Genomic DNA, 57,671 nt, shown 5'->3' with positions numbered 1-57,671 from the left:
GCCCTGCTGTATACCGAAATGGTCACCACCGGCGCCATTATTCACGGTAAAGGGGATTATCTGGCCTACAGCGAGGAAGAGCATCCGCTGGCATTGCAACTCGGCGGCAGCGATCCCGAAGCCCTGGCGCAATGCGCGCGACTGGCGGAACAGCGCGGCTATGACGAGGTGAATCTGAATGTCGGTTGCCCCTCCGATCGGGTGCAGAACGGTCGATTCGGCGCCTGCCTGATGGCGGAAGCCCCGCTGGTGGCCGATTGCATCAAGGCGATGAAAGATCGGGTCGCTATCCCGGTGACGGTGAAAACCCGCATCGGCATCGATGAGCACGACAGCTATGAATTCCTGTGCGACTTTATCCACACCGTCGCCGAACGCGGCGGTTGCGACACCTTTATTGTTCACGCGCGCAAAGCCTGGCTGTCCGGACTGAGTCCGAAAGAAAACCGCGAAATTCCGCCGTTGGATTATCCGCGCGTCTATCAACTGAAACGCGATTTTCCCGCGCTGACCATCGCCATTAACGGCGGCGTCAAAACGCTGGAAGAGGCCAAAACCCACCTGCGACATCTGGACGGCGTGATGATGGGGCGCGAAGCCTACCAGAACCCCGGTATTCTGGCGCAGGTCGATCGGACGCTATTCGGTGCGCAGACCCCAGCCCCGGATATCGCCGCCGTGGTGGAGGCGATGTATTCCTATATCGAGCGCGAATTGTCGGCGGGCGCCTCGCTCGGTCATATCACCCGTCATATGCTCGGCCTGTTTCAGGGCGTGCCGGGCGCGCGCCAGTGGCGTCGCTATCTGAGCGAAAATGCGCATAAACCCGGCGCGGACAGCCGCGTGGTCGAGCAAGCGCTGTCGCTGGTCAGACACGCCCCGGCTTAAAAAAACCAATAGTTAGTCTTTTTGACGAACATCGCCGTCTCCTTTTTTTTTCATCGTTGATAAATCAACAGGTTATCAGCGATGAAAACTGGCACGCTTCTTGTAATGATACCGCTAAGTCTGGCAACCGTTCGGCACTGCCCGCGGATTGCCAATGTCGCGCCATAAAACAGGTTCAGCGAACACAGGAGCACACCATGCTGGAAGTTTTCTTCGTTATCGGCTTTTTTATCATGCTAATGGTGACCGGCGTGTCATTGTTAGGCGTCCTTGCCGCGCTGTTTATCGCGGCCATTTTCATGCTGATCGGCGGGCTGTTCGTGATGGCGATAAAAGTGCTGCCCTGGCTGTTGCTGGCGATAGCGGCCGTTTGGCTATGGCGGCATTTCCAGCAAAAACCAGTCCGCTATTATCGCTGACTGTACGTCGGGAATCGGCGCGGGATCGAAAGTTGCCGGGCAAAATGCAAAATTGTGCGCCAGCAGATATTTTTTCCCGATCCGGGCTGCTAGGATGTCGCCACAATTTGTCGCCTGCCTGGCAAAATGATGACGTGGCGCTCGGAACAGGCGATTAAACGCAGCAAAACAAACAGATTTCATCACCGTCAGGAAAATAATTAACGCCACACCATGACGGCTTCCCGCTGTACCCTACATACAGCTTGATGAAATTAGCGTTACCGCAAAGGCCTCCGTAAGGAGGCTTTTTGCTGACCAATCTACGCGATAATTCACCCCAACCCAACCCTCCCCTTCACAGGGGTTGTCTCTTAGTCACATTTTTATGCGGACTCAGAGGCAGTTTCGTGCGCCACAATGCCGCCATTTCCATGCTACGTCGTAGCACGCGCCCGACATAGGGGGCCCAAGCGCCAGCCCCCTATGAACCCGGGCTTGCGGCTAAATTATGCCGCTGCGCGGTGCCATCGGTGTTCTTGACCGCTATTCGAGCCGCCAGTGACGGAATACTCGTCTCATCCCTGAGACTCGCCCTACCGGGCCAGCGCAAGCGCTGTTCAAAAACGCTCCCGACGTTTTTGTCCGACGCGGCACTGGCTTTCGCCGCATCCATGCGGCTCACTCGGCGGTCGAGTCCACCGCTGCATAATTTTTTACGCCGGATAACAGCAAAATCCGGCATGAGCCTCAGGATTTGTGTATAAGAGACAGTCACAGGGGAGGGAGCACGTTAGCCCCTCCCCCTTACGACGCACCAGCCATTACAGACTGGGGATCAGCAGGCTTGACCCCTGCGTGACGCGACTTTCCAACGCCCGGTGCGCGGATTCGGCGTCCGCCAGCGCAAATTTCTGACTGTCCGGCACATCCACCTTGATGGCGCCGCTGGCCAGCAAAGAGAACAGCGCATTGCTGGCCTGCTCCAGTTCGGCGCGATTGGTGATATACCCGTTTAGCGACGGACGAGTAACGTACAGCGAACCTTTCTTATTCAGGATCCCCAGATTCACCCCGGTCACCGGCCCGGATGCGTTGCCGAAGCTGACCATTAATCCGCGATGGCGCAGGCTGTCCAGCGAGGGTTCCCAGGTCTCTTTCCCTACCGAATCATACACCACTGCGACTTTTTCGCCGCCGGTCAAATCGGCCACGCGCTCGGCGATATTTTCCGTGCGATAGTTAATCGTTGCCCAGGCGCCGGCCTGTTTCGCCCGCTGCGCCTTTTCCTCGGACCCGACGGTGCCGATCAGTTTCGCGCCCAGCGCTTTCGCCCACTGGCTGGCAATCAGCCCGACGCCGCCCGACGCGGCATGGAATAAAAAGACTTCATTCGGTTTCAGCGCATAAGTCTGATGGAACAGGTAGTAAACCGTCAGCCCTTTCAGAAACGATGCCGCCGCCTGCTCAAAGCTGATGCCGTCCGGCAACAGCGCCGCTTTGTCTTCCGCCACGTTATGCAGCTCGCTGTAGGCCCCCAGCGCCGACTGCGCGTAAACCACCCGGTCGCCGACTTGCAGATGCCGCACGCCGGGGCCGACTTTCGTCACCACCCCGGCCGCTTCCGTACCCAGCCCGGCGGGCAGATCGGGAACCGGATACAAGCCGCTGCGGACATAGGTGTCGATGAAATTGATGCCGATAGCGCGGTTTTCTACCTGAACCTCGCCCGCCGCGGGATCGGCGGGCGTGAAATCAACATATTGCAGAACTTCCGGGCCGCCGTAAGCTCTGAACTGAACGCGTTTAGCCATGTCGCCTCCTGCCATAGTGTGTATTAGAAGTGTGTTATTCGTCGCTTTCAGATATACAATGCCTCCTTCACCAATGGCAAATCAACTGGTAAAGAACTCGTTTCATGGCAGAAAAAAGACCAACCAATAAATCGAAAGAACCCCGCGATCGCCAAATGGAAGGTTTGAAACTTCCCCCGCACTCGCTGGAAGCGGAGCAATCGGTATTGGGTGGCCTGATGCTCGATAATGAACGTTGGGATAACGTCGCCGAGCGCGTCGTCGCCAACGATTTCTATAATCGCGCCCACCGTCTGATTTTCACCGAAATGCAGCGCCTGCTGGAAATGAGCCGGCCGATCGACCTGATTACCCTGTCCGAATCGCTTGAGCAACAAGGCTCGCTGGACTCGGCGGGCGGTTTTGCCTATCTGGCCGAACTGGCCAAAAACACCCCCAGCGCGGCCAATATCGGCGCCTATGCCGATATCGTGCGCGAGCGCGCCGTGGTGCGCGAAATGATCTCCGTCGCCAACGAAATCGCCGACGCCGGTTACGATCCCCAGGGGCGCAGCAGCGAAGATCTGCTCGATCTGGCGGAATCCCGCGTTTTCCAGATCGCCGAAAATCGCGCCAGCAAAGACGAAGGGCCGAAAAGCATCGATCGTATTCTGGAAGATACCGTTTCGCGTATCGAACAGCTCTACCAAAAGCCGCATGACGGCGTGACCGGGGTATCGACCGGCTATCAGGATCTGGATAAGAAAACCGCCGGGCTACAGAAATCGGATCTGATCATTGTGGCGGCGCGTCCTTCCATGGGGAAAACCACTTTCGCCATGAACCTGTGCGAAAACGCCGCCATGATGCAGGATAAACCGGTGCTGATCTTCAGCCTGGAAATGCCCGGCAATCAGATCATGATGCGTATGCTGGCGTCGCTGTCGCGCGTGGATCAGACCCGTATTCGTACCGGCCAGTTGGATGACGAGGACTGGGCGCGCATTTCCAGCACCATGGGGATCCTGCTGGAAAAACGCAATATGTACATCGATGACTCCTCCGGCCTGACGCCAACCGAAGTGCGCTCCCGCGCCCGCCGGGTATTTCGCGAGCATGACGGCCTGAGCCTGATCATGATCGACTACCTGCAATTGATGCGCGTACCGGCCCTGTCCGATAACCGTACGCTGGAAATCGCCGAAATTTCCCGCTCGCTCAAAGCATTGGCAAAAGAATTGCAAGTCCCTGTCGTCGCGCTGTCCCAGCTTAACCGTAGTCTGGAGCAGCGCGCGGATAAACGGCCGGTTAACTCCGACCTGCGCGAATCCGGTTCCATCGAACAGGATGCCGACCTGATTATGTTTATCTACCGTGATGAGGTTTATCATGAAAACAGCGACATGAAAGGCATAGCTGAAATTATTTTAGGCAAACAGCGTAACGGTCCTATCGGTACCGTGCGGCTGACCTTTAACGGGCAGTGGTCGCGCTTTGATAATTACGCCGGACCACAATACGACGATGAATAATGCACGATGATAGATCCCTGTAAACCGCCAGCCGCCGGCGGACAATAGCCCGGCTACCCGGCGGATGCAGGGAATATGCGCTAAGGACATAGAATGAAAACGGCAACCGCCGTCATTAATCGCCGCGCTTTGCGTCATAATTTGCAACGGATCCGCGAGCTGGCCCCACAATGCCGTCTGGTCGCAGTTGTGAAAGCGAATGCGTACGGCCACGGACTCATTGAAGCTGCTCACACCTTTTGTCACGCCGACTGTTACGGCGTCGCCCGGCTCTCTGAAGCGCTGCAACTGCGCGCGGCCGGCATCAGCAAACCTATCCTGCTGCTGGAAGGTTTTTTCTCCGCCGACGAGCTCGCGCTGGCGGCGCAACATCATCTGGAAACCACCGTTCACAGCGTGGAGCAACTCGCCGCGCTGGAAGAAGCCGATCTGCCGCAGCCCATCCGCGTCTGGATGAAGCTCGACACCGGCATGCATCGCCTCGGCGTATTGCCGGAACACGCCGAAGCCTTCTATCAGCGCCTGACCCAATGCCGCAATGTGGTGCAACCGGTGAACGTTATGAGCCATTTTTGCCGCGCGGACGAGCCCCAGGTCGACACCACCGAGCGCCAGCTCGCCTGCTTCGATGCATTCACGCAGGGTAAGCCCGGCGCCCAGTCTATCGCGGCATCGGGCGGCATTTTGCTGTGGCCGCAGGCGCACCGCGATCAGATTCGCCCGGGCATCGTCCTGTACGGCGTTTCGCCGACGGAGAGCCAAAACGCCGCCGATTTTGGTTTACGGCCGGCGATGACCTTTACCTCGCACCTGATCGCCGTGCGTGAACATCGGGCGGGGCAACCCGTCGGCTACGGCAGCATCTGGACCAGCGAACGCGATACCAAACTGGGCGTCGTGGCGATCGGCTACGGCGACGGCTACCCGCGCAGCGCGCCCGCCGGCACGCCGGTGTGGATAAACGGTCGGGAAGCGCCGCTGGCCGGACGCGTGTCGATGGATATGATTACGGTCGATCTGGGGCCGGATGCCCAGGATAAGGTCGGCGACCCGGTGATTATTTGGGGCGACGTGTTGCCGGTTGAAAAAATCGCCGCGCATACCGGTATTAGCGCTTATGAATTAATCACCCGACTCACCCAGCGCACCCGGCTGGAATATATCGACGAGTGACGGACAAAAAACGGGCCATCGCAGTGGCCCGTTTTTGCAGGTTAACTACGGACTGACCGCCAGCCACTCGCCGACAATTTTGTGGTACTCGCCGGTCGCCTTGCTCAGGTGCAGCCACTGGTCGACATACTGCTTCCAGGTAATGTCATCGCGCGGCAGCATATAGGCTTTCTCTCCGTACTGTAACGGCTTATCCGGGTTAATCGCGCACAGCGCCGGGTAATGTTTCTGCTGAAACAATGCTTCCGAGGCTTCCGTCACCATCACATCCGCTTTTTTATCCACCAGTTGTTGGAAGATGGTCACGTTGTCTTGCAATATCAGCGTCGCCTGCGGCAGATATTGATGCGCGAAGGCCTCATTGGTGCCGCCCGCCGGTTCGATCAAACGTACAGACGGCTGATTAAGCTGCTCAATAGTCTGGTATTTGTCTTTATTTTCACAACGCGCCAGCGGGATTTTGCCATCCACATCCAGCGTGGTAGTGAAGAACGCCGCCTTTTGCCGCGCCAGCGTCACGGAGATGCCGCCCATCGCGATATCGCATTTACCCGCCTGTAAATCCGGCAGCAGCGTCTTCCAGGTGGTTTTCACCCAATTCACCTTTACGCCCAGGCTTTGCGCCAGCGATTCGGCCATTGAGATATCAATCCCCTCGTAGCGGCCATCGTCGCGCAGATAGGAATAAGGCTTATAGTCGCCGGTGGTGCAAACCTTCAACTCTCCCCGCGCCAAGACCTTATCCAGATGAGACTGCGCGCTTGCGGCCCCGGCCATTAACAACAGTACAAGTGGACTCCATTTGATCATCGCGTTTCCCCGCAACATAGAATAAGACAGATGAAATAATCGGCAATCGACCACGGATAAAGCGATAGCCGCACCGCCAGCGCGCCGACATAAAACCGCAGAATACGGTAAATCATCTGATTGGTCGCGCGTGGAATGCGGTCTTCCGGGTAAAATGGCGCAGGTTTTTTCGGTCATGCTATCGTTCATCGCCGATGACGATAGACAACACGGGATAAAAAGCTGTTAGTCTGTGTTCTTGATTATCCGGCGCCGTTTGGGGAGAACCATGTACCACATTGATGACTTTGATCTGAAAATCCTGACGTTATTACAGTCCAACGCGCGGCTGACCAATCAGGAGCTTAGCGATCTGGTCGGGCTTTCCGCCTCCCAGTGCTCCCGCCGCCGTATCGCGCTGGAGCAGGCTCAGTTGATTCTTGGCTATCACGCCCGCCTTTCCCCCAACGCGGTTGGCCTGGAGTGTCTGGGATTGATCGAAGTGCGGCTGATTAACCATACCGCCGACTATGTTGAAAGTTTCCATCGGATGCTGGGGGAAGTCGACGCCATTATCGATGCCTATAAAACCACCGGCGATGCCGACTACCTGTTGAAAGTCGCGGTGGCGGATCTGCCTGGGCTGAGCGCGTTAATCAGCCGGATTCTGTCGCAAAACAAGAGCGTGGCGCACCTGAAAACCTCGGTGGTGCTTAATCGTATTAAAGAAAACGGCCTGATGACGCCTGAACCGCCCCCATTGCCCTAACATGGGGCGTCGCGCCTCCCGCCGGTGCAACGCACTGGGTAATTCACGCACAAAACAACATAAAATGCACGACACAAGCGAAAACAGATTGAAAAACGCAACTATTGTGCATATTTTTCTTTTTTATAATTCAATAAGTTACTCTTATTTCTGCTTCCCGTCGTCCCAATAACGTATTATATGGTGTCATTTTTGCTTAATATCTCTGCGTTTATCGACCTTTTAACCATTGACTACCTATTGAGCCGCCATCATGGATAACGTTATTACTACAGAAAACTTGTCGCATTCCCTGTTGGAAGATGTCCTGGCCATCCTGATTGGTACGCTGATGGTCTCTTTCGGCGTTGTTCTGTTACGTCAATCCGGAGCGTTGACCGGCGGAACCGCCGGCATGGCCTTTCTGCTGCATTACCTGACGCACATCTCTTTCGGGACGGCGTTTTTTCTGCTGAATTTGCCGTTCTATTATCTGGCTATCCGCCGTATGGGCTGGAAATTCACCATTAAAACATTTTGCGCCGTGGCGCTGGTTTCCCTGTTTTCCGACCTCCACCCGCTGTTTATCCATATGGACAAGCTGAACCCGTTCTACGCCACGCTCTTCGGCAGCGTCATTATGGGATTGGGATTCATTGTTCTGTTCCGCCACAAGGCCAGTCTGGGCGGCGTGAACATCCTGGCGCTCTATCTTCAGGACAGATACGGGATCCGCGCGGGAAAATTGCAAATGGGCGTGGATATTGTGATTGTACTGGCTTCCCTGTTCGTGGTAAGCATACCTATGCTGATTGCTTCGATACTGGGCGCGACCATTCTGAACCTGATTATTGCGATGAATCATCGCCCCGGCCGCTACGCGGTTTGACGGCCCGAACCAGGGCCGTCGTCTTACCCGATACCCATAGACCCTTTCCAGGAGAGTTACGCTGTGTTTCAAAAAGTTGATGCCTATGCCGGTGATCCGATTCTGTCACTGATGGAAAAATTCAAACAGGATCCGCGCGCGGACAAGGTGAATTTGAGCATTGGTCTGTACTACAACGAACAGAATATCATCCCCCAGCTCCGTGCCGTCAGCGCCGCCGAAGACTATCTGGAGCAACAGCCCAAAAATGCCAGTTCCTATTTGCCGATGGAAGGTTTGCAGTCATACCGCACGGCGATTCAACACCTGCTGTTTGACGCCAAACATCCGGCGCTGACCGCCAATCGCATTGCGACTATTCAGACGCTGGGCGGTTCGGGCGCGCTGAAAGTCGGCGCCGACTTTCTGAAACGCTACTTCCCGAATTCAGAGGTATGGGTCAGCGATCCGACCTGGGAAAACCATATCGCGATTTTCTCCGGCGCCGGTTTCAAGGTGCATAGCTACCCCTATTTCGACGCCGACAGCCTGGGCGTGAAATTCGACGCCATGCTGTCCGCACTGCAACAGTTGCCGGCGCAAAGCATCGTTCTGCTGCATCCCTGCTGTCATAACCCAACCGGTTCCGACCTGACCAATGAACAGTGGGATCGCATTATCGAAGTGCTGATCGGCCGTGAACTGATTCCGTTTATGGATATCGCCTATCAGGGCTTTGGCGACGGCATCGAGCAGGACGCCTACGCCATTCGCGCGGTTGCCTGCGCGGGCATTCCGGCTTTAATCGCCAACTCGTTCTCAAAAATCTTCTCGCTGTACAGTGAACGCGTGGGCGGTCTTTCCGTGGTCTGCGAAGATGCCGAAACCGCGCTGCGAGTGCTGGGTCAGTTGAAAGCGACCGTGCGCCGCAACTACTCCTCGCCGCCGAATTTCGGCGCTCAGGTGGTATCGAAAGTGCTCAATGACGCGGAACTGAGTGCCGACTGGCGCGCTGAAGTGGAAGAGATGCGCACGCGTATTCTGGAAATGCGTCAAACGCTGGTCGCCGCGCTGAAAGAGGCGCTGCCGACCCGCAACTTCGATTATCTGCTGACCCAGCGCGGCATGTTCAGCTATACCGGCTTCAGCCCGGAGCAGGTTGACCGTCTGCGCGAAGAGTTCGGCGTCTATCTGATAGCCAGCGGCCGCATGTGTATCGCCGGCCTGAACCACGGCAACGTCCAACGCGTCGCCGCTGCTTTCGCCGCCGTTCAGTAGACCGCAGTCAGGCGCCGTCTGAACTTTACAGCGGGTTCAACGCTTAGCATGTCATCCTGTAAAACGTTCACTGCCTGTACGGCAGTGAACGTTTTGCTTCAATGGCAGCCTGAAAATTCCCCCCCGAACCCCGCCTTGAGTAAAAATAAACCCGCTTTCGCCTTTTTATCGCCGCCGCGCCTCAACGAATAAATAATATTATTATTTATATCAACACATTAATAAGATATTACATTCACGACTTTCCCGCCGTTTTGCGCAAAACCGCCACTGCCTATCCCGCCTGGCGGATAACGAACGGTATCTGCTGAAAAAGCCATTATTTGAATTTCGTCACAGTTTTTATGTGGGATTAATCAATTTCATTGCCTTTTTCCTTGTTCAGAACGAACATTGTTACCGGTAACAATGTTCGTTCTGACCCATCTGACAGGAGAGCCGGGCGTAAGCTGGCGTGTATTAATCAATGAGCACTGAACAAAAAAAAGCCCACCACGTTTTTATTTTGATGGGCGTATCCGGCAGCGGTAAATCTGCCGTCGCCAGCACCATTGCCGCCCAGTTGGGCGCCGCCTGCCTTGATGGCGATTTTCTGCACCCGCGCGCCAATATCAGCAAAATGGCTTCCGGTCACTCCCTTGACGATCTCGACCGCGCTCCCTGGCTGCGGGCGTTAAACGACGCCATTTTCGCGATGCAGCGCACCAATCCGCTCTCCCTGCTGGTCTGCTCGGCGCTGAAACAGGACTATCGCGATAAACTGCGCGAAGGCAATCAACACGTCTCGTTTATCTATCTGAAAGGCGATTTCGCGGTGATTGAACAACGTCTGAAAGCCCGTAAAGGCCACTTTTTCAAACCTCAGATGCTGGTTTCCCAATTTGAGACGCTACAGGAACCGAACGAGCAGGAAACGGACGTGTATGCCGTTGATATCAACCAGGCTCTGGACGGCGTCGTGGCTGATGCAGTGCAAATCATTCAGCAGGTTAGGGATAAGGAATGATGGCTACGCTGACATTAGTGTTAACGGCGGTGGGTTCGGTATTGCTGTTGCTGTTTCTGGTGATGAAAGCGCGGATGCATGCCTTTGTCGCCCTGCTGTTGGTTTCCGTCGGCACAGGAGTGCTTTCCGGTATGCCGCTGACGGAGATTGCCGCCACGATGGAGAAAGGCATGGGCGGTACGCTCGGCTTTCTCGCCGTGGTGGTGGCGCTGGGCTCCATGTTCGGCCGTATTCTGCATGAGACCGGAGCGCTCGATCAAATCGCCAGACGGATGGTCGACTGGTTTGGTGAAAGCCGGGCCAATCTGGCTCTCGGGGTTGTCGGTTTAATCTGCGCGCTGCCGCTATTTTTTGAAGTGGCCATTATGTTGCTGATCGGTATGGTGTTCGCCGTCGCCCGGCGTACCGACGGCAACCTGGTCAAGTTGCTGATCCCGCTGTTCGCCGGGGTCGCCGCCGCCGCCGCGTTTTTACTTCCAGGCCCGACGCCGATGCTGCTGGCTTCGCAGATGCATGTGGATTTCGGCTGGATGATCGCTATCGGCCTTGCCGCCGCCATCCCCGGCATGCTGGTGGCTGGACCGCTGTTTGGCAGTTTCATTAGTCGATATGTTACGATCCCTATCCCGCAGAGTGAAACAGGCGAGCCGGAACTGGACAGTAACGTGATGCCGTCATTTGGTTTTAGCGTCGCGTTGGTGCTGTTTCCGCTGGTGCTGGTAGGTATGAAAACCATTGGCACGCTGTTCGTGGAGCAAGGTTCCACGCTTTACGACTGGATGGAGCTGATTGGTCACCCGTTTATTTCCATCTTACTGGCCTGTTTGCTGGCGATCTATGGGCTTGCCCGCCGTCAGGGGATGAGCAAAGCGCGGGTGATGGATATCTGCTCCGCCGCGTTGCAACCAGCCGGTATTATCCTGCTGGTGACGGGGGCCGGCGGCGTTTTCAAACAGGTTCTGGTCGATTCCGGCGTGGGGCCGGCATTAGGTAGCGCGCTGATCGATACCGGCTTGCCCATTCCCGTGGCTTGCTTCGTGCTGGCGGCGGCGATTCGCATTATTCAGGGGTCGGCAACCGTCGCCTGCCTGACCACCGTGGGGCTGATTATGCCGGTGGTGGAGGTTTTATCCTTCAGCAACGCGCAGATAGCCGCGTTGGCGGTTTGCATCGGCGGCGGCGCGATTGTGCTGAGCCATGTGAATGATGCCGGCTTCTGGCTGTTCGGCAAACTGACTGGCGCAACCGAAATCCAGACGTTAAAGACGTGGACGCTAATGGAGACCATCCTGGGTACCACCGGTGCGCTCGTCGGCATGATCGCCTTCACTCTGCTGTAAACGTTGATGTTATTAAATCTGTTAATTGTATGATTTAAAAATAAAAATACTTAATGTTGTGCGGCGTGTGTCGTGTAAGGAATGTATATTATGAATCCCATCGTATCTCGTATTACGCAGCGTATTATTGAACGCTCGCGCAAAACACGCGGTCGCTACCTTGAACGTATTGATGCGGCCTGTAGCAAGACCGTGCATCGTTCCCAGTTGGCTTGCGGCAATCTGGCGCACGGCTTCGCCGCATGTCAGCCTGATGATAAAGCCGCATTAATGAATATGTTGCGTAACGATATTGCGATCGTTACGTCGTATAACGATATGTTGTCCGCTCACCAGCCTTATGAAACCTACCCGGAACGCCTGAAACAGGCGCTGCATCGGGTTGGCGCCGTCGGACAAGTCGCGGCGGGCGTGCCGGCGATGTGCGATGGCGTGACCCAGGGACAAGACGGCATGGAACTGTCGCTGATGAGCCGCGATGTGATTGCCATGTCGGCCGCGGTGGGGCTGTCGCACAATATGTTCGACGGCGCGCTGTATCTGGGGATTTGCGATAAAATCGTTCCCGGCCTGGTGATGGCCGCGCTGTCGTTTGGCCACCTGCCGGCGATTTTTGTTCCCGCCGGCCCGATGCCGAGCGGCTTGCCGAATAAAGAAAAGGTGCGTATCCGTCAACTGTTTGCGGAAGGCAAGCTGGATCGTCAGGCTCTGCTGGAGTCGGAATCCGCCTCCTATCATAGCGCCGGAACCTGTACGTTTTACGGCACCGCCAACTCGAATCAGATGGTGGTGGAAGTGATGGGCCTGCACTTGCCGGGCGCGTCTTTCGTCCCGCCCGGCACCGCGCTGCGCGATGCCCTGACGGATGCGGCCGGCAGCCAGATTACCCGCCTGACGCAAAACGCGGACAACTTCATGCCGATCGGCAAACTGGTCGACGAGAAGGTCGTGGTGAACGGCATCGTGGCGCTGTTGGCCACCGGCGGCTCCACCAACCACACCATGCACCTGGTCGCCATGGCGCGTGCGGCCGGCATCATCATTAACTGGGATGATTTCTCCGAACTGTCGGATGTCGTGCCGCAGCTGTGCCGCATCTATCCTAACGGTCCCGCTGATATTAACTATTTCCAGGCCGCTGGCGGCGTGGCGATTTTGATTCGCGAACTGCTGAAAGGCGGATTGCTGCATGAAGACGTTAATACCGTCGCCGGCTTTGGCCTGAGCCGCTATACGCACGAACCCTGGTTGGATAACGGCAAACTGGCCTGGCGGGAAGGACCGCAAGCATCGCTGGATGAGAGCGTGATCGCCAGTTTCGAAAAACCCTTTGCTCACCACGGCGGCACGAAAGTGCTGACGGGTAATCTGGGACGCGCGGTAATGAAAACCTCGGCGGTGCCGGTGGAAAATCAAATCATCGAAGCGCCGGCCGTCATTTTTCACAGCCAGCACGATGTCAGCCCGGCATTTGAAGCCGGGAAGCTGGATCGGGATTGCGTGATCGTCGTGCGCTATCAGGGGCCGTGCGCCAACGGCATGCCGGAGCTGCATAAATTGATGCCGCCGCTGGGCGTGCTGCTGGATCGCGGTTATAAAGTGGCGCTGGTGACCGATGGCCGTCTGTCCGGCGCGTCGGGCAAAGTGCCGTCTGCCATCCACGTCACGCCGGAAGCCTACAACGGCGGCGTGCTGGCCAAACTGCGCGACGGCGATATCGTTCGCGTCAACGGCCAGACCGGTGAATTAAGCGTACTGATTGACGATACGGAGCTGGCGGCCCGCGAGATTGAGCAACCGGATCTCTCCGAACAGCATATCGGCTGCGGCCGGGAACTGTTCGGCGCCTTGCGCGAACAGCTATCGGGCGCCGAACAGGGCGCAACCTGTATCCGCTTCGATTAATATCATCGCCGGCAGCGGTTTCGTCTGATACGCGACCGCTGCCCTATGCGGATAGCCAACCAACTGGCAAAGCCTGCTGCCGGCAGTGAACCAGACCGATAAATTGAGCGTACTGATTGACGATTTCTGAGCTGCCTGTGCGGCAGTGAACTTCGTGATAAAGACACCCGCCCATTATCATCTTTTCTAAGCTGCCTGTACGGCAGTGAGCTAACTCCCAACTTGTGCCGTCGCGTGACAGTATTTCTAAGCTGCCTGTACGGCAGTGAACGTCCATGATGTGCCGCATGCCGGTGATGTACTTTTCTAAGCTGCCTGTACGGCAGTGAACAGGGATTCACTGCTGACACAAAGCGAGACATGTTTCTAAGCTGCCTGTACGGCAGTGAACAATACCCAATCGTGGCAAATCAACAAGCACCCTTTCTAAGCTGCCTGTACGGCAGTGAACACGAATACCCCTGCCGTTGACGGTATGGACGATTTCTAAGCTGCCTGTACGGCAGTGAACTGGCAAACAGGGGTTGATTTGCGGATTGCATATTTCTAAGCTGCCTGTACGGCAGTGAACTCAGTCACGTTTATCGGCGCCAAGTGCGTGAATTTCTAAGCTGCCTGTACGGCAGTGAACCATGTAACGAGATAAAGCGCTGGATTTTTGATTTTCTAAGCTGCCTGTACGGCAGTGAACTTCTCAAACAAAAACAGCGGATCGTCAGAACATTTCTAAGCTGCCTGTACGGCAGTGAACCTTCTTCAGTGAGGCTGAATAAGTCCGGCTCCTTTCTAAGCTGCCTGTACGGCAGTGAACCATCAGCTTGATGAGGTGTTTAACGGCATCCTTTTCTAAGCTGCCTGTACGGCAGTGAACTGCCGGTCAGCGGGAAATCGCCATTTGTTCCTTTTCTAAGCTGCCTGTACGGCAGTGAACGCGAAGATGATCTTCCAATTATCCCGGATAAATTTTCTAAGCTGCCTGTACGGCAGTGAACACACACGCTGTTCTATTGCGATCCGCCGTATTTTTCTAAGCTGCCTGTACGGCAGTGAACCCACAATGGGATGCATTGCACCCCAACATGATTTTCTAAGCTGCCTGTACGGCAGTGAACCTAATGACAACGTCGAACGCTTCCAGAATTATTTTCTAAGCTGCCTGTACGGCAGTGAACCTGATAGCCGGTTCGCTGAAACAATTTCTTTTTTTCTAAGCTGCCTGTACGGCAGTGAACGATTCAGATTTTGCGTAGCGTTACCAAATCACTTTCTAAGCTGCCTGTACGGCAGTGAACATTACAACGAGAAAAAATAGTCGGTCATGCGATTTCTAAGCTGCCTGTACGGCAGTGAACAACAAGGAGTTAGGTATGCGTTACATCTGGATATTTCTAAGCTGCCTGTACGGCAGTGAACTCTGGCAGTTTATGTATCCGCCCGATGGTCACTTTCTAAGCTGCCTGTACGGCAGTGAACCGTCACGCCCGTCGCCGAGCCGATTGCGGTACTTTCTAAGCTGCCTGTACGGCAGTGAACCTGGCGTTGTTGGTGTGTGGCGTAACGGTGCATTTCTAAGCTGCCTGTACGGCAGTGAACACGAGAGATCGTCATTTCCACGCCATTATCTCGTTTCTAAGCTGCCTGTACGGCAGTGAACGCTTTTGGTCCGCTTGTTCTGGATTTGTTCGCTTTCTAAGCTGCCTGTACGGCAGTGAACTTCGCTGCTCGGCACTCGACTGGGGCTGGTAATTTCTAAGCTGCCTGTACGGCAGTGAACTTGAAGCTGTACGCTATTCGCGATCTGTTATCTTTCTAAGCTGCCTGTACGGCAGTGAACTGTTAGAAATTAATCACTTTTACCTGATTGTTAAAGAAAAAAAACGTTTACGCGATAAAAACCCTTTTTTCGGTCATTCGGTCAACCTTATATAAAATCAATAAGTTAAGATTGACCGAAAAAAAAGGGTCAGAACCACGGCACGGTGGCGGTCGCACTCAATCCGTATGAACTGAATGTCCCTATAGCCGGCGTATCTTGAAGCGGTCCTTGCGAGATAAATAACCTGAACATCTCACCGGATGACAAACTTTTTAACTGTAGATACGGCAAATTGGTCCGCTTCTCGCAGGTAAACGGTATCCGCTCTGCGGCCTGCTGCTCAGTCAACCATCCTTTATTTACCGAACGACGTCGCAAACGCAGCGCGCTGCTTTTTACCTGGATGCGTTGTACCGTGCGAAATTTTGCCCCTTCAGGCACCGGCTGAATATCGCTGATTTGCGTATAGTCACGCAGCCCTTTCAACCAGGTAGTGCTTTGCAGTTCGGTCAATGCGGGCGATGAACCATGTAAACGAATTTTTTCGCCCAGCACCTTGCCCGCATCGGGAAAACTCACGCCAATATCGCCTCTTCCCCGTTGCCCCAACGCCCGATGCAATTTGGCGAATAGCGCATTGAGCAAATCGGCGGCCGTGAACTCGGGATCGGGCAGTACCTTTATCTCTAGAAAGTGATCCATACCCGCATCCTTATTCTCCTTTCTCACCAAACACGCCACCGCGAATTAACGTGGCGACAACATAGTGCTGCTGTTCTTTTTCCGGCGGGATCCCTTTTGTCACCCAGTTATCCAGCAACGTGTAGAAATCCATTTTCTGTTTCGGTTGACGGTAGGCTTTTCCCCGACTGGTCACCGAGCCATAGGGCTCTACGGCAATTGGCCCCAGCGCCAGTTCGGCTGCCTCTGGGTACCAATCATCGATAGTACGCAGCGCATTGCCAATCTTTTGTGAATGCAGGGCGGCCACGCCGTCCACCTGATACAGGATCTTGCTTTTCTTACTGCTGCTATCCAGCACTAGCTCCTGAGAGGGGAACACTTCCTGACCGGCGCCGAGGCGCACAAATGCGTCTATGGTAAAAAAGGCCGATCCCTCTCCCGTCAATCCCTGTTCAATGGCGGCCGCCAACTGTGCTAAATCGCCATCCGGCTTACCAAACTGTCGCAGTGAATAATCTTCACTATTGAAGGTCCAACGCTTTTCACCTTGGGTCACCCTAACTTTCAGCGCCTCAGCCCCGACGCGGTTGCGCCACAAAAATCGGCCATTGGCCAGGTTTTCCGCATAGCGCGCCGCCAGTACGGCAAACCCCTGTTCGGCGATATAGTCGTCAATCACCCGTGATAGTTCAGCCTGATAGTCCTGATCGTTACAGACGGAAGGCGTTGACAGATTACCCAATACGCGTAGCGAAAAGCTGACTTTCAGCGTATCGGCATCAAAAGGCAGCGCGGCGACATCGACACGTTGCAGGTTCGCTTTTTGGATTTCGGCATCCAGTTTAGCCGGGTCGCTCGCCAGTGCGTTTTTCAGACGGTTTGAGATCGTGCCGCGTACCGCTTTTTCTTTAATCTCGATCGGCCGCCAGTCGGAAGAGTGCTCCCAGTTACCGGAAAACATCTGCGCGTCGGAATTCGCCAGTTTACGTTCAAACGCCAGGACCGATGCCGTTTTAATGCTTGCTTTAGCCATGATTAAATCCTTTTTCCGTTATTCATCATCGTCGTTAAATTGATCGTCATAAGTTTCAGGGACAACGGCGCGCTGGCTGCGGCACTGATACCACCCCTCGTGGTAGTGGTAATGCCAGAGCACGGCCTGAAGGTCGTCGATACGGTGCGCGCCCCGCCACTCGCCGATGCCGTAGATAGACTCGGCAAAACAGAATGGCGTGGTGGTATCGCGGGTTTTATCCACTTCGCCGGCGTCGTACAGCGGCGAAATAGCCCGATACCCCGTCATAAGAGGCACCAGATAACCTGACGCAGGCTTCGGCAAATAACGCCAGTCGGCCTGTTCGCCGTCGACGTTATGCTTGTCTTCCACCGCCCCCATTTTGATGGCCGAGAAATCCAACCAGGCATCGATCATTTCCGCATCAGGATTAACGCTTTTGAGTTGCTCAAAATGATTTTTCAGCAGTTCGCTGCGATCCAGCAACACATAGCCGGGCAATAAACGACGCATGACGTTGCGCGTTTGCGCGCCGTTTGACGGGAAAGCCATCACATCAACTTTACGGACGTCCGTGATAATGCCGCCGGCCAGCCGCTGGTTTACGCATAACCTGGTTAAATGCTCCGCCAACGCGCGCGCGCCTTCATCGCCATCGGCAATCGCGCCGCGACATTCGATCAGCAAAGAAACCGTCATATGCATACGGCCTTCTTCATTGAACGCGGCGGTTTTCGCTTCTTTGGTTAATGGATTACGCGTCAGGGCGAACGCGCGTTCCCAGCTGGAGCCATAGGCATGAAGCTGCTGTTTATGGCAAATCACGCCGCAGCCATGCAGCGTCAGGTTCCGACTTTGCTGTAGCCGACGGGAAAGCGCATGGGTGTAACCTAAAAAATGAGTAATGGCGGGAAAACCATAGGTTAACCCGGCAATGGCATTGGCGTTTTCTACCCTAACATGGTGCAGAATAATCAGTGAACTCATGGCATTTCCTCCGTCAACGCGGACTCCCACTCCCGCATCCGACGTTTGAACAGCGCCGCCGTCGACCATTCACGCCGTTCAACTTCGCTGAAACGTAATTGTTCATCCTCCAGTTGACGGTTCAGCCAGACGCCGAAATCATGAGCGACCTCTTGTTGCCAGTCAGCGCCTTCGCGTTCAAATTTAAAATCCGGGTCAGATACGGCGCGATAGGGATCGAGCCACAACTGCTGGGAACGCTTCAACTGGCAGTCGTCGTCATAACTCCAGCCGGCCGCCAGACTCTGAATCGCGGCCGCATAGTTAAACAGGCTATCAATAATGCTATCGAGGTACGCGCCGCGCTGCTGACGGATTTCCATTGTGTTGCCGACGGGTTTTACGCTGAGCAGAAATTGCCGCATCAGCCGTACCGCCGGGCGCGCAAGATATTCAAATTCACCGCGAGGACGAAAAATGGATTTATGCCGTAACGGCGGCTTCGCGATGCTTTCCCAGACCGGGGCGGCGCAAGGCAATAAGTAGGATTTTCCCCGGCGGCCGCTGTTAAGAAACGAGATATTCTGCGGCTTGGTGCCGCCCATGTTCTGTGCGGCAAGGTTGGGATAGAACACCTCAATCCCATCAAGCCGACGCTGTTCTTTTCTGGCCTGACGTATCGCTTTCGCCTCATCGCTGAAACGCGCGGCCGTAATGCGCTGATATAGCGCATGAGCCAGTGAGGATGAATACAGCGGGCTGATTAAGTGGTATTGGCTATTGTCAGGGGCATCGGATAAGGGAAAGTAGATCTGCTTGGCCAGCTTGTGGGAACTCGGTTGCTTATCCGTCAGCGCCTGCTTAAAACCGGCGACCCACTGCGCCAGTTGTTGCGGATCGTCCGTTAGCGCGGCGAACGCGGAAGCGTCGTCCCGCTGTAATGCCGCGGCCAGCGAATCCCCCTGGTATTCAGTCTGTAGCAATTTAGCCACATCCAGCGCTGCGGCGTTCCCTACCGCGTCCACCTCCGGCTGCTTGAGCGCGGCGGTAGAAAGGTATGTCGGTTTTTCCTCATCAGACGCCATACTAAACACGCTGCTGCCTTTGGCGTCGCTGTGGGTAAACTTCAACGCATGCGTGACCAGACTAATCTGTCCGGCGCGGAAAGCCGCATCGGTCAGCCAGGCCTGGATCTGGTAACGGTGGTTAATATCCTGTCGCTCGGCCGCCAGCGCAGGTTCATCATCGGAAAACTTTTTCTCCACCGCTTCAAGTTTGAGACGTTTGCGGTTTTCGATGTAATCGATAATAAACCGACTTAGTCCGTCCTCTTCCATGTTTAACTCCTTGATAAATTATATTTATCTACCCATAACGCAATATAATACGATTAGAGAAAGCTGTTATTGAACGTGATGGAAAACATCGAAAACTGTTGTTGACCTTGAGAAAACCGAAATTCATTTTGCACATTAAACGTGATTGGCCTCGCGAAAAATGCCAATGTTAGAATAACAGTGGCACAAAGTTGCCTCTTGAATTTTTCTTGTTTCATAGTCATACCACTCATTGAAATCACTTTGACAATTTGAATATTAATTCAAGGACAATAAACGATCAATACCTATGCGTCGATCCTATTTATAATTATATGGTTTTTGATTTTTAAACCTTCTATGATGCAAGCACTACTGAACAAGTAGTTCAGAAATATGCATCGTTACTATTCCTTAACTGCCGCACAGGCAGCGGCGCACTCACCCGAGTGCGCCAAACACCCCGAGTAGCGGGTGCCACAGCCACCTTTCGTTTTTCTCTTCATCACGTATCGGTAAGTTGATTTCGCCAAACCGCTGACTCACGGCACTGAACTCCATATCCAGCTTTTCCGACAGTTGCGCATAAATGTCCTGATAGTCCACCGTCAGCCAACTGCTGACGCCCGCGGCGAACGCCACGTCGACGGGATGGAAGACATAGCTCGATTTCCAGCCGCGCTCGCCGCTGTCCGGCATTTTGAACTCAGGCGCATCGCCTTCTTCGGCGATCCATAAATAATGCTGTTCATCCGGATATGACTGGCGAAACGGCATACGGCGTTGCAGTTCGCCGCTCCAGTCGGCGGAGGTTTTCCACCACAGGGCCGCGTAATAATCCGCCACATTATTCTTCATCCCCTGCATCGCTTTGCGCAGCATATGATGTTCCAGATCCACCAGATTTTCCGCCGGTTTTGGCGCTTCCCGCGTCTGGATCCGCGGGATCGCGCTGATGACGCGATACTGGCTTTCCGTCAGCAGATCCGCCAGATCGTGACTAACCAGCGTTGGATCCGCCGCCCCGGAAGATTCAAACCCCGGACGACAATAGGCGGGATAGCGTTCGCACAGCGCCTTTACGTTCTTACGTAAAATATGCAGATTCGGCGCGGCGGGCGCCTGCCGGCGATGGCGCTGTATTCGCCCGGCGAGCTGAATCAAAGAACGCATGGAACTGGGTTCGGCAATCGCCCAGTCATAATCATGGTCTCGCCCCACCTCCGCGACCGAGGTTGCCAGCACCACAAACAGATGATGCCGTTCCTGGTCATGCGCCAAGGCCTGCCGGATTTCCGCCATCTGCCATAACGCGTCCGGCTCATAACGGGTGAGCGAAGCATCCAGCCGCTGCTCGATAAAAGAACGCATCGCCAGCGGATGCCGGCTGTGATAAACGCAGTAATGCACGCGGTAATCGTCAGGCGAAGGCGTTGTCAACAGGCAGCGGGCCACGGCGACCAACGGATTGATATTCGCCATCCGAATCAACCCCAACGACACGGTTTTGCCTGAGGAGTGCGTCTGATGATGAGCCTGATGCAACGTTATCATCGATTGATGGAGACGTTCCGCGACACCAGCTATCACCGATTCGACTTTGGTATCGGCGATCGAAACCGGAACCAACTCAGCCAGACGCAACGCCGGCTCCTGTTGCAATTTTTCCACTCTCGCCGCCACAAAGGCGTCATGCGCCAGCTTAAAGGTCTTGCCCGTCTGGTGATCGCTTTGCTGTGCGCCATGCTCATCAAACCAGGCGCAGCAAACGTTAACGGGCGTATCCGGCTGGCCCCATGCCCGCTGAAAGTCGGCCCGCCCGCTGCGATAGGCGTTAAATAGCGTTTGAATCAATGCCGGAGGCAAGGTAGCGGATGAGAGCAGTACGCGGGAACCGAGCATTCCGGCCCAGTTCACTAATCGACATAAAGCAGGCAGATCGTTAATGTCAAAGTCATCCGGTTCATCCAGCACCAGATCGGACGTTAACAACCGCAACATGGGCGCAATCTGTTTGCCGCCGCGCACGCCTTCCGTGGCGGGGATCAAATGATCGATCGTCGACACCAATACCGGCGCGCTCAACAATTTATGCAGCTTCGGACTTTTGTTTAGCCAGGCGCTGAGACGGCCATCATCCAGACTACCGTCATAGCTGACGTACTGATGCTCGGCGAACAAGGCATCGGCGGACTCACTCCCCGACCGTTCGGCGATATTGGCGGCGTCGCGGTTCAGTGTATGCAGTTGCGTCACGGACTGCGAACCAATCAGTACCGCTAAATCGTCATCCTGGAGCGTCAATTTTTCCCGTAGCGCATCGCCGGTTTGCAGCGTCAAGGTTCGCAGCCCCAGCGCGACGGAAAAACGGCAGCCCTGCTTTTCATCCGCTAACCCATACATAATGCGGGCATTGGCAAAGGTCTTGCCGCAACCGGTCGAGGCCATGTTTACCCCGAAAAAACCCTGATGCGCGGAACGCTCGCGCAGCGCGCCGGCCACGTCAAATGCGCGATCCTGCCAACGATATTTGGCGTGGGAACTACGCTGTTTAAACCCCTTATGCCGGGTAATGGACGGCAAGGTTTTTCTCAACTGCGGCAGGCTACGCCCCAGCAGCAAGGCATTTTGCCCGACGCCGATACAATGCTCGTCCAGCTTCTGTTTCATTTCTCCGCTCTGGCGATCGGTGTTGGCAATCGCGGCATAGCCGATATCCTGCCAACCCGCAACCGGGGTTAGTGAAGAGTAGTGATGGTCGGCCAGCATCAGGGTCAGGCGCGCCAGATGGCTGGAAAAACGCTGGCTGAGCAAACCGTAGTGCGTCAGCGATCCCAATTGTCTTGCGCGATCAGCAAATTTGCGTGCTTTGCCGCGCCATATCTTGCTGCGTATCGGCGTACCGTACGGAAAGCGCCAAACCGACTGTTTGTCCCGCTCGCTCCACGCTTCCTTATCCACATTGATGGAGTTCCATAAGGCGGTAAGCTGCTGCGTGAGCCAGCTATCAGCCGCTTTCAGTTGCGGAGGAACGGTATAATTTTTTGTCGCCGGATAAGCAGGCAAACGATGATGCGACACGATCAGCCAGGCGACGGTAGCGGCCAGCGGCGGCAACGTTTTAAAAGGATTGCTGAACGGTTCAAGACCGTCTTTTTGCAGACGCGCCAGCAGCCGGGCTTCATCCGCAATATCAATCTGGCTAAGGGCCGTCAGCCAGCCGGCATCATCACGATCGCCGACAAACGCCTGAAACAGGCGCAGAGAGACCCACTCATGCCGATAGGGCTGGAAGGTTTTTCCCTTGCCGGACAGCCCTTGCTGAAATAACGCATTGGCTTTGCCAAAGTCATGAAACAACCCGGCAATCGCGGCCAGCAGACTAATCGCTTCAATGCTGTGCCACTGATTTTCATCCTGCGATTTCAAAATATCGCGTTCAGTGGCGTTCGTCGGCACGACGCCTTGCGCATTAAAACGACGCAGATTACCGACAATCCACAGTAATTCCGTTCGGTTGGCGCTTTTTATCCAGTGACAGGCAACGGCTGTATTACGCCGGGCCGTTTTACGCAACAGTTTACGTAACGTATTCAACCCTTCCAGCGTAATCGCCGTCTGCCAGGTACGTTCACCTTTGCGTTCGGCAAACTGATCCAATACGCGTCGGGTTTCGGTCAGCGCTCGTTTATTGCATTGGGAAACCAGCAGAATATTCATCGCCCGACCTGACTTAATTGCCCGGCAACCGTTTGCAGCGCATCGATCATGACATCCAGCGCCTCCGCCTGCTGAAAACTATTCAGGCAACGCTGGCGGAACTCTTGTTCGTCATCCCCGGCCATTGCCGCAATAAACGCCTGCGGCAATATCAGCGCATCTTTAATCAGATCCGCCACATCAAATACCAGTCCGCCGCGACGCGTTTTACCATGCAAAACGGCCAGCCCGTGCGGCAGGCCAATAACCCAGGTGGCAACCGCCGCCAACCCATAAGCCAGATAGTTGCCATGATCGAGAAAACGGTTCGCCAGATCGACGCCGCCACCCCGTTTCGCACGAACAAACTCGCCATAATTAACAGCATTGGCTGCCAGTTTATACAGCGCTTTGGTCATCACCGCCTCCTGCGCCAGAAGATCGTTGCTGTTGGTACACTGCGGCAAGCTGTGTTCATAACGGTCAAGCAAAGCCAGTAGCCTGTCGTTACTCAGCGTGAATCCCTGTTCTCTTTCCATACGGCTATTCAGCCAGTGACGACGGATCTGGGTAATTCGCACCTTTTGAAAAGCCACCGCCGCAGCCAGCCGTTTTTCATCATCAAACCAGAAACTCACCCAGTCCTGTAAATATTCTGTCGGTCGGTATTCACTCTGCGGCGTCAGCCATGAAACATCGACTTCCATTTCATTAGCCGAAAATAACGGCGTTCCGCCTCCGCCGCAAAAACCGATCATCACGCCGGCGCGAGCAAATTCACGCATGGCCGCCTGAGTAATTGATGTCCCGGTTCCCAACATAATAACGCTGGTATTGGCGATAGGGATATTCCAATATAGCGACTGCTTCCCTTCATCAGTAACATATTCAACCCGCCCGCCGTTGACTAAAATACGACAATATTGCAGGTAATAAATATTAGAGCGTTTGGAATGCAGAATAGTTTTTAGATCAGAGGGGCTAAATGCGTTGTCCATATGCAACAATCCTGAAAAATATATTTCACAAATAGAGTTTTTTATAGGTTAGGCGTTATTTATGAACAAAAATTTACGCCAATATTTAATATAGAAAAGAAAATATTTATAGCAATGATTCAATTAAAATAGAGAGAGCGGGTTCTGAATTTTATCAAAGAATGAAATATCCAACATCGCAAAACCGCGCTCCAGCCCTTCCTTTTTGCTAACAAAGGGCAGGATAAGATCACGTACATAAATTAACCATTCGGTTATCAATACGTTCAAATATGACCTGAGACTCGCTTTTAGGGGGCATCCCCGCCATATCCCCCATCGTCTGCGCCATAACCCCGTCATCCCCGCGACAGTAGGCGGGGATCTCCCACTGAAACCGTAAATAGTCATTGACTGATTCCCGCCTGCGCGAGAATGACACAGAAGAGTACCCGTCATCCCCGCGGCAGTAGGCGGGGATCTCCTGCTGAAACCGTAATTATAGTCATTGACTGATTCCCGCCTGCGCGAGAATGACACAGAAGAGTACCCGTCATCCCCGCAGCAGTAGGCGGGGATCTCCCACTGAAACGGTAAATAGTCATTGACTGATTCCCGCCTGCGCGAGAATGACACAGAAGAGTACCCGTCATCCCCGCGGCAGTAGGCGGGGATCTCCTGCTGAAACGGTAATTATAGTCATTGAGTGATTCCCGCCTGCGCGAGAATGACACAGAAGAGTATCCGTCATCCCCGCGACAGTAGGCGGGGATCTCCTGCTGAAACGGTAAATAGTCATTGACTGATTCCCGCCTGCGCGAGAATGACACAGAAGAGTATCCGTCATCCCCGCGGCAGTAAGCGGGGATCTCCTGCTGAAACGGTAAATAGTCATTGACTGATTCCCGCCTGCCCAGGGAATGACCAAAAATCAACACTCGTGCGGTCGCCCTGTAACAAAAGGACTCCGTGTAACCCTTTTTCACGACACATTTCATATATCAATTAAATTCAATAGGTTATGTGTAGTGAAATAAAAAAGGGTATAGCGAGAACATTAACGATTGTTCTTTTGAAATCAATCAACTACTGTTGATTGACAACGGTTCACTGCCGTACAGGCAGCTTAGAAAGGAACTGTGCGTAGAACGGCAGGAGGTGGCAGGTTCACTGCCGTACAGGCAGCTTAGAAAGTCCACGCCGCAGGAAGCATTTTTGACCTCGGGTTCACTGCCGTACAGGCAGCTTAGAAATCACACCATTGCTGGGCAGTGATGCCTGTCTCGTTCACTGCCGTACAGGCAGCTTAGAAATGCGGTGCAGCAGTGCAGCTATTCCTTAATCCGTTCACTGCCGTACAGGCAGCTTAGAAACGACTGGCGCAGGAGTAATAAACATGGCTATTCGTTCACTGCCGTACAGGCAGCTTAGAAATTTATTGGCAAGCATAGATGCTGTATTAGTTAGTTCACTGCCGTACAGGTAGCTTAGAAAGTGGGCGTGATTTGTCCGGGTGTTGGGGGTTCGTTCACTGCCGTACAGGCAGCTTAGAAAACCACACCGGCACTCCAGCTGTTTGACCATCAAGTTCACTGCCGTACAGGCAGCTTAGAAAAGTCTGCGGGCGCAGTTCGAACGGCGTTGTTAAATAAATCATTTTAAGGTGCAGCAAAGCCCTTTCCTCATCTATCAGGCAATACTAATACTGGCCGGCATACCCAATAGCGTCTTGATGTTCATAGCTTTCACCCGCGCCATTGCCTCGCCTACCTGCGCATCGTAATCACGCAGCGACAGCCGCTCTGTGAACATCATCTTCATCCGCGACATCGCCGTTTCCGCCAGTGAACGCAGGTGGTAGCCGGCTTTCTCTTTCCATTCCCCATTGTTCCCCGTCAGTCGCTGGCGCGGCAGCGCCTGCGCGTCCGTCACGCCGCTAAGCGACAGGTCGGCGCAGACTATCTCATGCGTGTTCGCCTCCACCGCCAGATGTAGCTTGCGCCACACCCGCCGCTTCTCCTCCCCGTGTTTTTTGACCTTCGATTCCCCCTCGCCGAACACCTTCAGCCCGGTGGAATCGATGACCAGATACGCGATTTCGCCGCGCGTCGGCGTCCTGATATTGACGGTAACACTTTTGGCCCATTTGTTGATGCTGGTATAATCCGGGCAGCGCAGCGACACATCCATCAACTGGAAAACGGAGTCGATAAATCCCTGCAACGCCCGCAGCGCAAGGTGGAAGATGCCCTTGAGCATCAGGGCTGCGGCGATCGCCGTATCGGAATAACGTAAGGGCCTGTCCCGACGTTTGGGTTCAGCGGTGTCGTACTATGCGGCGGTGACGTCATCGCCGACCCAGACTGTCAGTGAATCCCGTTGGCGGAGGCATGGTTATAAGTTTTCCAGTTGGTGATATTGAACTTCTGCTTTGCCACGATTCGCCACGCGCTGTCAGGGTAGGGAATGATCTGATCCTGTTTGCCGCTAAAAGTTCGATTTATTCAACAGCGCCCGCCGCAGTCTGTGCACGATATCCCAAGAAAAAACATGGACGCTTGCTGGCTTCTTGCAATCTATTGTGGGTAATAAGAGAATGCGAAAGCATATTATATAGTCGCTAATTTTCCCCAACGGATGGAGATAGATAAATGACTGCGCTGAATTATTCTGCTGAACATGGATTAATGAATTACGATTTTTCCCGATGGATGGGAAATAGCTCCGGTGCGGACTTTGATTTTAAAGCGCTGGGACAGGCGATGGATTGCCACCGAACGTTCAATCAAGCCGGCATCATTTTTCATGATGGCACCCGCAGTTTTCTGGTTCGTCCTTCTCGCCGCTATGCTAATCCGTCTCATAGTGAGGTAACGCATGTGGTTGTCAGCAAAGTGCCTCAATTTAATAGTCACTTTACGGAAAAGAGCATCAAAGAGGCTGTTTCTTCACCTTCATTAGGGGTCGAAATTGCATCAACAGCTTTATCCTGTGGCGCTTCGTTACTAACAGCTGCTGTTTTTATTTTCGGATCTTCGGCAGTGCCTATTACTGCTGGCGCCAGTGGCGCATTAGCTGTTTTAGCTTATGCGGGTACGATGGCGACGGGGGCTCAATGTATTAACGGTACATTGCGCGTAGTAGATATCGGATTATTAGATTCTCAAACAGTTAGTTGGTTGGATTCAGAGGATTGGTATATAGCGACTTCAACGGCTTTAGATTTGATTTCGCTTGCGGCCGCGGGTGGTGCGCTAAGAGAGGTATTAAGGACATATAACGCAATGAAATCTATTTCATCGCTAAAAGTTCGTGACTGGTTGAAGACCTATCCGCGTCAGGATCGTGCTCGCCTTACAGAGCAAATTATCAAAGCTCAAAACCCAGGTATTGCCAATAAGGAAATTAAAGCGATGATTCGTGCAGGAATCTATCCCAAGCGTTTTCCTGTTGAGCCTATTCAAAAAGAATTGCAGAAACAGTTGGTCAATACACTTACTAGCGCAATGGCTTTTACCGGAAGCGCTGTTAGCGGTGTGATTGCCGCGCCGGGTAATGTACGACGTACGGGAAATTATGTTTTGGGTACGCTTCAGTCTCTGGCGACAATAAAATGAAGTGGATAGAGCTCATTGTTGGCAGTACTTTTCAGGATCTCATTGCACATGGGAAAGAGATTGATACGGCAATCCGGAAAGGGGGATATACGCTGACCAAGCGCTCGACGCGTGAAATGGAAGACTATTTTGATAAACCTCTTTATGAACAGGCAATTCCCCACCCTTTTGCGGCCGGTGGCGTTTATGTCATTTTGTTGATAGCGTTTTCAGTAAACATGATATTTACGTTATACCCTTTCCATCTGGCGCCAGCCGCCTTTATATCGATGTATTTTGGCGCCATGTCCATTTTCTTAATCATTTTACTTTCTGCCGCTCGTTTTATCTCGCGTGGGCGCGTGCGGGGGTTAGTTGTTTTTAATTATCTATTTATTATTGTTTTTTTCATGTTGATTGCGACATCAGGATATACCGTCTTTGTTGAAGGATTGCATGATACGAAAAAATTGATTTTCTTCATTGGTGATTTCGTTGTGCTTTGGTGCTGTCGTTGGTTGATGAATAGCCGCGCTTTTTTTATCTTTGCGTTGTATTGCAGAACGAAGCGCCTTGCTCATGTTTCAAAACAAGTCAGAATGCGCAAAATAAGCAGATAGCGTGATTGAGTAAACAGCGAAGCCATCCTCCAGCGGAGAATGGCTTCGGTCAGGGTTAGAACGAGGTCCAGTCCTGTGAACTATCCGCCGGTTTGTTCGCGGTCGGCGCTAACTTGCCGGCCGCCGGCAACGCGGAGGATTGCGAGAAGCTGCTCGCATCGGCGGGACGCATTAATGCAGGCGCGTCGCCCAGCTTAAACGTACGCACCGATTCGGCCAATATCGACGCCTGAGATTGCAACGAAAGCGCCGCTGAAGCCGATTCCTCCACCAGCGCGGCGTTTTGCTGCGTGGTGCTATCGATCTGACCGACGGCGATATTAATCTGATTAACGCCGTCGCTCTGTTCATTGCTGGCCTGGGCGATTTCGCTGATGATATCATTCACGTCCTGAACGTTAGTCGTCAGGTCGCTGATATTTCCTTCGGCATTATCCACCAACTGCATCCCTTCTTGGATTTTTCCGACGGAATCGTCGATCAGCTCCTTGATTTCTTTGGCGGCCGTGGCGCTACGCTGCGCCAGAGAACGCACTTCGCCCGCCACCACGGCGAAACCGCGTCCTTGTTCGCCGGCGCGAGCCGCTTCAACCGCCGCATTCAACGCCAGAATATTGGTCTGGAAGGCAATGCCGTCGATTACGCTGATAATTTCCGCCATTCGCTGGGAAGAATCGCGAATTCCACGCATTTTTTGCGTCACGGAGGTCATTACCTCGCTGCTGCGCTGTGCGGAATCCGACGCTTTGTTGGCGATCGACGTGGCATGGTGAGTATTGTCGGCGGTGTTTTTAATGGTCGAGGTCAACTCTTCCATCGAAGACGCCGTTTGTTCCAGCGAGCTGGCCTGCTCTTCCGTACGCGCCGACAGATCCTGGTTACCCGCCGCGATCTGGGAAGAGGCGGTGGTGATGGACTCCGCCCCTTCACGCACCTGGCTGACGATTTCCCGCAGACTGACATTCATATACTCCAGCGCCTGTAGCAATTGATTGCTTTCGTCTTTACCCTGCGCTTCGATTTTTGACGTCAGATCGCCTTTCGCCACGCGATTAGCCACCTGCAACGCCTGATTAATCGGTACGGTTATGCTGCGCGTCATCACTAGCGCAATCACGCCGCCAAACAGGATACAACCGAATAACATCCCCAGCAGCAACCAGCGGCTAAAGCTATAGGTTTGCGCCATATCGCTAACCGTATCGCCCATGGCGTCATCCTGATGATCGATCAGTTTGTTGATAGCCTGACGATATTTGCTCTGAGCGATATCCGTGTGGGTATTGAACTCATTAATAGCGGCGTCCTGATCGCCTGCCGCAACCAGATCGATGATTTTTTGTCCCGAATTTTTAAAATCAGTCCGATATTGTTTAATCTCATCCATAATGCGTTGAGATGTCGGGTCGGTCGCCGTGGTTTCGATTTTATTCATTAATGCGACAATATCGGCGGATACGTTGACAATCTCATCCAGTACCGCCTTGGTTTTATCCTCGCCTTTTACCACCAACAGTTTTTGATAGGCCAAAACCCCGGCATTCACATTATCAATCAGTCGATTTGACTCCACGGTCTGTGGATAGACATCTTCAACGATGCCGCGCGCATCATCATAAAAGTCGGATAATCGCGAAATCGAGATCAGGCTGATAAGACAAATCATAACAACAAGAAGAATAAACCAGGCCACCAAACGTGTGCCGATTTTCCAGTCGGATAAACGCATATCTCCCCCTTAACTACATAAAAAAACAAACTATTCCAGAGAACGACACGAGAGAGATGTCAACAAGATGTGCAGCTATGAAGGAGAGGGGTCACTATGAATAACATAAACAAATGCAAAAACAGCAACTCAGACAAAATCACTACCGCCGAGATTCAAAAACAATGCTTACAGCCTGAAGAAAATAGCTTAAACCAGATTCCTATATAGAAACGAAGGTAAGAAACATCCAGCCAGAAACACCTATCGGATATCAGTATCCTTTCTCAAATCCATCCGCAACAGTCACTCTCACTGTGCTAACTGTTCTATCGGCCTGACCGGATATATCTTTACTGCCCAATCGCTAAAACATGCGAAACAACGCATGGGATAACCCATAAATCCATATCATCAATGGGTTTGAATCAGAAAATTTTAAGGCCCAGAGAGACTGACTTTGACGCTACTCCCCTTGCAGGGTAACAACCAGTGTGCGGCCGCCGCCGTGATTGCGGTGTTCGCATAAATAAATGCCCTGCCAGATGCCGACGTTAAGACGTCCGTTGCTGATGGGGAGCGTCAGACTGCTCCCTAACAGACTGCCCTTCAGATGGGCGGGCATATCGTCGCTGCCCTCATCGACATGCCGATAATAGGGCTCATCCTCCGGCACCAGACGATTGAAGAAACGCTCGAAATCCTGCCGCACGGTAGGATCGGCGTTTTCATTCAGCGTCAGGGACGCCGAGGTATGTTGGATAAAAACATGCATTAGACCGACCCTGATGCGCCGCAGTTCGCTGACCTGAGCGAGCACTTCATCGGTAATCAAATGGAAGCCTCTGGCTTTAGGCTTCAGGCGAATTTCATGTTGTATCCACATAGCTACCTCAGCTCATCGGTGAAGGTTACGCAGGTTGACGCGCCAGCATCGGTTTCAGGAAACGCGCCGTATGCGACTGTTCGCACTCGGCGACCGTCTCCGGCGTCCCGGATACCAGAATTTCGCCGCCGCCGCTGCCGCCCTCCGGCCCCAGATCGACAATCCAGTCCGCGGTTTTAATCACATCCAGATTATGTTCGATCACCACGATGGTATTGCCCTGATCGCGCAGTTGGTGCAGCACCGCCAGCAATTGCTGGATATCGGCAAAGTGCAGACCGGTGGTCGGTTCATCCAGGATATATAGCGTCTGCCCGGTGCCGCGTTTCGACAGCTCGCGCGCCAGCTTGACGCGCTGCGCCTCGCCGCCGGACAGCGTGGTGGCGGATTGGCCCAGACGGATATACGACAGGCCGACGTCAATCAGGGTTTGCAGCTTGCGCGCCAGCGCCGGGATGGCATCAAAGAACTCGCGGGCTTCTTCAATGGTCATATCCAGTACTTCATGAATGCCCTTGCCTTTGTACTTAATTTCCAGCGTTTCGCGGTTATAACGTTTGCCCTTGCACTGGTCGCACGGCACGTAGATATCCGGCAGGAAGTGCATTTCGACTTTGATGACCCCATCGCCCTGACAGGCTTCGCAGCGCCCGCCGCGGACGTTAAAGCTGAAGCGGCCGGGATTGTAGCCGCGCGCGCGCGACTCCGGCACGCCGGCGAACAGCTCGCGAATCGGCGTAAAGATGCCGGTATAGGTCGCCGGATTGGAGCGCGGCGTGCGGCCGATCGGACTTTGGTCGATGTCGATGACCTTATCGAAATGCTCCAGCCCCTGAATGTCGCGGTAGGCCGCCGGTTCGGCCAACGTGGCGCCGTTAAGCTGACGCTGCGCCAGCGGGAATAAGGTGTCGTTAATCAGCGTGGATTTACCCGAACCGGACACCCCGGTGATGCAGGTAAACAGCCCCACCGGCAGCGTCAGCGTCACGTCTTTCAGGTTATTGCCCTTCGCGCCGATCAGTTTCAGCACTTTGGTCGGGTCGGCCGGCACCCGATGTTCGGGGACCTCAATCTTGCGTTTTCCGCTGAGGAACTGGCCGGTGAGCGATTCCGGCACCGCCATAATCTGTTGCATCGTCCCTTCCGCGACCACCTTGCCGCCGTGCACGCCCGCGCCGGGGCCGATATCAATCACATGGTCGGCGGCGCGAATCGCGTCTTCGTCATGTTCAACCACAATCACGGTATTGCCCAGATTGCGCAAATGAATCAGCGTTTCCAGCAGGCGTTCATTATCACGCTGATGCAGGCCGATGGACGGTTCGTCCAGCACGTACATCACCCCGACCAGGCCCGCGCCGATCTGACTTGCCAGACGGATACGCTGCGCTTCGCCGCCGGACAGGGTTTCCGCCGAGCGCGACAGCGACAGATAGTTCAGCCCGACATTCACCAGAAACTTCAGCCGATCGCCGATTTCCTTCAGCACCTTTTCGGCGATTTTGGCCCGCTGGCCGCTCAGTTTCATATTCTGAAAAAAGCTCATCGCATGGCCGATGCTCATATCGGAAATTTCCGGCAGCGTGGTCTGCTCAACGAACACATGGCGCGCCTCTTCGCGCAGCCGCGTGCCGCCGCAGCTGGCGCAAGGACGATTGCTGATGAATTTCGCCAGTTCTTCGCGCACCGCCGTGGATTCCGTCTCTTTATAGCGGCGCTCCATATTATGCAGCACCCCTTCAAACGGGTGACGACGCACCGAGGTATCCCCCCGGTCATTGATATATTTAAACTCGACGTTTTCCTTGCCTGAACCGTACAGGATCAGCTTCTGGACTGATTCGTCCAGGCTGTCGAACGGCGCATCGACATCGAACTTGTAGTGCTCCGCCAGCGAGCGCAGCATCTGGAAATAATAGAAGTTACGCCGATCCCAGCCGCGGATCGCGCCGCCCGCCAGCGACAGTTCCCCGTTCTGTATTACGCGCGCCGGATCGAAAAACTGCTGCACGCCCAGGCCATCGCAGCTTGGGCAGGCGCCCGCCGGGTTGTTGAACGAAAACATGCGCGGTTCCAGCTCATGCATGCTGTAGCCACATATCGGGCAGGCGAAATTCGCGGAAAACAGCAGCTCGGGTACCGTCGGGTCGTCCATATCCGCCACCACCGCGCTGCCGCCGGACAATTCGAGCGTCGTTTCGAACGACTCCGCCAGGCGCTGCGCCAGATCGTCGCGCACTTTGAAGCGATCGACGACGACTTCGATGGTGTGCTTTTTCTGCAACTCCAGCTTCGGCGGATCGGACAGATCGCACACTTCGCCGTCAATACGCGCCCGGATGTAACCCTGCGTCGCCAGATTTTCCAGCGTCTTGCTGTGCTCGCCCTTGCGATCTTTCACCACCGGCGCCAGCAGCATCAGCCGTTTGCCCTCCGGCTGAGACAGTACGTTATCCACCATCTGGCTGACGGTCTGCGCATCCAGCGGAACGTCATGCTCCGGGCAGCGCGGCTCGCCGACGCGGGCAAACAGCAGGCGCAGGTAATCGTGAATTTCGGTAATGGTGCCGACGGTGGAGCGCGGGTTATGGGAGGTCGATTTCTGCTCAATGGAAATCGCGGGCGACAACCCTTCGATATGATCGACGTCCGGCTTCTCCATCAGCGACAAAAACTGGCGCGCGTAGGCGGAAAGCGACTCGACGTAGCGTCGTTGACCTTCGGCATATAACGTGTCAAACGCCAGCGATGACTTGCCTGATCCGGATAATCCGGTGATCACAATCAGCTTGTCGCGTGGAATTATCAGGTTGATATTTTTGAGATTATGAGTACGGGCACCACGAACTTCGATCTTATCCATTCACACACTTCCCGGAATAAATACTGTTTTGCATTATCTCGTGGACGGAGACAACCGGTACGAAACATGCAATTATGGCACAAAAAAAACGTCAGGCGCGTTTTTAACGTTGACGGAAACAGCCGGTAAAGGCACCGAACCGGAATAGCCTACCACCAAAAAGACTGAATGGATATCCAGTTATTGGGGCGTTTTTTATGCAAGTGCTGTAATCAGCATTTTCATTGCTGAAGCTATTTCGCAGGTATGATAGAAATTCGTATCATGCTAAAATTGATCGTTTAGACTTAAGCTAAATTAAGTGATTCATCAGGAGAGACGAGCATGGCCAGCAGAGGCGTTAATAAAGTGATTCTTGTCGGCAATCTGGGGCAGGACCCGGAAGTCCGCTATATGCCGAACGGTGGTGCTGTCGCCAACATCACGCTGGCTACGTCGGAAAGCTGGCGTGACAAGCAAACTGGCGAGCAGAAAGAGAAAACCGAATGGCACCGCGTGGTACTGTTCGGCAAGCTGGCCGAAGTCGCGGGCGAATACCTGCGCAAAGGCTCTCAGGTTTATATCGAAGGTTCGCTGCAAACCCGTAAATGGACCGATCAGTCCGGCGTGGACAAATACACTACCGAAGTGGTGGTCAACATCGGCGGCACAATGCAAATGCTGGGCGGTCGTCAGGGCGGCGGCGGCGCGCCGGCCGGCGGACAGCAGTCCGGCGGTTGGGGACAACCGCAGCAGCCGCAGGGCGGCAACCAGTTCAGCGGCGGCGCACAGGCTCAGCCTGCTGCACGCCCGGCGCAGAACAACGCGCCGGCGGCAAGCAACGAACCGCCGATGGACTTTGACGACGATATTCCGTTCTGATCCGGCATTAAAATATCTTTAGTCATCTCAATAAAGCCCCGTAAATTCGGGGCTTTATTGTTTTATTCAGTAGATTGACAGCGACTTTTACTACCGGCATACCTTTCAGCGCCGGCGCATGGATAGCGCAATATCGACTATTTCATTAATCGCCGGTCAAAGAAGAATGGCAATTCTCTTGTACTGTTCAGGCATGGCGTAAAACCGGAATGGTTCGGATTAAGTATGGCGTTATTTTCGGCTGGAATGATGCTGGACGGTATAATCAGCGCCACCCCCTCAGCGGATTGCAACCACCCCGTTCCAATGTCCATCGTCGATACGGGCGCGGGATCCTGTCGCCAGTTATCAGGAAAAAATTCTGGCGCGAGGGAAGCCACCTCATCGTCAGGAATATCAATACTGAACAACGAATACTGCTCCAGAATGGCCTCTTTGGATACGTGTACCAGTATTTCCAGCGCGGCAAGCGAAATCGATGTGGAAACATAGATGGCCGGATATCCTTTATGGTTCCAGCGTCCGCCATATTGTTTGGCGCCATATCCGGTCCAGGCTTCTGAGGCATAGGCGGTTTTTATCAGCCGATAAAAAATCATGAAAAGACGCCGTGTTCCAGCCTGCCGATCAGATCCAAAACTTCCAGAGCGCCGCTCTCTGTGGAAATCAGAGAAATGGGGGCGACATGGCCTAAACCTTTAACCGGGAGGCTGAGCCAGCAGTATGCGTCTTCTTTATTCCCGTCAAAAAGCTGTACCGCCGCATCCATTACGCGAACAAAACGCGCGACCCGCTCGCTTTCATCGGGAGAGAGGTTTTTGCCCGCGTTCTTACGCCGCGCAACGTTACGCTCGTTGATGCCGGTGACTCTCATAATGTCTGCTTTGGACATTGCCGACCAGTGGCGAATATTGTCCAGCACATCGACAGGCAGACCGACTTTCAGTAGACGGGTGAGTTCAAGCCCGCGCGCCGGCAGGCCCGCATAGCGCCAGAGCGCATTATCATGCGATCGACTTTCAGGCACATAGGTTCTCATCGCTCCCCCTTCATTACTGACATTTGTCAGTATTCATTATGGACAATTGTCGGTTCTTTTCAAGGGCAAATGCTGAGCACATGCGGCGCCGTTTTCTCCTTCTTTAGTACAGTTCTATCCTGTAGCCGGCAATCCAATCGTCCGCACCGAATCGCGGACCACCACGCGCCCCGCCAGCTCGGTGCGCTGAGCAATCCCCAGCGCTTGTGATGGCGTCAATTGCTGCGTCAGCAGTTGCAGTGAAGCTCGGGCGATGGCCTCAAAGGGCAGATTTACGGTCGTGAGGGAAACGGGCAGCATGTCGATCGGCAAAATGTCGTCCATGCCCATAACGGAAATATCTTCCGGCACGCGTAGTCCATACTGATACAGGGCGTCCACCACGCCGATAGCCTGATTATCCGCCGCACAAAACACGGCCGTTACGCCCATCCTGTCGGGATGGGCGGTCAACCAGCGTAATAAGGCATCCCGCGCGGTGCGCGGATGGAAGTCAGGCAGCGACAGAATCAGATCGTCATCCACCGCAATTCCCGCCTGGCATAACGCCTCACGGTAGCCCCGCTCGCGCTGTTTGATGGTTATGCGGGAAGTCCAGGTAAGATGAAGAATACGCCGATGACCCTGTTCAATGAGATAGCGCACGGCGGCGGCGGCCGAATAATGGTTGGCAGGCATCACGCAATTCAACCGCATAGCGGGGTCTTCCCCATTGATCAGCACCGCCGGAATGCCGCTTTCCGCAACGGCATTCAGCAGCGTTGGATGATCATCATTCACAATCAGAATGCCGCTTTCACGCCCGCCCTGTAGCTCACCCAACAGTTGTTGTTCGTTAATGGTATCGTGCTCTCCCAGGAAAGGACGCAGTTGGATATTGCGTTGCTGGCAGAGGTTTTTCAACGCGTTAATCAGCGTCAGCGAGACCAGGTTATAATCATTTTCCAGCATCAGATTGCGCGGCGTGGCCAGCATAATATGGCGCAGCGGCTCAGTGTAAGGCGCCGCCGCTTTGCCCACCTTATGCAAGGGATAACCTTGCTCGGTCGCAATCGCCATAATCTGTCGTCTGACTTTGGCGCTGATGGGCGCTGTTCCGTTCAATGCGCGGGATACCGTGCTGATGGAAACGCCGGCAAGGTCGGCAATATCTTTGAGCGTCGACATCGTTATTTCATCCCCGTATTGGCAATACCCGTGGTGATGTATTTTTGCAAGAAGACAAATACCGCCGTCACCGGCAACAAAGAAAGCATGGTCATTGCCAATATATAGTGCCATTGCACGGAGAACTGCCCCTGGAACGCATTCAGACCTATTTGCAGCGTAAAATTATCCTGACTGGACAAGACAATCAGCGGCCAAAGGAAATCGTTCCAGCGCCAGATCACGGAAAAGATGGCTAAAACCGCCAGCGCGGGCGCCGTCAGCGGCAGAATGATCTTCCAGTAAATGCGAAACTCGCTCGCGGCATCAATACGCGCCGCTTCAATCAGTTCATCCGGGATAGTCAGCATATACTGACGCAGCAGGAAGACGCCCGTCGGCGTCGCCACGGTAGGAATAATGACGCCCCACAGGTTATCGCCCATATTCAGGCCGATCACCACCAGAAAGGTCGGCACCATCACCACCGACAGCGGAATCATCATGGTGGAGAGAAACAGCGTTAATACCGTTCCCCGCCCGCGAAACTGGTATTTCGCCAGCGCAAAGGCCGCCATGGAACTCAATACCAAAGTCAACAGCGTCGCCATAACCGTTACGAATACGGTATTTTTCAGATAGGTGGTGAAATGGAACTTCGTCATCGGCGTGGTGTAATTTTCCATTTCCAGATGCAGCGTTTTCATCGGCACCAGATCCCGGGTCGGCACACGAACTTTCTCCTCCGGCGCATCAGGATTGACCAACTGGGCAATCAGACCGATACGACGCACCAGCGCCATGGTTTTATTACTGCCGTCTTCCTGTTTGACCTGCCACAACTCCAACGGTTTTGGGTAATCCGGCAAGGTGACGACGTCCGCCGCCTGCGGTAAAAAGCTGGGAGGGAAACGGTTGATCTCCGCAGGCGTTTTAAAAGACGACATCGCCGCCCACATCACCGGGATCAAAACCAACAGCGTACCCACCACCAGCCAGACCCAGCTCATGATATCCGTGATATGAACCCGTCCCGGATAGCGGGTGCGGGTGAGAAAGGTGATTATTTTCATCATGGCTCCCGTTATTTTTTACCTTCGAGACGTCGCGTCAGCAGGAATTGCAGCGCCGTCAGAATCATCAATACCACGCCCATCAATACAGACGCCGCTGACGCCAGCCCGTACAAAGACGCATTGGAAGCAAACGCCGTTTGATAAATGTACTGAACAATAAAGCTATTGGCCGTTCCAGGGCCGCCGCCGTTGGTCAGCACCCAGGCCTCATCAAAGATTTGTACGCTATTGATGGTCAACAGGATCACCACGACCAGAATATTCGGCGCCAGCAACGGCAACGTCAGACGATAAAAACCGCGCCAGCGCGATGTCCCATCGACGGCGGCGGCTTCATAAATATCACGGGGAATGCCCTGCAATCCCGCCAGCAGGATCAAGGTATAAAACCCAACGTGAAACCAGACCGAGACAAAGACCACCCAGAAACGGGAAAACGTAGGATCGAGCAGAAAGGTAATCGGCTGTCCTCCTAATGAGGACAACACCAGATTCAGCAAACCGTTACGATTAAGAAACCACTGCCAGATCAGACCAACCACCACCGGCGACAGTAGCACCGGATAGAAAAACATGGCGCGAAAAAAGCCGCGGGCGATGATCTTCCGATTGAGGATCAGCGCGGTCACCAGCGCCACGCCTAAGGTACACGTCACGTTGAAGAAGGTGAACGAGACCGTGTTGTAGACCCCGGTCCAGAAGAGATCTTGTTCACAGCTGGCTGGCTGCGCATAGTTATCGCAGCTAAGCAGCGTGGTAAAATTCGCCACTCCGACATAAGGACGTTCCCACAGCAGAATATTGGTGCCGCCCGTAAAGGCGTAGCATACCGCCAGCAGGATCGGGATAAAGACAAAGACGGCGAACAGCAGCATATTGGGCGCGATGAAAAACCACGGCATGATCTTTCTGCCGCCCAGTTTTTGCAGCACGTTAACCGCTTTCTCCACTGGCGTCACCAGCATATCCACCAGTGAAAATACGGACCGAGAGGCGAAATGTCTGGCCATGTTCTTTTCTCCATTAACGGATTAATTAACGCTCGTTATCGCTTTCATCTTTCAAATACGAGACAGGGCGTCATCCGTATCCGCATCAAACAAATGACAGTACGCGGCGGGAAAACGCACATGCACCAACGCGCCCGCAGCAAATTCGCGGTGTTCGGGCAAATGAACAATCATCTCTTCATCAATGCCATGCATACGTCCGTAGATAAAGGTTTCATGCCCCATCATTTCGCAGCGATCGACACTGAGTGCAATCCCCTCCCCCTCAGGCACGATTTCACAATGCGACGGGCGAATCCCCAGCGTGACCTTCTGTCCGATCCGACCGATAAACGGCAGCGTCAGAATATTGCCGGATGGACAGCGCACCGCCGCGCTTTCAGCCGTGGTCTCCGCAATCTCGGCGGGAAACATGTTCATTCGCGGCGAACCAATAAACCCGGCGACAAATTTATTTTTCGGTCGATTAAACAGCGTCAGCGGCGTGCCAACCTGCTCAATGCGTCCCGCATTCAGCACCACAATGCGCTGCGCCATGGTCATCGCCTCAATCTGGTCGTGGGTAACGTAGATCATGGTGGTGCGAAGTTTCTGATGCAGACGGGAAAGTTCGCCGCGCGTTTGCACGCGTAGCTTGGCATCGAGATTGGAAAGAGGTTCATCAAACAGGAATAAATCCGGATCGCGTACAATCGCCCGCCCAATCGCAACGCGTTGCTGCTGCCCGCCCGACAAGGCGCGAGGTTTGCGATCCAGATACGGCTCCAGCCCGAGCATACGCGCCGCTTCATTAATACGCTCAGCGATCTCCGCCTGCGGAAAGTGAAGATTTTCCAACCCAAAAGCCAGATTCTTGCGCACGGAGAGATGGGGATACAACGCGTAAGACTGAAATACCATGGCGATTTTTCGTTCCGCGGGCATCAGATCATTCACTTTACGATCGTTAATCCACAGTTCGCCGCTGCTGATGTCTTCCAGACCGGCAATCATCCGCAGCAACGTTGATTTTCCGCAGCCCGATGGCCCGACGAATACCATAAACTCGCCGTCGTGAATCGATAAGTCCACGCCTTTAATGATGCTGACCGCACCATAGTTCTTGTGGACGTTTTTCAGTTCCAGACTCGCCATTGCCAACCCCTTCAAACAGAATGTAATTGCGCCAATAACATCAGCATGACCAGTGCTTGTCCGTAAGGCACGGCAACATTGGGAATATCGCGATAAAACTGTAAGTCATGCCCCATGGCGGTGCCGTCAGAGACGCCGAGCACCACGCCCGCCTCGTCAATCTGTGCGACGACGGCGGCAAAACCTTTATCCAACTGCGCCTGCGGGAAGTTGCTCAGCATGCCGAGCCGTCGCGCCGTCAGAATCCCGGCGATAAAGCCCGCGCTGGCGGAGGTTTCGAGCGGGGAGTCAGGATCGTCGAGCAAGGTATGCCACAAACCGGAGTCGTGCTGACAGCGAGCCAAGGTCTGCGTTTGCTGTTCAAGAATGGCTTCCAGCGTGCGCAGCACGGGCGCGGACAGTTGATCCCGCGCCAGTACGCGCATCTCCGGCAGCACCAGCGTGATCCAGGCATTGCCGCGTCCCCAGAAAGCATTGGCGTAATGGTGTCGTCCGTTGAATGTCCAGCCGTGATACCACAGCCCGCTGCGGGCGTCCGCCAGATAACGGGCATGGGTTAACAGCTGATACTCCGCCTCTTCAATCAAATCGCGGCGTGACAACAATCGCCCCGCCGCCACCAGAAAGAGACCCGCCATAAAGAGCGTGTCATCCCACAACTGCCCGGTATTGGGACGTTCTTTCACCGTGTGCTGAAAGCCGCCATCTTCCGTTTTTGGCAACGCATGCAGCAACCAGTCGGCCCATTCGCTCACCGCCTGTCGCCATTGCGACGGGGCCTGCGGGTTATCCAGGCAGAGCAGCGCCAGCACCAGCATCGGGGCGGTGGAATTAATCTGACGCGGCGGCAGGCCCGCGCCCAGCTTCTGCTGATACCACTGCTCCAACGCCCGCACCATATCGCCGTCCTGCTTCAGGCGCGCCAGCTTCCAAAAACCGTATAGCCCGACGCCGACTTCCCAATCCCACTCTTCGAACTGAATCGTCAGTTCATTGGCCGGATCGGTTTCCTGCGTCACGCTGTCGATGGCCTTCAGGCGGCAGAATGCCCGCGCCACCCGCTCCAGCAACGCCTCGGTTTGTAATTGATCGAGCGAATCCGTCTGCATCTTATGCACTCCCTGTGGGTTGCGGGGGAAAGGGTTGTAATGGAGTAGCCGGTGAAGCGGCCGTTTGTTGCGGAACCACCGAAACGGATTCAGGGAAAATAAACCGCTGTCGTTGAATAAAAAACTCACCCGCCGGACTGCAAGCGAGTTCGCCGTAATCCGGATCGTCGATGCGCCAATGGCCGCTACCCGCCTCGCGATTCAGTTGCAATGACTGAAAACGCGCCACAAACGCGGCGAAACCGTCTGCGCCCTCTCCGCTGTCCACCGCGATAAACCAGACATTGCGCTCACCGTATGCCCGCAGTTCCCCTTCTGACTGATGCCCTGTGACGGAAAAAGGCTGCAAACCAGCCGGGTTATGGAAAGCGGCATAGCCATTTCCTCCCCGGACAAAGCACCACGCCGCCATGATGATCGTCTCATCCAACGCCGTTTTTGGCAGGTAAAGGTGTGTCCACGGGCGAACATCCTGTTGCAGGTCAAATACCATCAGCGCACGGTTGCGATATTGCATCAGGTGCGGCAAACGCCCATTTCCGGCCCAATAGGAAGGACGATGAACACCATCAGGACGATCTTCGCCCGGATGATTCACCCATAGGCGCGCGGCATAATGACCGCCAAGGCGCACATCCAGCAGATGTTGCTGATGCCCCGGCTGGCCAGGGTGGTGGTCAAACACGGAGGAAAAAGCCACATCGGGCTGTTTCCAGGCAATGATCTTGGCGCTGCGGTTCAGCCCCTGAACCCAGCGAGCCTCCGCGCCCTGCGCCGACCGCCAGCGGGCAATGTGATTGGCCTCTTCCGGCGGCCGATAATCGCTCAGGCATAACAGCGGCAATGCGGCGCAGTGCGGGATCAGCCAACCTTCTCCCCACATCAGCGCGCACAGACCGGAAAGTTCGGTCAGCATGCCGGAACGGAGCTCTTTATCGTAAGCTCGCCCCATGGTGCCGACCGCGACGCCATGCTGATGAACCCATGCCGTCATCAGCATGATACGGTCAATGACGATGCGGGCCTTTGCGCGCAAATCGCTGTCTCCAGCCAGTTCATACAGCGCGACCAGCCCGATGAGATCGATGGGGTAATAGGCCGCCGAGTTCCACTCCACCAGGCCATGCTCAAGAATGGAATCAAACCAGCGGGTCAGCCGTTCATGGGCGATACGCTGTTGTTCGTAACCGCGTCGTCCGCTGCATGGGAAAGTGTCGTCAGGGAAGTTTTGCCCGGCAAGATACTGAGCCACATGGAAGCACAGGCAGTGATTTTCACTCCAGAACCACATGGTGTCGTTGCCCGGCTCATCGATCCAATAGCGAAAGCCGAGAATGGCGCTGCGGATGCGTCGCCAGTCCTGTCTGGCAAGCACCTGGCCCTGATAGCGTTGCCAAAGCCAGATCAGCGGCACCTGTTGGAAATCCGCACAATCTTCCCGACGGCTAATTTTACGCAACGCGCTGTCCAGAATAGCGGGAATGGCGGCTTGCCCTTCTCCCGACGCCACAATCGCCAGCAAGCGTCCCGTCCGTTCAAAACCATGTTGCGCGGTATGACGCAGCACATGACGGCGACGGGCGGATAACGAGGGTAAATCCGGCATGGTTTGTCCCGGCAAACGGCCGAAACTCATGGTGCGCGTCAGCGTTACGCCGGCGCAAACCGCCGTACAGACCAGATCGTAATATCCGACCAATGACGGCGGCAGTCTGACCTGCCACCCCAGATTACCCGCGGACAGCGCTTGCGTTTGCCGCCACGCGGGGACGGATTCGTTGACATTGCCAATCAAATGGTGAGACATCGTTACCGATTCAGGCAGCGCCTCCCCGCTGCTCAGCGCCAGCGTCACCTCGCTAATCAAATTCTTTTCCAGCGACAGTCGATTGATCCATCCCTCCAGCGCGGTCAGTCGGGCGCTGCGCGCCTCATCTTCGTCAAGCCGCCAGGATAATTCGCGTTCGCCCTGATAACACAGGCTGAAAAGGTAATCCGTATCGCGTTCGCACAGTTCCTCGCTATGCACCACCAGCGTATTCAGTCCGGCTCTTAACGGAATGCTCACCTGACAAGACTGCTCGGTATTACGGGTAAACGGCGTAAAACGAGCGATGCGCTCGCCGTTAATCCACAGCGTCGCGCCGCCGCACGTACTGAGCAAGAAGGGGGCGTCTTGAGCGCTGTCGCTATGAATAATGCAGCGAGAAAATCGCTGCGCATGAACGGGAGAAGGCCAGAAATCGCTGAAGCTCACGCTGCGGCATTCATCTCCGCCGCTCCACATTTCCGCAAACGTCAACCCTTCGGGCAGCGAGACGTCGCGTTCGGCATCTTCTTTCAGGAAACGGACGCGACAGGGTAATACGCCGACATCGACAAAACCGTTAATAAAACGGTAATTCACCTTATCCGGCAACGTAGCCGGTTCAGATAAATAACGTTTCTCAATTAACGAGGTAATCAGAAATCGATTAATGACGCCATTCTTCTTTAATATCCAACCGATATTCATGCTGAATCCTGTCAACAACATTCGTGAATTAAATAAACAACGCTTATCGTCAATTAATGCAAAATTTGCATTAACATCAATTTGCATTCAAATTTTTACAATTCACATTAATAAATAAGATTGTCGCACATTTATATGTGATGAATATCGCATAACCATTTTATTCGAATAAATATTTAAATTTTATTTAACCAGCCTCACATAAATAAAACCTTTTTCTAGCCATCATGACAGCGCAAAATAACAAAATAATGCAAATTTGCATGATTAAAATCCAATTTGATTACAGTAGCGGTTTTCCAGGAAATCTGCGAATTACGCGACATCTCACGATGGAGAAGTCTCATGATAGGTTCAAAAATCACGTTATTTATTTCTGTCATCCTACTGGGATTATTCAGCAACAGCGCTCTTGCGGCAAAAACACAAATAACGTTTTTGTATAGCGATGACGATCCTGAATTAGTGCATTTTATGGAGCAAAAAGTTAAATCCTTTTCGCAAAGTCACGATCATATCGAGGTGAATTTTGTCAGTACGGGTTATAACGCCCTACAAACACAGCTTCCCATGCAATTAGCCGCCGGGTTAGGGCCGGATATCGCGAAAACCACTCAGATGGGGTTGTTGTCTTATACGCTCGATTTGCGTCCTTACCTGACAGATGCCGCCGCGTTTGAAAAACGCTACCGCGCCGGTATCGAAAAAATCATGCGCGTCAAAGGGGTACATAAAGACGATGCGCTGCCGGGATTTGTGGCGTCATGGACAGCCGATCTGCCTTTTATCAACGTGACGCTATTTGAACAGGCGGGCGTTCCCGTGCCTCAACCCGGCTATACCATTGATGACCTGATGACCGCGTCCAAACTGGTGGCGGAAAAAACCGGCGTACACATTCCCTTCACTATCGATCGCAGCGGCTTTCGTTTCTCAGGCCCGGCTTATTCCTACGGTGCGCGTTACGATAAAGACGGCCTGATTAATTTTCCGGATGCCGCCGCCCAACAGTGGATAAAAGATCTCAAACGCTGGTCGGATGAGGGCGTATTTCCACGTGAAATGTGGGGCGCGGCCGGCGGGGGTCAGTATAAAAGCATGGCGGACGACTTCGTTAATGGCAATATCGTGACCTATTTCTCCGGCAACTGGCTGTTGAACCAGTTCAGTAAGCAGATCGGCGATGGTTTTGACTGGCAGGTTCTGCCGGCGCCCTGTAAAGAAAAATGCATCTCCATGGGCGGCGCGACCTTTATCATGCCGTTCAACACCACCAAACATCCGCGGGAAGTGGCTGAATTTATGGCCTGGCTGGGCAGCGAACCGCTACAGCGCGAGATTGCCGAACGCTTTAATATTATTGTCGGCGCAGATATTCAGGACCTGCATTATCAAACCGAAGACCCCCACGTGATCGACGGCCTGAACACCGCACGAGAAGAGATCGGCAAAATACCCGCCTATGTTTTCGAGTGGGAGCGGATGGAAAGCCTGGGCGCCAACGAGCTATACCCGATTATCCTGACGCGTTTCACGCAATATCTGAACGATCAGGTCTCTTTTGATGAATACCTGCGTTTGACGTCCAATGATGTGAAACGGCTAAATGAAACCATCAGCGCCAATCAGCAGAAGCGGAAGATCGCGCCGTGAAATGCGTGCTGAAGGACATGCCGATTGATGCGGACCAACCGTTTGACGAGGCAAGGGAAAGCGGCCTGTGTCAGCAGCTTTGGCCCGGTCAAAGCCGGTTTATGATCGTAACCGGCGGTTTTACCCGCGTCCTCTACTGGCACGACGGCAAGCTCGCTTGTCGGGGCGGCGAGTGTTTTCCTATCGGCAATCCCGCCAGTTTGTCTCGACTCGGCCTGTGGGCAATACAGGAAATGCTACAAGCGGTAGAAAATATTATGCCGCTGAGCCCGCTCAGCGAATCGCTATTTGCCCATTTTAATAACAGCATTGAACAGGTGATCGACTGGTCGAAACAGGCTCGGCCGGAAGACTATACCCGCCAGGCGAAACGGCTGTTGGCTCGGCGGCATGATGACGTCTTGTCAATGCAACTACTCAGGCGCTGTGCCGGTGAATTGAATGAACTACTATCTCATCCCCCCGTATCCCGGCCCGATACGGTCTGGCTGAGCGGAGAACTGGCCGCCGCCTGTTTCCCTTATCTTGACCCAGGGGGTCGGGCGCCATGACGATATTATGGTATGCGGGCGTCGATGGAGGCGGCAGCGGATGCCGGGCGCGCATTTATCAGGCGGATGGCGCGCCGTTGGGCCAGGGACACGGCGGCCGGGCCAACCTGTTGCTCGGCGTGGAAAGGGTACGTCGCTCGGTGGATGAGGCCATCGCCCAGGCGCTCAGTCACAGCGGTCTATCAGCCAACGACGCCGCCCGGCTGAAAGTAGGGCTGGCGCTGGCCAGTGCCGAGCATCGCCCCGCCTATGATGCTTTCCTTGCCCTGCCGCATCCTTATGCCGCTCAGGTGCTGAACACCGATGCGTTGGGAGCCTGTCTGGCCGTCAATCATGGACGGGATGCCGGCGTGGTCATCGCCGGTACCGGTTCATGCGGGTTGTTATGGCGCAATAAAACCATCACCGCCTATGGCGGCCATGAGTTTCCCATCTCCGATCAGGGCAGCGGCGCGCAATTGGGATTAGCCGCGCTACAGCACGCTTATCAGGTTGTGCAGGGATGGCGCGCCCTGTCGCCACTCAGCCAACAGCTCACTGCTCGGCTACATGACGACATCACGGACAGCCCGGTACCCCTGGATGACGCCGCAATCTTCCGGCATTGGAGCCTACAGGCCAAACCGGGAGATTACGCGCGTTTCGCGCCGTTGGTGTTCGATTGCGCTCGGCATGGAGACGAAACTGCCATCGCGCTGTTGCGGCAAACCGCCGCCGATATCAGCCGCCTGCTTCATGTCATCGCCCGCCATACGCCGCCGAAGCTGGCGTTGATGGGCAGCATTGGTTTGCATATTCGCCCCTGGCTACCCACGGTATGGCAACAACGTTTGTCCTCCCCGTCCGGCGACGCGCTGGATGGGGCGCGATTGATTGCCTGTCATGATTACGCGTTATATATCCAATAAATAATGCTTACGGAGATACCGATGACAACCCTCACCCGCAGAACGTTCGTCAAACTGGGCGCTGGCAGCGCCATCACGCTGGCCGGCGGCTTTTTTCACGCCAACGCGGCGCAACCGCGGACACAGCCGCTACGTATCGCCATCATTTCCGATGTCCACGTCCATAACATCTACGGCCACTATGATTTCGACGGGCTACCCGACGCGCAAACCGGGAAAAAGCTGACGATCCGCACGCTGAAAGATTCGGTGAACTCCACTCGTATCTTTAATGAATCTTATTTCGCCCTGTTTGCCGCGCTGGATGAGCTGGCAAAACAGCAGGTGAAATACGTCGTGCTGTCAGGCGACTATTCGGATGACGGTCAGCAGCCGACGGTTGAAGGTATTGCGGCCATCCTCGACCAGTATGAACAACAACAGGGTATGCGTTTTTTCGCCACGGTCGGAAATCATGACATTAACCGCCCTCAGGGGGATGACTCGTCGGAAAGAATGCTTAACGCCGACGGCGGCAGCACCATGCTGAGCAGCAAATCGAACGTCAAACCGGGCGACGCCCAATCGCTGATCGTCACGCCGACCATGCAGGCGCTGGGTTATGACCGCGGTTTACCGCTGATGAAACGCTTTGGCTTTTTCAAGCGTGAAGATTTTCTGCATTGGGAAACCCCGTTTGGCGACAGCGACGCACTGGAAAAGCGCCAGTATCCGGCGCACTCACCGGACGGCGCCAAGCAGTGGGACATTGTGGATGCATCCTATCTGGTGGAGCCGGAGCCGGGTTTATGGCTGCTATCCATTGACGCCAACGTCTATCAGATCAAAAACGGCCCGGATACTCGAGACAGCATCGGCGGGTACTCCACCAGCAGCGATACCGGCTGGAATGCCCTGCTGACGGAAAAACCCTTTATGCTGCCGTGGGTGAAATCGGTGGTGCGGCGGGCAAAAGAGCAGCATAAACAGCTGCTGATTTTTTCACATTATCCGCTGGTGGATTTCCTTGACGGCACGGTGGAAAACGAAAAGCAGCTGTTTGGCACCAACAGTTTTATCAAACGCACGCCACGGCCGGACGTGGCCGAACACGCGCTGGATGCGGGTATTCGATTACACTTCAGCGGGCATCTGCATGTCAACGACACCGGCGTATATCAAGGGGCGCAGGGAACACTGGTCAACGTGGCGGTGCCATCGCTGGCGGCCTATCCGCCCGCGATGAAACTGGCGACGTTGCATGCCGATCGGGTTGATATCGATACGCTGGTATTGCGCGACGTACCCAACTTTGATCGTCTGTTCCCGTTCTACCGTAAAGAACTGGCACGCAGCGGTGAACCTCTGGGCGATATTCTCAATACCCGGGATTATTACGATTTCCTTTACCACCATCTGGCCCTGCTGGTGCGTCAGCGCTTTCTGAAAAAAGACTGGCCGGAAGATTTGGCCAACCTGATCAATTCGCTCAGTTGCGCCGATGTCATGTGGATAGCCCAGCAAACCGCCCCCCTCAGCGCGCAGACATTGCCTGACGCCGCAAATCGCAGGCTGGCCGACACGCCTGAAAACAACGCGTTACGGGCGCTCCCTCTGCTGACGCTGGTCACCGACTGGTACTGCCTGCGCAACGGCAGCGATCTGGCATGGAAAGACATTCCCTCCGAACGAGTGCAATGCTATCGCGCCTTGCTCAGCGCTTATACGTCGGCATCCAGGCTACCCGAGGACAGCCTGCAATATCGTTTCGGGCTAATGATGAAAATTCTCGCCGGCTACATCAACGATCGGCCCGCCACCCGTTTTACCGTAAATATGCAGGGAGAACTTTCCGTCATCTCCTGATGGGTAGAGGGCTGCGTCAGCACGCGATACGCGCGTAGCCCATTTTTTTAATAACGATATGAATAATTGATATGGCAACGAAGATTCCATCGTTATCCGTGGCGTTATACACTGAAGTATTATTTCATTTAAATAACGACATAACATTATCAATATAAATAATTACCACGTTCCCCGTATTAATGGTTATTTCCATCTCGTTATTCATACTGCGCAAACAATCGACAACGATGCTAAAAACACCCGGCGTCGACACCGAATAAACTTATTTATTTTGACGCTCATTTTATTGATCTAACTCAGGATTCCATTTTCATCATCTATGGGATAGTGCATATTCAACAATAACGTACAGCCTACGTGAATACGCAGCGGACTCGCCTTTCCGTGCATGACGATATCTTTTTCTGATATTTAACCGGGATATTTAATATGAAAAACTTAACCAGACTCCTGCCGGCGGCAATAATGCTGGCGCTGGCTTTCCCCGCCTTTGCGGCTAAAACGCTGGTGTTCTGCTCCGAGGGATCGCCCGGCAGTTTTAATCCATCGCTGGGCGCGGATAGCACCACATTCGACGCCACGTCCGCCACCGTTTACGAACGTCTGACCGAATTTAAACCCGGCACCACGGAAATTCAGCCCGCGCTGGCGCAAAGCTGGGAAATCAGCGAAGACGGCAAGGTCTACACCTTTCATCTGCGTCCGAATATTAAATTTCACAGCAATAAACAGTTTCAACCTTCACGCGCATTGAATGCGGACGATGTCATCTTTTCATTTATGCGCCAGCAGGATCGTCAGCACCCGTTTTATAGCGTATCCAAAATAGGCTACCCGCTTTATCACACCTATTTCGAAGCCGGTGAGAAAAACCTGATTGCCCGCATTGAACGGTTAGATGATTTAACCGTGCGCTTTACGCTGAACAGCCCGCGCGCCGCGTTCCTGTCACTGCTGACGTTACCGCTGACGTCGATATATTCCGCCGAATATGCGGAAAAAATGCAGGCGGCCGGTAAACCGGAGCAAATCGACCTTATTCCAGTCGGCACCGGTTCCTTCCAGTTCGTCAACTATAACAAAGACGCCCAGATCCAATATAAAACCTTTGCCGATTACTGGCGGGAAAAACCGGGAATCGACCGGCTGGTATTTTCCATCACGCCGGACGCGTCGATTCGCTATGCGAAATTAAGAAAAAACGAGTGCCAGGTTATGGCCTTCCCCAATCTGGCCGAGCTGGATGATATTAAAAAGAATCCGCAGGTGACATTGCTGGAAAAATCCAGCCTCAACGTGGGTTATCTGGCGTTCAATGTGGAAAAAGCGCCTTTCGATAACCTGAAAGTCAGGCAGGCGCTGTCGATGGCGATCAATAAGCCGGATATTTTAGCGGCGATTTATCAAGGCCATGCGGTCAACGCCACGACGCTGATCCCGCCGGCCCTATGGTCGCACAACGCCGAAATAAAGGACGCGCCTTATGATATTGCGCGGGCGAAAGCCCTACTGGCCGAAGCGGGCTATGCCGACGGCCTGACAGTTGAACTGTGGGCGATGCCTATCCAGCGACCTTATAACCCGAACGCTCGCCGTATGGCGGAAATGATCCAGAGCGACTGGGGAAAGCTGGGGGTAAAAACCACCGTAGTCAGCTATGAATGGGGGGAATATCTGGCGCGATCCGGCCGGGGGGAACATCAGGCCATGCTATACGGCGGCACCAATATCATGGGCGATCCCGACAATACCTTTTCCGCCCTGGCAAGCTGCGCGGCGGTGAAATCGGGAACCAACCGGGCTCGCTGGTGTGATGAGGACTTCGATCGGCTGATCCTCAAAGCCGGACAGGTTTCCGAGCAGTCGGCGCGCAGCGAGTTGTATCAACAGGCGCAGGCGACCATGCGCCAACAGATCCCGTTCTTACCGATCGCCCATTCGATCATTTATGAAGTCACCCGCAATAACGTCGCCGGTTATCGCGTCGATCCGTTGGGTTTACACCACTTCAACCACGTTGATCTCAAGTAATTCCCCCCTCTGAGCGTCCCTGCACGATAGCCGTTGCGGGGGCCGCCCCATCACGGATCCGCCATCCCGATCGCCAACGGCAATTGAAAAACTTTTTTACCTCTTTCTTTTTCACCTTCACTTGATATGTTATATCATAACATTTTTAATCAATAAGCCGATGATAATGACCAGTCTATACTCCCTCTCCGCCGCCAAACGCGTACTGCTGGTATTCGCGCTGCTGTCGCTGCTGTGGCTACTGGTTGGCTGGGCGGTGATGTTGCCATGATCGCATTGCGGGAACTTTCTTTTGGCTATCAACGCCAGTCGCCGCTGGCAACCTTGAATGGATGTTTTCACGCCGGATCGCTGACGGCGATTATCGGCGCTAACGGCAGCGGAAAATCGACGCTGCTGAAAACGCTGGCCGGCCTGTTGCCGCCGCTCGCCGGCGCCTTCAACATCAATAACGCGGGCAAAAACGCGATTGGCTATCTGCCGCAGCTCTCCGAGTTTGACCGACAATTTCCCGTCAGCGTCTGCGATCTGGTGCTGATGGGTACGCTGCCCCATCGCGGCATACTGCGCGGCATTGGCGCCGAGTGGCAGGACAAGGCGATGCGGGCGCTTGACGCGGTTTCCATGGCGGAATACGCCCATCAGCACATCGGCAAACTGTCCGGCGGACAGTTGCAGCGCATCCTGTTCGCCCGCCTGTTGCTTACCCAATCGCCGATCATTTTGCTTGATGAGCCTTTTACCGGCATCGATAGCCAGACAACGCAGGCGTTACTGAAGATTATCCGCCAGTTGCATGACGAAGGCCGCACCATTCTGGCGGTGCTGCACGATCTGGATCTGGTTGCCGCGCATTTCCCGCAGGTCTTGCAATTAGCCAACGGCGGCTACCGCTGGGGTACGAGCCGGTCGATTCTGTCTGACGCGCCGGCAGACCACGCCTTCCCGGCCTTGCGGAGCGTGGCCTTATGACGATCTTCGATATCGTCGCAACGCCTTTTGCCGATTTTGGCTTTATGCGCCGGGCGTTGATCGGCTGTTTTTCACTGACGCTAAGCGCGGCGCCGTTAGGCTGTTTTCTGCTGCTGAGAAGAATGAGTTTGATCGGCGACGCGCTTTCGCATGCGGTATTGCCCGGCGTGGCGATCGGTTATCTGGTTTCCGGCATGTCGCTGCTGGCGATGGGGATCGGCGGATTTATCGCCGGACTGGCCGTCGCCATGCTGTCCGGGCTGGTAAGCCGCCGCACGGAACTCAAAGAGGACGCCAGCTTCGCCGGTTTCTATCTGGGATCGCTGGCGCTGGGCGTCACGCTGGTCTCGCTGCGCGGCTCCAGTATCGATTTGCTGCATGTGCTGTTCGGCTCCATTCTGGCCATCGATCGATCCGCGCTGATCGATATCGCGCTTATCGGCTCCGGTTCGCTGGTCGCGCTGGCCGTCATTTATCGGGCGCTGGTGATCGAATCCTTTGATATCACCTTTTTGCGTATCGCCTCCGGCCGCTCGCGCGCGGCGATCCACGGATTGTTTCTGTCGCTGGTGGTGCTGAATCTGGTGGCGGGCTTCCAGCTTCTTGGCACGCTGATGGCCGTCGGCATGATGATGCTGCCGGCCGCCTGCGCCCGCTTCTGGACCCAGCGGCTGCCCGTGATGCTGGCGACGGCGATGGTTCTCGGCTTGCTGTCCAGCCTGATTGGCCTGCTGTGGTCATACTACGCCGACCTGCCCGCCGGCCCGGCCATTATTCTGACCATTACGCTGTTTTTTTGTTTCTCGGTTTGTTTCGGCCAAAACGGCGGCATGTTACGCGCCCGCCGCTGACGGTTATACCCAATAGATTTCGAGTTGCAGGAAGGCGGCCAACGCACCAGCAACTTGAAAGATGACGGGTATATTTATATCAGGGCTTGATGCCCGACAATGATGGGAATATGAGGGAAAATGAAACGTTCAATAATCGCAATGGCTTTATCCGGCTTGCTGTTAAGTCCGCTGGCGATGGCCAGAAATCTTGATGTCGTCGCCAGTTTCTCGGTGTTGGGCGATATGGTGAGCCACATCGGCGGCGATCGCGTCACGGTAACCGATTTGGTTAAGCCGAACGGCGATCCGCATGAATTCGAGCCTTCGCCGCAAGACAGTAAAACGCTGGCCAAAGCCGACGTCGTTTTCGTCAGCGGCCTGGGGCTGGAAGGGTGGATGGATCGCTTGATTACCGCCTCCGGCTATCAGGGAAAAACGATCGTCGCTTCTGAAGGGATCGCGGCGCTGCATATGGAAGAAGACGGGAAAATCGTCACCGATCCCCACGCCTGGAACAGCATGGGCAACGGGGTTATTTATGCGCATAACATCGTGGAAGCATTGGCCGCCGCCGATCCCCAAAACGCCGACTATTTTCGCCGACAGGGCGAGGTCTATATTCAGCAGTTACAGGAATTGGATCGCTATGCGAAAAAAACCTTTGCCGCAATTCCCGCGGAAAAACGCAAGGTGCTGACCAGCCACGATGCTTTCGGCTATTTCAGTCAGGCTTACGGCGTGACGTTTTTATCGCCGATGGGCTATTCAACCGAGTCTGAAGCCAGCAGTAAAAAAGTGGCTGCGCTGATCACGCAGATAAAAAAAGAGAAGATAAAAGTGTACTTCATTGAAAACCAGACCGATCCGCGCCTGGTTAAACAGATTGCCAACGCCAGCGGCGCGCAGCCTGGCGGAGAGCTGTACCCGGAAGCGTTGACCGATGCCTCCGGCCCCGCCGCCACCTACGCCGCGGCCTTTAAGCACAATGTCGATACCCTCGCCGCCAGTATGCGGTAAACCGCTGCGCCGGCCCGTGAAAGGGCCGGCGCGCTCCCGCTCCTTCCCCATGCCTTTCAGACAAACGCCACGCGCCGATCGCAGGCGGATAAATTTTATCAGCTCGTAACTAGACGACCGGTCTATTCTGATCTACACTGCAAGACATGAACACAACAGACAAAGGCGAACTCACTCGCCGACACATTCTGGACACCGGCCGCAACCTTGTGCTGCACAAGGGCTTTGTCGGTGTCGGACTCAAAGAAATTCTTGATGCCAGCGGCGTGCCGAAAGGCTCGTTCTACCACTATTTTTCATCCAAGGAGAACTTCGGCTGCGTACTGCTGGAACAGTACGTCGACGACTACCAACAACGCCTGGATACCTTGCTGCGCGCCGAAGACGGCAGTGGACGTGAACGACTCATGCGTTACTGGAAAGCCTGGATTGACGATCCGGTGCTGGGCGGCTGGGCCGAACACTGTCTGGTGGTCAAACTGGCCGCGGAAGTGGCGGATCTGTCCGAGAACATGCGCCTGATACTGTGCGAGGGCGTCGTCCAACTGGTGTCCCGCATCGCGGAAACGGTGGCGGACGGTCAACGTGACGGTTCATTGCCTGCCGCGCTGCAAGCTCAGTCTCTGGCTCAGACGCTCTATCAACTGTGGTTGGGCGCCGCGCTGTTGTCCAAATTGGCGCGCGACAAAGCGCCGCTGCATCAGGCGCTGGCGACGACCGAACATTTACTGTCCCCGCTGGGGACGCAGGCGGACGTCTGATCCGCTAAGCATGATTTTTCATTTACACTGAAAAAGGAATCCGCAATATGAACGTCCTGATTGTACTGACTTCGCACGATCGCCTTGGCGACACCGGTAAGAAGACCGGTTTCTGGCTCGAAGAATTCGCCGCGCCTTACTACGTTTTCAAAGACGCCGGCGCGCGCATCACGCTGGCCTCGCCGGCCGGCGGTCAACCGCCGCTCGACCCGAAAAGCGACGAGCCCGACGCCCAGACCGCCGCCACCGAACGGTTTCGTCACGATCCGCAAGCACAGGATGCGCTGGCACGCACCGAAAAATTGTCGGCGCTCAATCCGGCCGATTTCGACGCGGTATTCTACGCCGGCGGTCACGGCCCGCTGTGGGATCTGGCTAACAATCCAGACTCCATTCGTCTGATCGAAACCTTTGATCGCGCAGGCAAACCGCTGGGGCTGGTCTGCCATGCGCCCGGCGCGCTGCGTAACGCCAAAAGCGCCGACGGTCAGCCGCTGGTCAACGGCCGCAAAGTCACCGGCTTTTCCAACAGCGAAGAAGATGCGGTACAGCTAAGCGACGTGGTGCCGTTCCTGATCGAGGATGAATTCAAACGGCAGGGCGGCCGGTATGAAAAAGGCGCCGACTGGCATCCCCATGTGGTCATCGACCAACATCTGGTCACCGGCCAGAACCCGGCCAGTTCCGAAGGCGTGGCCGAAGCCTTGCTTAAACAACTGGCTTGAGTTGCCGCTCAGACCGTCTCAGTTTATTTCGGAGCCTATAATGAATACGCCTGTTACATTACAAACGCTGGCGACGACCGTCGCCGCCATGAAGCGCGCCCACATACAAGAGGGGCCGGCCAGCCTTGAGCTGCGTCACGACCGTCTGGAACGCGCCGCGCAACTGCTCACCCGCCACCATCAGGCGCTGGCCGCCGCGGTCAGCGCCGACTACGGCCACCGCAGCGCCTACCAGACCCTACTGGCCGACGTGCTGTCTTCCGTCGGCGCGTTGCGCCACGCGCAGGAAAACCTGGCGCAATGGATGCGGCCGGAAGAACTGCCGGCGCCGGTTGCCGGCATGCAGACGCGGGTGGAATATCAACCGCTCGGCGTGGTCGGCATTATCAGCCCGTGGAACTTCCCGCTCAATCTGGCATTCAGTCCGCTGTCCGGCGTACTCGCCGCCGGCAACCGCGCGCTGCTCAAACCGTCCGAACTGACGCCGCGCACCGCCGAACTGCTGGCGGAGCTGATCGGACGCTATTTCGATCCGCTGGAGCTGAATACGGTGCTGGGCGAAGCCGAAGTCGGCGCGGCCTTTAGCGCTCAGGCGTTCGACCATCTGGTCTTCACCGGCAGCACCGGCGTAGGCCGCCACGTGATGCGCGCCGCCGCCGAGAATCTGGTGCCGGTAACGCTGGAGCTGGGCGGGAAATCCCCGGTTCTGATCGACAGCGACGCCGATGTGAAAACGGCCGCCGAGCGCGTGCTGACGGTGAAAACCTTCAACGTCGGTCAAATCTGTATTTCGCCGGACTATGTGCTGATAGAGGAATCTTCCCGCGATGCGTTTGTGGCGCAGGCGCGCCAGTTTATCGCCGGCGCGTTCCCTACCATACAGACCAACCCGGACTACACCGCCATCGTCAGCGATCGTCATTTCCAACGCTTGCTGGCGCTGCTGGACGACGCCAAAGCCAAAGGCGCCACGCTGGTCGAACTACAGCCGGAAGGCGAACCCCGTGCGGATGCGGCCACCCGCAAGCTGGCGCCGACGCTGGTGCTGGACGTCACCGATGACATGAAACTGATGCAGGAAGAGATCTTCGGGCCGATTCTGCCGATCAAAACTTATCGCAGCCGCGATGAAGCGCTGGCCTACATCAATGACCATCCGCGCCCGCTGGCCGCCTACTACTTCGGTCAGGATCCGGCGCGCCAGCAGTGGTTTAGCCAACACACCACGTCCGGAGCGCTGGTGGTCAACGACGTCATGACCCATGCGATCGTCGAAAGTCTGCCGTTCGGCGGCGTCGGCCCCTCCGGCATCGGCGCCTACCACGGCATCCACGGGTTCCGTCGTTTCAGCCATGCCAAAGCCGTCGTGGTGCAAAGCCAGAATGGCGAGCTCAACCTGAGCATGCGCGCGCCGTACGCCAAGGGAATGACCGAGGTCGAGTCTTTGCTGGCCGCCGATAATAAATAACGTCAAAGAGCCGGCCGGATAGCGGCCGGCTCCCTTTATTGCGATGTCACCCGCCTACGGGTTCAAGCGTTTGCCGCTGGCCTGATCGAAAATATGCACCGACAGCGGTTTGGGACGCAGATAGATCTCATCGCCGACCTTAATCGGCAAACGGCTTTTCAGGCTGAGGGTGATGCGTAAGCGTCCCCCCAGTTGACAGAAGATATGCAAATCGCTGCCGGTATTTTCAATGATCTCCACGCGTACTTTAATCGCCTGTTCCGGACTGTCGACGATATCAAACTGTTCCGGCCGTACCGCATAAACAATCTGCTGTCCGGTTTGTACGCTGACATCGCCCGGCAATGGCATCACGGTATGTTCATCAAGCTGCGCCACCAGTTCCCCTTGCTGCTCCACCACCCACGAAGAGAGCTGGTTGATTTCCGGCGATCCGATAAATCCGGCGACAAAACGGTTCGCCGGACGATCGTAGAGATCCAGCGGCGTGCCCGCCTGTTCGATGATCCCGTCGCGCAACACCACGATCATTTCACCCATCGTCATCGCTTCGATCTGATCGTGCGTCACATAAACCGACGTGGTGCGCAGACGCTGGTGCAACTCGCGGATCTCGGCCCTGACCTGGGTGCGCAGCTTGGCGTCAAGGTTAGAGAGCGGCTCGTCGAACAGGAACACCCGCGGATTGCGCACAATGGCGCGTCCCATCGCCACCCGCTGACGCTGTCCGCCCGACAACTCTTTCGGCAAACGGTCAAGCAGTTTCTCCAGCCCCAACAGCGCCGCGACTTCCTCCACTTTCCGGTTGATTTCTTTTTTGGGCATTTTCGCCAGCTTCAGCGCAAAGCCCATATTTTCTTTCACCGTCATTTGCGGATACAGGGCGTAGCTTTGAAACACCATCGCAATGTCGCGTAACTTTGGCTCCTGATCGGTCACGTTCTGATCGTTGATGTAGACCTCGCCGCTGGTCACCTCTTCCAGACCGGCAATCAACCGCAGCAGCGTCGATTTCCCACAGCCGCTCGGCCCGACCAGCACACAAAATTTGCCTTCCGGGATCGCCAGCGAGACATCCCGGATAATCTTCGTGTCGTCAAAGGACTTACTGACGTTTTTCAGCATGACAGAACCCATAGTAACCCTCAGT

The 57,671-nt window shown here is 54.7% G+C and carries 45 protein-coding genes, 2 pseudogenes and 2 CRISPR repeat arrays (1 of these 49 only partly in view); of the genes and pseudogenes, 24 read left to right on the top strand and 23 right to left on the bottom strand.

Going from position 1 to position 57,671, the window contains the following annotated elements:
* Nucleotides 1-888: the 3' portion of a tRNA dihydrouridine(20/20a) synthase DusA gene (dusA, locus tag ABRZ28_RS04470; protein ID WP_330519592.1), read on the top strand. 141 nt of this gene lie to the left of the window's left edge; the window shows 888 of its 1,029 coding nt (coding positions 142-1,029); the start codon falls outside the window, past its left edge; it ends in the stop codon at nt 886-888.
* 197 nt (nt 889-1,085) lie between these two features.
* Nucleotides 1,086-1,307 carry an envelope stress response protein PspG gene (gene pspG, locus ABRZ28_RS04465; RefSeq protein WP_319604447.1) on the top strand — a complete coding sequence of 74 codons (222 nt, stop codon included), beginning with the start codon at nt 1,086-1,088 and terminating at the stop codon, nt 1,305-1,307.
* Here pspG and ABRZ28_RS04460 read toward each other — a convergent pair.
* Both ABRZ28_RS04460 and ABRZ28_RS04455 read right to left on the bottom strand, forming a co-directional pair.
* Nucleotides 1,263-1,517 carry a hypothetical protein gene (locus tag ABRZ28_RS04460; RefSeq protein WP_330519591.1) on the bottom strand — a complete coding sequence of 85 codons (255 nt, stop codon included), beginning with the start codon at nt 1,515-1,517 and terminating at the stop codon, nt 1,263-1,265. The two genes, pspG and ABRZ28_RS04460, sit on opposite strands and share 45 nt — an antisense overlap.
* A gap of 593 nt (nt 1,518-2,110) precedes the next feature.
* Nucleotides 2,111-3,100, bottom strand: coding sequence for a quinone oxidoreductase (locus tag ABRZ28_RS04455; RefSeq protein WP_330519590.1), 990 nt, complete (start codon nt 3,098-3,100; stop codon nt 2,111-2,113).
* Nucleotides 3,101-3,204: 104 nt separating this feature from the next.
* On the opposite strand from ABRZ28_RS04455, the gene dnaB reads away from it, so the two are divergent.
* Nucleotides 3,205-4,611, top strand: a complete 1,407-nt coding sequence (gene dnaB, locus ABRZ28_RS04450; RefSeq protein ID WP_319604444.1) for a replicative DNA helicase — start codon at nt 3,205-3,207, stop codon at nt 4,609-4,611.
* A gap of 93 nt (nt 4,612-4,704) precedes the next feature.
* The gene (alr, locus tag ABRZ28_RS04445) at nt 4,705-5,784 is read left to right on the top strand and encodes an alanine racemase (RefSeq protein WP_330519589.1); all 1,080 of its coding nucleotides are present in this window, start codon (nt 4,705-4,707) and stop codon (nt 5,782-5,784) included.
* A gap of 45 nt (nt 5,785-5,829) precedes the next feature.
* On the opposite strand, the gene ABRZ28_RS04440 is transcribed toward alr, so the two are convergent.
* Both ABRZ28_RS04440 and ABRZ28_RS04435 read right to left on the bottom strand, forming a co-directional pair.
* Nucleotides 5,830-6,594, bottom strand: a complete 765-nt coding sequence (locus ABRZ28_RS04440; RefSeq protein WP_319604442.1) for a transporter substrate-binding domain-containing protein — start codon at nt 6,592-6,594, stop codon at nt 5,830-5,832.
* A 50-nt stretch (nt 6,595-6,644) separates the two neighbouring features.
* Nucleotides 6,645-6,743, bottom strand: a pseudogene (locus ABRZ28_RS04435) (hypothetical protein); the annotation flags it as partial.
* Between the two features lie 119 nt (nt 6,744-6,862).
* Here ABRZ28_RS04435 and ABRZ28_RS04430 point away from each other — a divergent pair.
* From ABRZ28_RS04430 to edd, 6 genes are all read left to right on the top strand, one after another.
* Nucleotides 6,863-7,342 (top strand): Lrp/AsnC family transcriptional regulator, encoded by a 480-nt coding sequence (locus ABRZ28_RS04430; RefSeq protein WP_319604441.1) that lies wholly within the window; start codon nt 6,863-6,865, stop codon nt 7,340-7,342.
* A gap of 253 nt (nt 7,343-7,595) precedes the next feature.
* A complete protein-coding gene (locus ABRZ28_RS04425) occupies nt 7,596-8,210 on the top strand; it encodes a YitT family protein (RefSeq protein WP_239782192.1) in 615 nt (204 codons plus the stop codon).
* A gap of 63 nt (nt 8,211-8,273) precedes the next feature.
* Nucleotides 8,274-9,467 carry an amino acid aminotransferase gene (locus ABRZ28_RS04420; protein ID WP_319604440.1) on the top strand — a complete coding sequence of 398 codons (1,194 nt, stop codon included), beginning with the start codon at nt 8,274-8,276 and terminating at the stop codon, nt 9,465-9,467.
* 466 nt (nt 9,468-9,933) lie between these two features.
* Nucleotides 9,934-10,473: a gluconokinase gene (gntK, locus tag ABRZ28_RS04415; RefSeq protein WP_330519588.1), complete on the top strand. Its 540-nt coding sequence runs from the start codon at nt 9,934-9,936 to the stop codon at nt 10,471-10,473.
* Entirely contained in the window at nt 10,473-11,813 is a 1,341-nt protein-coding gene (gene gntU / locus ABRZ28_RS04410) for a gluconate transporter (RefSeq protein WP_319604573.1), read from the top strand. The genes gntK and gntU overlap by 1 nt, the downstream gene beginning before the upstream one ends.
* Before the next feature lie 90 nt (nt 11,814-11,903).
* Nucleotides 11,904-13,718, top strand: coding sequence for a phosphogluconate dehydratase (gene edd, locus ABRZ28_RS04405; RefSeq protein ID WP_330519587.1), 1,815 nt, complete (start codon nt 11,904-11,906; stop codon nt 13,716-13,718).
* 123 nt (nt 13,719-13,841) lie between these two features.
* A CRISPR array of direct repeats spans nt 13,842-15,552; the repeat unit is 28 nt; unit sequence TTTCTAAGCTGCCTGTACGGCAGTGAAC.
* 129 nt (nt 15,553-15,681) lie between these two features.
* Here the strand turns inward: edd and cas6f are convergent.
* The 7 genes and pseudogenes from cas6f to ABRZ28_RS04370 form a co-directional block, all read right to left on the bottom strand.
* Complete coding sequence (gene cas6f / locus ABRZ28_RS04400) at nt 15,682-16,236, bottom strand: type I-F CRISPR-associated endoribonuclease Cas6/Csy4 (RefSeq protein ID WP_319604437.1); 555 nt, start codon at nt 16,234-16,236, stop codon at nt 15,682-15,684.
* Between the two features lie 10 nt (nt 16,237-16,246).
* Entirely contained in the window at nt 16,247-17,251 is a 1,005-nt protein-coding gene (csy3, locus tag ABRZ28_RS04395) for a type I-F CRISPR-associated protein Csy3 (protein ID WP_319604436.1), read from the bottom strand.
* Between the two features lie 18 nt (nt 17,252-17,269).
* Nucleotides 17,270-18,220 carry a type I-F CRISPR-associated protein Csy2 gene (csy2, locus tag ABRZ28_RS04390; RefSeq protein WP_330519586.1) on the bottom strand — a complete coding sequence of 317 codons (951 nt, stop codon included), beginning with the start codon at nt 18,218-18,220 and terminating at the stop codon, nt 17,270-17,272.
* Nucleotides 18,217-19,536 (bottom strand): type I-F CRISPR-associated protein Csy1, encoded by a 1,320-nt coding sequence (gene csy1 / locus ABRZ28_RS04385; RefSeq protein WP_330519585.1) that lies wholly within the window; start codon nt 19,534-19,536, stop codon nt 18,217-18,219. The genes csy2 and csy1 overlap by 4 nt, the downstream gene beginning before the upstream one ends.
* Nucleotides 19,537-19,956: 420 nt before the next feature.
* Nucleotides 19,957-23,235 carry a type I-F CRISPR-associated helicase Cas3f gene (cas3f, locus tag ABRZ28_RS04380; protein ID WP_330519584.1) on the bottom strand — a complete coding sequence of 1,093 codons (3,279 nt, stop codon included), beginning with the start codon at nt 23,233-23,235 and terminating at the stop codon, nt 19,957-19,959.
* Entirely contained in the window at nt 23,232-24,212 is a 981-nt protein-coding gene (gene cas1f, locus ABRZ28_RS04375) for a type I-F CRISPR-associated endonuclease Cas1f (RefSeq protein WP_319604433.1), read from the bottom strand. The genes cas3f and cas1f overlap by 4 nt, the downstream gene beginning before the upstream one ends.
* A 1,084-nt stretch (nt 24,213-25,296) precedes the next feature.
* A CRISPR array of direct repeats spans nt 25,297-25,807; the repeat unit is 29 nt; unit sequence GTTCACTGCCGTACAGGCAGCTTAGAAAA.
* Nucleotides 25,808-25,880: 73 nt separating this feature from the next.
* Nucleotides 25,881-26,629 (bottom strand): annotated as a pseudogene (locus ABRZ28_RS04370) (IS5 family transposase).
* A 213-nt stretch (nt 26,630-26,842) separates the two neighbouring features.
* On the opposite strand from ABRZ28_RS04370, the gene ssp4 reads away from it, so the two are divergent.
* Together ssp4 and ABRZ28_RS04360 are read left to right on the top strand one after the other, a co-directional pair.
* Nucleotides 26,843-27,808: an Ssp4 family T6SS effector gene (gene ssp4, locus ABRZ28_RS04365; protein ID WP_330519583.1), complete on the top strand. Its 966-nt coding sequence runs from the start codon at nt 26,843-26,845 to the stop codon at nt 27,806-27,808.
* Nucleotides 27,805-28,407 (top strand): hypothetical protein, encoded by a 603-nt coding sequence (locus ABRZ28_RS04360; RefSeq protein WP_330519582.1) that lies wholly within the window; start codon nt 27,805-27,807, stop codon nt 28,405-28,407. The genes ssp4 and ABRZ28_RS04360 overlap by 4 nt, the downstream gene beginning before the upstream one ends.
* Nucleotides 28,408-28,462: 55 nt before the next feature.
* Here the strand turns inward: ABRZ28_RS04360 and ABRZ28_RS04355 are convergent, their stop codons facing one another.
* The 3 genes from ABRZ28_RS04355 to uvrA form a co-directional block, all read right to left on the bottom strand.
* Nucleotides 28,463-30,136 (bottom strand): methyl-accepting chemotaxis protein, encoded by a 1,674-nt coding sequence (locus tag ABRZ28_RS04355; protein WP_330519581.1) that lies wholly within the window; start codon nt 30,134-30,136, stop codon nt 28,463-28,465.
* Between the two features lie 445 nt (nt 30,137-30,581).
* Nucleotides 30,582-31,001: a secondary thiamine-phosphate synthase enzyme YjbQ gene (locus ABRZ28_RS04350; RefSeq protein WP_319604430.1), complete on the bottom strand. Its 420-nt coding sequence runs from the start codon at nt 30,999-31,001 to the stop codon at nt 30,582-30,584.
* Between the two features lie 25 nt (nt 31,002-31,026).
* Nucleotides 31,027-33,864 (bottom strand): excinuclease ABC subunit UvrA, encoded by a 2,838-nt coding sequence (gene uvrA / locus ABRZ28_RS04345; RefSeq protein ID WP_330519580.1) that lies wholly within the window; start codon nt 33,862-33,864, stop codon nt 31,027-31,029.
* A 324-nt stretch (nt 33,865-34,188) separates the two neighbouring features.
* Here uvrA and ssb1 point away from each other — a divergent pair, with 324 nt between their 5' ends.
* A complete protein-coding gene (gene ssb1 / locus ABRZ28_RS04340) occupies nt 34,189-34,725 on the top strand; it encodes a single-stranded DNA-binding protein SSB1 (RefSeq protein ID WP_330519579.1) in 537 nt (178 codons plus the stop codon).
* A gap of 137 nt (nt 34,726-34,862) precedes the next feature.
* Here ssb1 and ABRZ28_RS04335 read toward each other — a convergent pair whose 3' ends face one another.
* The 8 genes from ABRZ28_RS04335 to ABRZ28_RS04300 form a co-directional block, all read right to left on the bottom strand.
* Nucleotides 34,863-35,324, bottom strand: coding sequence for an RES family NAD+ phosphorylase (locus ABRZ28_RS04335; RefSeq protein ID WP_319604427.1), 462 nt, complete (start codon nt 35,322-35,324; stop codon nt 34,863-34,865).
* Nucleotides 35,321-35,764: a type II RES/Xre toxin-antitoxin system antitoxin gene (parS, locus tag ABRZ28_RS04330; RefSeq protein WP_319604426.1), complete on the bottom strand. Its 444-nt coding sequence runs from the start codon at nt 35,762-35,764 to the stop codon at nt 35,321-35,323. Before parS ends, ABRZ28_RS04335 begins: the two co-directional genes overlap by 4 nt.
* Nucleotides 35,765-35,878: 114 nt before the next feature.
* Entirely contained in the window at nt 35,879-36,931 is a 1,053-nt protein-coding gene (locus tag ABRZ28_RS04325) for a LacI family DNA-binding transcriptional regulator (protein WP_319604425.1), read from the bottom strand.
* A 2-nt stretch (nt 36,932-36,933) separates the two neighbouring features.
* Nucleotides 36,934-37,986 carry a carbohydrate ABC transporter permease gene (locus ABRZ28_RS04320; protein WP_330519578.1) on the bottom strand — a complete coding sequence of 351 codons (1,053 nt, stop codon included), beginning with the start codon at nt 37,984-37,986 and terminating at the stop codon, nt 36,934-36,936.
* Between the two features lie 8 nt (nt 37,987-37,994).
* The gene (locus tag ABRZ28_RS04315; RefSeq protein WP_330519577.1) at nt 37,995-38,996 is read right to left on the bottom strand and encodes a carbohydrate ABC transporter permease; all 1,002 of its coding nucleotides are present in this window, start codon (nt 38,994-38,996) and stop codon (nt 37,995-37,997) included.
* A gap of 51 nt (nt 38,997-39,047) precedes the next feature.
* Nucleotides 39,048-40,130 carry an ABC transporter ATP-binding protein gene (locus tag ABRZ28_RS04310; RefSeq protein ID WP_319604422.1) on the bottom strand — a complete coding sequence of 361 codons (1,083 nt, stop codon included), beginning with the start codon at nt 40,128-40,130 and terminating at the stop codon, nt 39,048-39,050.
* An 11-nt stretch (nt 40,131-40,141) separates the two neighbouring features.
* Entirely contained in the window at nt 40,142-41,239 is a 1,098-nt protein-coding gene (gene bglB / locus ABRZ28_RS04305; RefSeq protein ID WP_330519576.1) for a beta-galactosidase BglB, read from the bottom strand.
* Between the two features lies 1 nt (nt 41,240).
* Complete coding sequence (locus ABRZ28_RS04300) at nt 41,241-43,754, bottom strand: hypothetical protein (protein WP_330519575.1); 2,514 nt, start codon at nt 43,752-43,754, stop codon at nt 41,241-41,243.
* 345 nt (nt 43,755-44,099) lie between these two features.
* Here ABRZ28_RS04300 and ABRZ28_RS04295 point away from each other — a divergent pair, with 345 nt between their 5' ends.
* From ABRZ28_RS04295 to ABRZ28_RS04245, 11 genes are all read left to right on the top strand, one after another.
* Nucleotides 44,100-45,407, top strand: a complete 1,308-nt coding sequence (locus ABRZ28_RS04295) for an ABC transporter substrate-binding protein (protein WP_319604419.1) — start codon at nt 44,100-44,102, stop codon at nt 45,405-45,407.
* On the top strand, nt 45,404-45,958 hold the full coding sequence (locus ABRZ28_RS04290) for a glucosamine kinase (RefSeq protein WP_330519574.1): 555 nt from the start codon (nt 45,404-45,406) through the stop codon (nt 45,956-45,958). Before ABRZ28_RS04295 ends, ABRZ28_RS04290 begins: the two co-directional genes overlap by 4 nt.
* Nucleotides 45,955-46,866: a glucosamine kinase nucleotide-binding domain-containing protein gene (locus ABRZ28_RS04285; protein WP_319604417.1), complete on the top strand. Its 912-nt coding sequence runs from the start codon at nt 45,955-45,957 to the stop codon at nt 46,864-46,866. The genes ABRZ28_RS04290 and ABRZ28_RS04285 overlap by 4 nt, the downstream gene beginning before the upstream one ends.
* 21 nt (nt 46,867-46,887) lie before the next feature.
* Entirely contained in the window at nt 46,888-48,711 is a 1,824-nt protein-coding gene (locus ABRZ28_RS04280; protein WP_330519573.1) for a metallophosphoesterase family protein, read from the top strand.
* Between the two features lie 432 nt (nt 48,712-49,143).
* Nucleotides 49,144-50,745: an ABC transporter substrate-binding protein gene (locus ABRZ28_RS04275; protein ID WP_330519572.1), complete on the top strand. Its 1,602-nt coding sequence runs from the start codon at nt 49,144-49,146 to the stop codon at nt 50,743-50,745.
* A gap of 267 nt (nt 50,746-51,012) precedes the next feature.
* On the top strand, nt 51,013-51,717 hold the full coding sequence (locus ABRZ28_RS04270) for a metal ABC transporter ATP-binding protein (protein ID WP_330519571.1): 705 nt from the start codon (nt 51,013-51,015) through the stop codon (nt 51,715-51,717).
* Nucleotides 51,714-52,568 (top strand): metal ABC transporter permease, encoded by an 855-nt coding sequence (locus tag ABRZ28_RS04265; protein ID WP_319604413.1) that lies wholly within the window; start codon nt 51,714-51,716, stop codon nt 52,566-52,568. Before ABRZ28_RS04270 ends, ABRZ28_RS04265 begins: the two co-directional genes overlap by 4 nt.
* A gap of 120 nt (nt 52,569-52,688) precedes the next feature.
* Complete coding sequence (locus ABRZ28_RS04260; protein ID WP_330519570.1) at nt 52,689-53,567, top strand: metal ABC transporter substrate-binding protein; 879 nt, start codon at nt 52,689-52,691, stop codon at nt 53,565-53,567.
* A gap of 146 nt (nt 53,568-53,713) precedes the next feature.
* The gene (locus ABRZ28_RS04255; protein WP_319604411.1) at nt 53,714-54,328 is read left to right on the top strand and encodes a TetR/AcrR family transcriptional regulator; all 615 of its coding nucleotides are present in this window, start codon (nt 53,714-53,716) and stop codon (nt 54,326-54,328) included.
* A 47-nt stretch (nt 54,329-54,375) separates the two neighbouring features.
* Nucleotides 54,376-55,053, top strand: coding sequence for a type 1 glutamine amidotransferase domain-containing protein (locus ABRZ28_RS04250; protein WP_330519569.1), 678 nt, complete (start codon nt 54,376-54,378; stop codon nt 55,051-55,053).
* Nucleotides 55,054-55,093: 40 nt separating this feature from the next.
* Nucleotides 55,094-56,521, top strand: a complete 1,428-nt coding sequence (locus tag ABRZ28_RS04245) for a coniferyl aldehyde dehydrogenase (protein ID WP_319604409.1) — start codon at nt 55,094-55,096, stop codon at nt 56,519-56,521.
* A 54-nt stretch (nt 56,522-56,575) separates the two neighbouring features.
* On the opposite strand, the gene ABRZ28_RS04240 is transcribed toward ABRZ28_RS04245, so the two are convergent.
* Nucleotides 56,576-57,658 (bottom strand): ABC transporter ATP-binding protein, encoded by a 1,083-nt coding sequence (locus ABRZ28_RS04240; protein ID WP_319604408.1) that lies wholly within the window; start codon nt 57,656-57,658, stop codon nt 56,576-56,578.
* Between the last annotated feature and the right edge of the window lie 13 nt (nt 57,659-57,671).

The sequence above is a fragment of the Brenneria sp. g21c3 genome, from assembly GCF_040240345.1.
Taxonomy (GTDB): Bacteria; Pseudomonadota; Gammaproteobacteria; order Enterobacterales; family Enterobacteriaceae; genus Brenneria.
Note: the sequence above shows the minus strand (reverse complement) of the source record. Positions and strands in the feature narration are given on the sequence as shown.

What these genes read in the sequence shown, in the direction of transcription:
- pspG (WP_319604447.1), top strand. Translation starts at nt 1,086, where the DNA reads ATGCTGGAAGTTTTCTTCGTTATCGGCTTTTTTATCATGCTAATGGTG.
- ABRZ28_RS04455 (WP_330519590.1), bottom strand. Translation starts at nt 3,100, where the DNA reads ATGGCTAAACGCGTTCAGTTCAGAGCTTACGGCGGCCCGGAAGTTCTG.
- dnaB (WP_319604444.1), top strand. Translation starts at nt 3,205, where the DNA reads ATGGCAGAAAAAAGACCAACCAATAAATCGAAAGAACCCCGCGATCGC.
- alr (WP_330519589.1), top strand. Translation starts at nt 4,705, where the DNA reads ATGAAAACGGCAACCGCCGTCATTAATCGCCGCGCTTTGCGTCATAAT.
- ABRZ28_RS04440 (WP_319604442.1), bottom strand. Translation starts at nt 6,594, where the DNA reads ATGATCAAATGGAGTCCACTTGTACTGTTGTTAATGGCCGGGGCCGCA.
- ABRZ28_RS04430 (WP_319604441.1), top strand. Translation starts at nt 6,863, where the DNA reads ATGTACCACATTGATGACTTTGATCTGAAAATCCTGACGTTATTACAG.
- ABRZ28_RS04425 (WP_239782192.1), top strand. Translation starts at nt 7,596, where the DNA reads ATGGATAACGTTATTACTACAGAAAACTTGTCGCATTCCCTGTTGGAA.
- gntK (WP_330519588.1), top strand. Translation starts at nt 9,934, where the DNA reads ATGAGCACTGAACAAAAAAAAGCCCACCACGTTTTTATTTTGATGGGC.
- gntU (WP_319604573.1), top strand. Translation starts at nt 10,473, where the DNA reads ATGGCTACGCTGACATTAGTGTTAACGGCGGTGGGTTCGGTATTGCTG.
- edd (WP_330519587.1), top strand. Translation starts at nt 11,904, where the DNA reads ATGAATCCCATCGTATCTCGTATTACGCAGCGTATTATTGAACGCTCG.
- cas6f (WP_319604437.1), bottom strand. Translation starts at nt 16,236, where the DNA reads ATGGATCACTTTCTAGAGATAAAGGTACTGCCCGATCCCGAGTTCACG.
- csy3 (WP_319604436.1), bottom strand. Translation starts at nt 17,251, where the DNA reads ATGGCTAAAGCAAGCATTAAAACGGCATCGGTCCTGGCGTTTGAACGT.
- csy2 (WP_330519586.1), bottom strand. Translation starts at nt 18,220, where the DNA reads ATGAGTTCACTGATTATTCTGCACCATGTTAGGGTAGAAAACGCCAAT.
- csy1 (WP_330519585.1), bottom strand. Translation starts at nt 19,536, where the DNA reads ATGGAAGAGGACGGACTAAGTCGGTTTATTATCGATTACATCGAAAAC.
- cas3f (WP_330519584.1), bottom strand. Translation starts at nt 23,235, where the DNA reads ATGAATATTCTGCTGGTTTCCCAATGCAATAAACGAGCGCTGACCGAA.
- cas1f (WP_319604433.1), bottom strand. Translation starts at nt 24,212, where the DNA reads ATGGACAACGCATTTAGCCCCTCTGATCTAAAAACTATTCTGCATTCC.
- ssp4 (WP_330519583.1), top strand. Translation starts at nt 26,843, where the DNA reads ATGACTGCGCTGAATTATTCTGCTGAACATGGATTAATGAATTACGAT.
- ABRZ28_RS04360 (WP_330519582.1), top strand. Translation starts at nt 27,805, where the DNA reads ATGAAGTGGATAGAGCTCATTGTTGGCAGTACTTTTCAGGATCTCATT.
- ABRZ28_RS04355 (WP_330519581.1), bottom strand. Translation starts at nt 30,136, where the DNA reads ATGCGTTTATCCGACTGGAAAATCGGCACACGTTTGGTGGCCTGGTTT.
- ABRZ28_RS04350 (WP_319604430.1), bottom strand. Translation starts at nt 31,001, where the DNA reads ATGTGGATACAACATGAAATTCGCCTGAAGCCTAAAGCCAGAGGCTTC.
- uvrA (WP_330519580.1), bottom strand. Translation starts at nt 33,864, where the DNA reads ATGGATAAGATCGAAGTTCGTGGTGCCCGTACTCATAATCTCAAAAAT.
- ssb1 (WP_330519579.1), top strand. Translation starts at nt 34,189, where the DNA reads ATGGCCAGCAGAGGCGTTAATAAAGTGATTCTTGTCGGCAATCTGGGG.
- ABRZ28_RS04335 (WP_319604427.1), bottom strand. Translation starts at nt 35,324, where the DNA reads ATGATTTTTTATCGGCTGATAAAAACCGCCTATGCCTCAGAAGCCTGG.
- parS (WP_319604426.1), bottom strand. Translation starts at nt 35,764, where the DNA reads ATGAGAACCTATGTGCCTGAAAGTCGATCGCATGATAATGCGCTCTGG.
- ABRZ28_RS04325 (WP_319604425.1), bottom strand. Translation starts at nt 36,931, where the DNA reads ATGTCGACGCTCAAAGATATTGCCGACCTTGCCGGCGTTTCCATCAGC.
- ABRZ28_RS04320 (WP_330519578.1), bottom strand. Translation starts at nt 37,986, where the DNA reads ATGATGAAAATAATCACCTTTCTCACCCGCACCCGCTATCCGGGACGG.
- ABRZ28_RS04315 (WP_330519577.1), bottom strand. Translation starts at nt 38,996, where the DNA reads ATGGCCAGACATTTCGCCTCTCGGTCCGTATTTTCACTGGTGGATATG.
- ABRZ28_RS04310 (WP_319604422.1), bottom strand. Translation starts at nt 40,130, where the DNA reads ATGGCGAGTCTGGAACTGAAAAACGTCCACAAGAACTATGGTGCGGTC.
- bglB (WP_330519576.1), bottom strand. Translation starts at nt 41,239, where the DNA reads ATGCAGACGGATTCGCTCGATCAATTACAAACCGAGGCGTTGCTGGAG.
- ABRZ28_RS04300 (WP_330519575.1), bottom strand. Translation starts at nt 43,754, where the DNA reads ATGAATATCGGTTGGATATTAAAGAAGAATGGCGTCATTAATCGATTT.
- ABRZ28_RS04295 (WP_319604419.1), top strand. Translation starts at nt 44,100, where the DNA reads ATGATAGGTTCAAAAATCACGTTATTTATTTCTGTCATCCTACTGGGA.
- ABRZ28_RS04285 (WP_319604417.1), top strand. Translation starts at nt 45,955, where the DNA reads ATGACGATATTATGGTATGCGGGCGTCGATGGAGGCGGCAGCGGATGC.
- ABRZ28_RS04280 (WP_330519573.1), top strand. Translation starts at nt 46,888, where the DNA reads ATGACAACCCTCACCCGCAGAACGTTCGTCAAACTGGGCGCTGGCAGC.
- ABRZ28_RS04275 (WP_330519572.1), top strand. Translation starts at nt 49,144, where the DNA reads ATGAAAAACTTAACCAGACTCCTGCCGGCGGCAATAATGCTGGCGCTG.
- ABRZ28_RS04270 (WP_330519571.1), top strand. Translation starts at nt 51,013, where the DNA reads ATGATCGCATTGCGGGAACTTTCTTTTGGCTATCAACGCCAGTCGCCG.
- ABRZ28_RS04265 (WP_319604413.1), top strand. Translation starts at nt 51,714, where the DNA reads ATGACGATCTTCGATATCGTCGCAACGCCTTTTGCCGATTTTGGCTTT.
- ABRZ28_RS04260 (WP_330519570.1), top strand. Translation starts at nt 52,689, where the DNA reads ATGAAACGTTCAATAATCGCAATGGCTTTATCCGGCTTGCTGTTAAGT.
- ABRZ28_RS04255 (WP_319604411.1), top strand. Translation starts at nt 53,714, where the DNA reads ATGAACACAACAGACAAAGGCGAACTCACTCGCCGACACATTCTGGAC.
- ABRZ28_RS04250 (WP_330519569.1), top strand. Translation starts at nt 54,376, where the DNA reads ATGAACGTCCTGATTGTACTGACTTCGCACGATCGCCTTGGCGACACC.
- ABRZ28_RS04245 (WP_319604409.1), top strand. Translation starts at nt 55,094, where the DNA reads ATGAATACGCCTGTTACATTACAAACGCTGGCGACGACCGTCGCCGCC.
- ABRZ28_RS04240 (WP_319604408.1), bottom strand. Translation starts at nt 57,658, where the DNA reads ATGGGTTCTGTCATGCTGAAAAACGTCAGTAAGTCCTTTGACGACACG.